Origin of the sequence: Pseudomonas sp. MWU12-2345 (genome assembly GCF_023242385.1) — a bacterium.
In the GTDB taxonomy this organism is placed as follows: domain Bacteria; phylum Pseudomonadota; class Gammaproteobacteria; order Pseudomonadales; family Pseudomonadaceae; genus Aquipseudomonas; species Aquipseudomonas gingeri_D.
In genome coordinates, this window is record NZ_JALLJA010000011.1 from 168688 (window position 1) to 218961 (window position 50274).

Here is a 50274-nt window from a genome sequence, read left to right on the forward strand (position 1 = left end):
GGGATCGGACCCAGATCAAGAAGAGGAGCGAATTGGTCAACTATGCCCATAACAGTGAGTTTGTCCTGGATTTATCAAGTCCTTACCTGACTCGCGAGATGTCGGTGCTTATCCGCTCCCAGGACGGTGCCGGAAGATGCCTGGTCGAGTCGGGGAGCACGGTGACGCTTGCCGCGTGCAATGCCCAGCAAAAAAGCCATCTATGGGGACTCGACTCGGAAAGTCGTTATGTAAACCGTGGGTCTGGAAAGTGCCTTGCGTTGCAGGAGCGCTCGGGTGCGCTGTCGACTGAAACCTGCCGTATCGACAATCGCCAACAATGGGAGTGGCGTGCCGACCGGATTCATTCGCTCTATAACCTGGACTGGCGGCTGTTTGTCCAGGGGACGCGACCCTCGGCAAAGCCGGACGGCTCGATGGCCTTCGACGATGTGCCGGTCAACGCCTTCAACCGCTTCAATATCCCGTGGGCCAGTTATCCCGGAGCGCCTTCGGCGGGCGACGTGATGCCCAACGAAAATGGTGTTTCGCCGCAGGTCAGCCCGGACTGGGTTTCGACCTACAGAAACCCTATCGATGCACGTCAGCGGTGGCGTATCGAGATACTGCGTGATGGGCTGTAATCGCGGGCTCGGATAATGTTTCACCCGCCGCTTGAGGAGCAAGCGGCGGGCGCCGGCTTCAAGGCTTGCGTGGGCTCAAGACCACCTGGGCCTTCACCTGCCGGTCGATCTGCTTGTCGATCGTCAGCGCAAAATCGGCATCGAGCTTCTTCACACGTTTTTCCAGCAAGGTCGCCAGCCACGGGTAATCCTGGGTGCGCGGCACCTGGAAGGTCACCGTGCACTGGTAATTCACCACGTCCGCCGCCAGCGCACCCATCTGTTTGCGCAGTTGCGCAATGTCCTGGATGTTCAGGGCAATGGTGCTGCTCTCGGCGCTCGGATCAATCAAGCGTGCTGCTGGTTTGGCTTCGGCAGCCTTGAGCGCGGCCTCGGCCTTTTCCAGCTCGGCCTTGCGTGCCTGGGCAATCGCACCGTTGACCCCGCCGGTCAGGGCCGGTGCCTTGGGCATCAGTGCCCGGGCACGGCTCAGGGCCGTGGCGGCGGCGTTGACGTCGCCTTTTTGCAGGACGATCTGGCTGCGTTGCAAATAGGCTTCGGCCAGCTGCCGCTGGTAGGTCACCCATTGGGGATCGTCCGGCGACTGCGTCTGCAAGGCACCCAATTGGTCCTCGGCAGTGGCCAGTTCATTGCTGCTGATGCTCTGCTCCAGCGCGGCGATGGCCGCGACCCGGGCGTCGGGCACCGAGGTGTCCACCGGCGGGGTGCTCTGGCAGGCGCCCAGCAGCAGGGAAAATGCGACAAGGAGCAGATAACGGGAGGCGAACGGCTTCATTCCTGCGACTCTCTAATTGCGCAAAAAACGAGCAAGTCTACACCCCTCTGCGTGGCAGGACAAAACTCAGCAGAAACAGGCCGGCGGCCGTGACCACGATGGACGGCCCCGCCGGGGTGTCCTTGAACCAGGAGAGCGCCAGACCACCGCACACCGCGAGCATGCCGAGCAGGCTGGCACCCAGGGCCATCTGCTCCGGCGAACGGGCGTGGCGCTGGGCGGCGGCGGCCGGGATGATCAGCAAAGAGGTGATCAGCAGCACGCCGACGATCTTCATCGCCACTGCAATCACCACCGCGATCAGCAGCATCAGCGCCATGCGCAACGACGCCACCGGCAAGCCTTCCACCGTGGCGAGTTCTTCATGCACGGTGATCGCCAGCAGCGGCCGCCAGAGGCTGATCAACAGCACCAGCACCGCCGCGCTGCCACCGAGGATCCAGTACAGGTCAGTGGTGCTGATGGCCAGCAGGTCGCCGAACAGGTAACCCATCAGGTCGATCCGCACTTCATGCATGAAGCTTAGTACCACCAGGCCGAGGGACAAGGTGCTCGGTGCAAGAATCCCCAGCAGGGTGTCGGAGGCCAGGGGCTGGCGTTGTTGCAAGGTCACCAGCAACACCGCCAGCAGCAGGCAGCCGACGGTCACCGCCAGGGTCGGGCTGACGTCCAGCAGAAAGCCCAGGGCCACGCCGAGCAGGGCTGCGTGGGACAAGGTGTCGCCGAAATAGGCCATGCGCCGCCAGACCACGAACGAACCCAACGGGCCCGCCACCAGCGCCAGGGCCAAGCCTGCAAGCAGGGCGTAGAGCAGGAAATCAGCCATGCTTGCAGCTTTCTCCATGAACGTGGGTGTGGGCCGCCGGGGCCGCGTCGCTGACCACGGCGCCATGCAGGTCGTGGGCGTGGTCATGGTGGTGGTGATAGATCGCCAGGCTCTGGGCGTTCTGCCCGAACAGCTCGACGAAGGCCGGGTCGCCGCTGACCTGCTCGGGATGGCCGGAGCAGCAGACATGGCGATTGAGGCAGACCACCTGGTCGGTGGTGCTCATCACCAGGTGCAAGTCGTGGGAGACCATCAGTACGCCGCAGCCGTGGCGGTCGCGCAGGCGGGTGATCAGGCTGTAGAGCTCGGCCTGGCCGGCGACATCGACGCCTTGCACGGGTTCGTCGAGCACCAGCAGTTGCGGTTCGCGCAACAGCGCGCGGGCCAGCAGCACCCGCTGCATTTCGCCGCCGGAGATGCTTTGCACCGGGCTGTCGATCACCTGTTCGGCACCGACTTCGCCCAGGGCCGCCATGGCCCGCGCGCGGTCGACGCCCGGCACCAGGCGCAGGAAGCGCAGCACCGACAGCGGCAGGGTCGGGTCGACATGGAGTTTCTGCGGCATATAGCCGACCCGTAGTTTCGGCTTGCGCCAGACCGTCCCGCGATCCGGCTTGAGCAGCCCGAGTACGGCACGCACCAGGGTGGTCTTGCCGGCGCCGTTGGGGCCGATCAGGGTGACGATCTGCCCGGGCTCGACGCTCAGGTGGATATTGTCGAGCACATTCTGCCCGGCAAAGGTCACGCCCACCTGCTCGAGGCGAATCAGCGCAGTGCTCATCAGGCCCCCTGGCAACCCGAGCAGAGCCCGATCACTTCGACGGTCTGGGCCTCGACGGCGAAACCGACGTCGCGGGCGCTGCCGATAATGGCGTCGCTGATGGCTTTTTGTTCCAGCTCGATGGCGGCGTGGCACTGGCGGCAGATCAGGAATTGGCCCTGGTGGGCGTGTTCCGGATGATTGCAGCCGACAAAGGCGTTGAGCGAGGCGATGCGATGGACCAGGCCGTTGTCCAGCAGGAAGTCCAGGGCGCGGTAGACGGTCGGCGGCGCGGCGCGGCGGCCGTCCTGCTCGCTCAGTACCGCGAGGATGTCATAGGCGCCCAGGGGCTTGTGGCTCTGCCAGACCAGCTCGAGCACCCGCCGCCGCAGGGCGGTCAGGCGCAGGCCCTGGCGTGCGCACAGGGCATCGGCGTCGGACAGCGCGCTGTGCACGCAGTGAGAGTGATCATGGGGACGACTGGCGAGAGGGGTTTTGGGCATGAGCGGCGACGGCGTTTGTGAGAGACGTTATTATGTTACCTGTTCCTGCCGCCTTGAGTGTTCATCGTGCCCCGTCTTTTTGCCTTTTTTGTCGCGATCAGTGCCAGTTTGTTGGTGATTTCCCCGGTTCAGGCGCAAGTCAGCGTACTGACCAGCATCAAGCCCCTGCAGTTGATTGCCGCCGCCGTGCAGGAGGGCGTCGACACCCCTGAAGTACTGCTGCCGCCGGGCGCTTCGCCGCACAACTACGCGTTGCGGCCTTCCGATGTACGCAAGGTGCAGTCGGTGGATTTGCTCTACTGGATCGGCCCGGACATGGAAAGCTTCCTGCCCCGGGTGCTCAAGGGCCGCAGCCTGCCAACCGTCGCGGTGCAGGACCTGGCGGGGATGAAATTGCGCCGGTTCGCCGAAGATAGCCACTCCCACGCTGAAGATGCCGACGAGCATGATCACGATCATCGCCCGGGCACGTTGGATGCGCACCTGTGGCTATCGACAGTGAATGCCCGGGTGATTGCCGCGCGCATGGCCGCGGACCTGAGTGCGGCCGATCCGGCCAATGCGCAGCGCTATCAAGGCAACGTGAAGGCCTTCGATGCGCGGCTCGATGCCCTGGATGCGCGGTTGAAGGCGCGTCTGGCGGATGTGGTGGGCAAGCCGTACTTTGTCTTCCATGAGGCCTTCGATTACTTCGAGGATGCCTATGGGCTCAAGCACACCGGCGTGTTCAGCGTGGCCGCCGAAGTGCAGCCGGGCGCCCAGCACGTGGCGGCGATGCGCACGCGTTTGCAGGAAGTGGGCAAGACCTGTGTATTCAGTGAGCCACCGTTGCGTCCGCGCCTGGCGGAAACCCTGGTGAGCGGCTTGCCGGTGAAGCTGGCCGAGCTGGATGCCCTGGGTGGCTATACGCCGGCGTCGGCCCATGGCTATGAGCAGGTGTTGGAGAAGCTGGGTAATGACCTGGCGGGGTGCCTGGAGCACTTGTAGGAGCGAGCTTGCTCGCGATGGCCGTCAACGATAACGCGGGGAACCTGATGCCCCGCGGCGCCTGGACTACCATCGCGAGCAAGCTCGCTCCTACATTGCGAACGGCAACGAGCAGCTGACCTGCTGGCGCTGGGCCAGGCGGCGCTGGAATTCCATGGGGTCATGGATCAGCACGTCCTGCCCGGCAAAGGACTCGGCGGCAATCAGCCGCGACAGCCAGAAACGTACACAGCCCACCCGCAACATGGTCGGCCACAACTCGGCTTCACTCGCGGTAAACGGCCGCAGACCGGCATACGCGCCCAACAGTGCCCGGGCCCGTTGCCCGTCGAGTACCCCGGCGTCATCCGAACACCAGTCGTTCAAGGCAATGGCCACGTCGTAGAGCATCGGCCCGGAACAGGCGTTGTAGAAGTCGATCAACCCGGTCAGGTGGGTGCCTTCGAACATCGCATTGTCGCGGAACAGGTCGGCGTGCAGGTTGGCCCTTGGCAGCGCGAGGATCTGCGCCTTGTACCGGCCAATCTCCTCCAGCGCCGCTTGCAGCAAGCCGCGCGCCTCCTCGTCCAGGTGCGACTTCAGCTTCTCGCCCTCTTCGAGCATCCAGTCCAGGCCGCGATCGGTCTTGCGCTCGATGATCCTGTCACGGGTCGCCAGGTGCAGATGACCGAGCAGCTCGCCGACCTGGGCGCAGTGCTGGGCGTTGGCCACCTTGATGTGCTTGCCGGCCAGTCGCGGTTGCAGCAACGCCGGCTTGCCGGCCAGTTCGCGCAGGGCCTGGCCGTCGGTGGTGCGCAAGGCATAGGGGACCGGCAGGTCGGCGTCATGCAGCACGTCGAGCAGTTCGATGAAGAACGGCATTTCCTGCACCGGTCCGCGTTCAACCAGGGTCAGGACGTATTCACCCTTCTCCAGGCTGATGAAGAAATTGGTGTTTTCACTGCCGGCGGCAATTCCCTGGAAATCGAGCAGACGACCGAGCCCATAAGGGGCGAGAAAGGTTTCCAGCTCGGGCCGAGCCAGGGGGGTGAACACAGACATGGTTAAAACTGCCAGTACGGGCGCCGCTCAAGGCGGCGCCGATTAAAGTTAAGGGCTTACTTCCACTCGAAGATCTTCCACGCTGGAATCAGCATATCGGGCTGGTCCGAGCGGATATAGTTTGCATCAGTACCATCGGCACGGACCAGAAAGTAGGGCTTGCCACCTTTGGGGGTGACCTTGATGGCGTACAGAAAGCCATTTACCCGGTATTCCTGGATCGTTTTGTCACCTTCCGTGTGAATCGTCACTTCTGGTTCGGCTGAAGGCGCATCCGACGCGGCCATGACGGCCAGCGGCGCGAGCGCAAGCAAGCCGCCCAATAACAGGCGATTGAGTTTACGCATGATAACCTTGTCCCTTTGTCGTCAACGGTCCGGCTATTCTAGCGCCGCACCCGCCGAAAAGGTTGATCGTACTCATGAACCAAGCTCCTCTCGTCCTGGTGGACGGTTCTTCCTACCTGTATCGCGCCTTCCACGCGATGCCGCCGCTCACCACGTCCAAGGGGTTGCCCACCGGGGCGGTCAAGGGCGTGCTGAACATGCTCAGAAGCCTGCGCAAACAGTATCCGCAAAGCCCCTTCGCGGTGGTTTTCGACGCCAAGGGCGGGACCTTTCGCGATGAAATGTATGCCCACTACAAGGCCAACCGCCCGAGTATGCCCGACGATATGCGCGTGCAGATCGAGCCGTTGCACGCCAGCGTGCGTGCCATGGGGTTCCCGTTGCTGTGCGTGGAAGGCGTGGAAGCCGACGATGTGATCGGCACCCTGGCCCGCAGTAGCGCGGCCGCTGACCGTCCGGTGGTGATCTCCACCGGTGACAAGGACATGGCGCAGTTGGTCGACGGGCACATTACGCTGGTCAACACCATGAACGAAACCTCCATGGATGTGGAGGGCGTAAAGGCGAAGTTTGGCGTCGCTCCCGAACAGATCATCGATCTGCTGGCGTTGATGGGTGACTCTTCCGACAACATTCCCGGAGTCAAGGGGGTCGGCGAGAAAACCGCCGTGGCCTTGCTGGTGGGGGTCAACGGTGGTTTGAAAGAACTCTACGAGCAGCTCGACCAGGTGCCGAACCTGCCGATTCGCGGGGCCAAGACCTTGCCGGCCAAGTTGCTTGAGCACAAGGAGATGGCGTTCCTGTCCTACCAGTTGGCGACCATCAAGGTCGACGTGCCGCTGGAGATCGGCCTGGACGACCTGCACTTGGGCGAGCCGGATCGGGAAAAGCTCGCCGAGCTGTATGCCGAGCTGGAATTCAAGAGCTGGATCGACGAGTTGCAGCGTGAAGCCAAGCGCATTGAGTTGGCCGCTGCGGCGGCGCCTGCGGCGGACAACGCCGGGCTCTTCGACGCCGGGCCGGCGGACGCTGTCCCGCCAGTGGCCGAGGCTCCCAGTGAGCCACAGTACGAAACCATCCTCGACCAGGCCCGCTTCGATGCCTGGCTGGAGAAACTCAAGGGCGCCAAGCTCTTTGCCTTCGACACCGAAACCACCGGGATCGACGCGCAGCAGGCGCAGTTGGTCGGTGTTTCCTTCGCCGTACAGGCCAATGAAGCGGCCTATGTGCCGCTGACCCATTCCTACATCGATGCGCCGCAGCAACTGGATCGCGACAGCGTGTTGCGGGCCTTGAAGCCGCTGCTGGAAGACCCGGAAAAGCTCAAGGTCGGCCAGCACGCCAAGTTCGATATGAATATCCTCGCCAATTGCGCCATCGGCGGCGACCCGGCGTGCGGTATCACGGTGCGCGGCATCGCCTTCGACACCATGCTCGAGTCCTACGTGCTCAATGCCACGGCGACCCGGCACGATATGGACAGCCTGGCGAAGAAGTACCTCGACTACGACACCGTCAGCTTCCAGGACATCGCCGGCAAGGGCGCCAAGCAACTGACCTTCGACCAGATCGCCCTGGAACAGGCCGGGCCCTATGCCGCCGAAGACGCCGATGTGACCTTGCGCCTGCACCAGGCCTTGCATAAGCAACTGGCGGCGACGCCGAGCCTGCTCAGTGTGCTCACCGATATCGAAATGCCGCTGGTGCCGGTGCTGGCGCGGATCGAGCGCCAGGGCGCGCTGGTGGATGCCGAGTTGCTCGGGGTGCAGAGCATCGAGCTGGGCAAGAAGATGGTGGAGCTGGAGCGCGAGGCATTCGTGATCGCCGGCGAAGAGTTCAATCTCGGCTCGCCCAAGCAGTTGGGGGCGATCCTCTACGAGAAACTCGGCCTGCCGGTGCTGAAGAAGACCGGCAAGGGGCAGGCGTCCACGGCTGAAGAAGTACTGGCCAAGCTGGCCGAGGATGACTATCCGTTGCCCAAGGTGCTGATGCAGTACCGCTCCATGAGCAAGCTGAAAAGCACCTACACCGATCGCCTGCCGGAACAGATCAATCCGCGTACCGGGCGTATCCACACCTCCTACCACCAGGCGGTGGCGGCCACAGGACGCTTGTCCTCCAGCGATCCGAACCTGCAGAACATCCCGGTGCGCACCGCCGAGGGCCGGCGCATTCGCCAGGCGTTCATCGCGCCCAAGGGCTACAAGCTGCTGGCAGCAGACTATTCGCAGATCGAACTGCGGATCATGGCTCACCTGTCCAAGGACGAAGGCCTGCTCAATGCCTTCCGCCACAACCTCGACGTGCACACGGCGACGGCGGCGGAAGTGTTCAAGGTCGAGTTGGGCGCGGTGACGTCCGACCAGCGCCGCAGCGCCAAGGCCATCAACTTCGGCCTGATCTATGGCATGGGCGCGCAGAAGCTGGGCAAGGACATCGGCGTCGACACCAAGACCGCCAAGGCTTACATCGACGTGTATTTCGCTCGCTACCCGGGGGTTCGCGAATACATGGAGCGCACCCGCGGCCAGGCCTCGGAGCAGGGTTATGTCGAAACCCTGTTCGGGCGTCGGCTGTACTTGCCGGAGATCCACTCCAACCGGCCCCAGGAGCGTGCCGGCGCCGAGCGCACGGCGATCAACGCGCCGATGCAGGGTACGGCGGCGGACATCATCAAGAAGGCCATGGTGGCGGTGGATAACTGGCTCTGCGAATCCGGCCTGGATGCCCGGGTCATCCTCCAGGTGCACGATGAACTGGTGCTGGAGGTGCGTGAGGATCTGGTGGAAGAGGTCAGCGAGAAGATTCGCGCCTACATGAGCGGCGCGGTGCAGCTGGATGTGCCGTTGCTGGTGGATGTGGGCGTGGGCAACAACTGGGATGAGGCGCACTGAGTCCGACATTTGCCGCGACATGGCGTCGCGGCAAAACACCATCGAAAGGCCATTAGTTCAGAAATAGGCGGCACTTATGCCAAATAGTTTTTGAAGATTTTCGGAACTAAATCGGCAAAACGACACTCAGAGTTACTGAATGGCTGGTGAAGCCCTTCGATGCTCCTATGTTGTGTTAAGTGTTGGCAGATATTCCGGACGCCGCCCTAGCGGTTCGGAACTTGGACCCCGAACTTCCCCTCCCCATACGAAGTCCGGGGTTTTTTTTGCCCCCAAACTGGCTGTGGCACGCTCATGCTGCGTTAAAAGCGCGGCGTGAAAGACTCATTTACAGCCAGTAAACTTCGCCTTTCACGCCGCGCTTTTGCCTTGCCTGAGCGCACCACAGCCAGTTTGGTGTCCGTCTGTCGGGCCTCAAAAGCGAGCCTTATTCCGCCGCCGCTTCTGCGCCCTTGTCCGCCAGTTCCATCCAGTCCGCCAATACAGTGTAGGCCTCTTCCAGGCCCTGGCGCTTGGGCGCCGAGAACAGCTGGATACTGATGGCGTCACCCCAGCCCTTGCGGATTTCCGCCTGGACCTTGAGCAAGGTGTTCTTCGCCGCGCCGTAGGTCAGCTTGTCGGCCTTGGTCAGCAGGATGTGCATCGGCATGCCGCTGGCCACCGCCCAATCGAGCATCAACAGGTCGAAGTCGGTCATCGGATGGCGGATGTCCATCATCAGGATCAGACCCTTCAAACTCTCCCGGCCACCCAGGTAGGCTTCCAGGTGACGCTGCCAGTGCAGCTTCAGCGGAATAGGAACTTTTGCATATCCGTAGCCCGGCAGGTCGACCAGACGCCGATCATCGTCTAGCTTGAAGAAGTTCAATAGCTGTGTGCGACCCGGGGTTTTCGAGGTGCGCGCCAGGCTCGCATGGGTCAGGGTGTTGAGGGCGCTGGATTTGCCGGCGTTGGAACGGCCGGCAAAGGCCACTTCAAAACCTTCGTCGTCCGGGCACTGGTCGACTTTGGCGGCGCTGAGCATGAAGGTGGACTGTTGGCACAGGCCGAGAATGGGGTTCTTGAGTTGCATGGGATTTCCGATATGGGCGGTGCCGGGGATGGACGCGGCAGCAGTGTCATTTCCGTTTCAGTAGCGCCAGTATATAATGCCGCAGATTTTGTGTGTGCTTTGTCCCTGCATAGGATAAGGCCCACGGGGGCGATAGACCTAGACCGCGCAGTAGAACGCGGTACGTTCCCAACCCTGAGAAGGTCATTGATGACCCAATGGCTGCTGGCCGCCGGGCTCTTGATGCCGCTTTACAGCGCGCAGGCTACACAGGATCCGGAAGCCGTGTACAACCGTGTTTGTGGTGCCTGCCATGCCGGACAGCTGCCGATGGCCCCTCAAAAGGGTGACCAGGCGGCCTGGAAGCCAAGATTGGCGCAAGGTATGGAGACGCTGGTGCAACACGTGACCCAGGGTTTCAAGGCGATGCCGCCGCGTGGTTTGTGCATGGACTGCAGTACCGAGGATTACCGAAGCATCATCCAGTGGATGAGCGAGTAAGCCCGGTCCATAACTCTTAACCCTTAGCCGTAGTTGGATTAGCTGATGAACAAACTGATCGTGAGTCTGCTGTTGACCCTGGGGATCACAGGCCTGGCCCAGGCCGCCGGCGATGCCAAGGCCGGTCAGGCCAAGGCCGCTGTCTGCGGAGCCTGCCATGGGCCCGACGGCAACAGCATGGCCCCCAACTTTCCGAAACTCGCCGGCCAGGGCGAGCGCTACCTGACCAAGCAGATGCAGGATATCAAGTCGGGCAAGCGCACGGTGCTGGAAATGACCGGCCTGCTGACCAACCTGAGCGATCAGGACCTGTCCGATATCGCCGCCTACTTTTCCAGCCAGCAAGGCAGCGTCGGCGCCGCCGATCCCAAGGTCGTGGCCCGCGGCGAAGAGCTGTTCCGCGGCGGCAAGCTGGACCAGGGCATGCCCTCCTGCATCGGTTGCCACTCGCCCAATGGCGCGGGCAACGCCGCCGCCGGTTTCCCGCACCTGGGCGGCCAGCATGCGCAATACATCGCCAAGCAGTTGACCGACTTCCGCGAAGGCAACCGCAGCAACGACGGCGATACCATGATCATGCGCAGCATCGCCGCGAAGATGAGCAACAAGGATATCGAAGCCGTTTCCAACTACGTACAGGGCCTGCACTGAGGCTCTGACGGTCAGGTTCGCGGGGGATTGTCATCTTTGGCAACGTTAATGATCGATTAATCCGCTGCTGCAACGATAAAAGGGTGGCCTTGGCCGCCCTTTTTTGTGGCCGCTGCCGTTACACTAATTATCGAACTAGAGCCCGCCCCGGTCTGTCTGAGTTACAGGTCGCGTCTGGGGCCACTTTCCATGTCCAGGAGCAAAGCATGCGTAATCTGATTCTCAGCGCCGCACTCGTCACCGCCAGCCTGTTCGGCATGACGGCCCAGGCCGCCGATGTGCCACTTGAGGCCGGCAAGACCTACGTGGAACTGAGCAACCCTGTACCGGTTGCCGAGCCGGGCAAAATCGAAGTGGTCGAGTTGTTCTGGTACGGCTGCCCGCATTGCTACGCTTTTGAGCCGACCATCAACCCTTGGGTCGAGAAGCTGCCCAGCGATGTGAATTTCGTGCGTATTCCGGCGTTGTTCGGAGGCCCCTGGGATGCCCACGGCCAGCTCTTCGTGACCCTGGACACCATGGGTGTCGAGCATAAGGTCCACGCCGCGGTGTTCAATGCCATCCAGAAGGAACACAAGCAACTGGTCAAGCCTGACGACATGGCTGACTTTGTCGCCACCCAAGGCGTAGACAAGACCAAGTTCCTGGAAACCTTCAACTCTTTCGCCGTGAAGGGCAAGATGGCCCAGTATCGTGATCTGGCCAAGAAGTATGAAGTCAGTGGCGTACCGACCATGATCGTCAACGGCAAGTACCGCTTCGACCTCGGCACTGCTGGTGGTCCAGAAGCCGCACTGAATGTCGCCGACCAGCTGATCGCCAAGGAGCGGGCCGCCATGACGGCGGCCAAGTAAGGCCGCCGCCGTGATCGGGCGCTGGGGGACGGAGCGTCTCGTTGGCCTGCATGAGCCCAAGGTCAACGAGCGTCACCTGGAGAGCACCGGCCTGCCGGCGGACAACCGCCTGCGCCTGCTCAGTTTCAATATCCAGGTGGGCATCAGCACCCAGCGTTATCGACATTACCTGACCCGTGGTTGGCAACACCTGCTGCCCCATACCGGGCGGGCGGACAACCTGCAGAAGATCGGCGGCCTGCTCGCCGATTTCGACCTGGTGGCCCTCCAGGAGGCCGACGGTGGCAGCCTGCGTTCAGGCTATATCAATCAGGTCGAGCACCTGGCCCAGCTCGGGGCCTTTCCCTACTGGTACCAGCAACTCAATCGCAACCTCGGGCGCCTGGGCCAGCACAGCAATGGCGTGCTGAGCCGTTTGCGGCCCTCGGCGATCGAGGATCATCCCTTGCCGGGGCCGGCCGGGCGCGGAGCCATTCTCGTGCGCTTTGGCGAGGGCTCGGAAGCCTTGGTGGTGGTGATGATGCACCTGGCCCTGGGGGCGCGGGCGCGTACCCGGCAACTGGCCTATATCCGCGAGCTGATCGGCGGTTTTCGGCACCTGGTGCTCATGGGCGACATGAACACCCAGGCCAGCGACCTGCTGCTACACTCGCCTTTACGCGACCTCGGTTTGCTCGCACCGCAGGTGGAAGCCACGTTTCCCAGTTGGCGTCCACAACGTTGCCTGGACCACATTCTGCTTAGCCCCAGCCTGACGCTGGAGCGAGTCGAGGTGCTGGCCCAACCTATTTCCGATCATTTGCCGGTGGCCGTCGAAATTCGCCTGCCAGGCTCCATCGGTTCTGATACGTTGCCGGCCTTGAGTAGCTAAATCTCGCGGACGCCGGCATGAGCAGCGAAGAAGTCGAACGCTGGAAAGAGAAATACCTTAAAAGCATCGAACAACAGGAAAAGCTCGAGCGTCGTTGGGACGCCCGTCTGGACCTGCTTCGCCGTGGGCTGGTGCGCAGCACCCTGGCGGCGGAAGGGACCGATCGCGCGGTCGACCAGTGCATGAAGGAAATGCGCGATATCATCCGCAGTGACGATATGGACGCGGGCCTCGCGGCGCTGCTGCCTCGCTTGGAAAAAGCCGTGCTCGACTCCGAACAGCGTCGCGAGACCCGCGCCGAACAGGTGAGCACCGCGTTGACCTCGCTGGTGACCCAGCTGCAATCCTTGCCGCTGACCCGTGAAGTCCGGCGGCCGCTGAAGAACTTCGCCAAGCAGCTTGAGGGCCGTGCCGGCCAGGCGCGGGAAATCCCGTTGCTGCTCAGCGAGCTCAGTGGTTTGCAAGGCAAGGCACTGACGCAGCTTGAGCAGCCGGCCGAGCCAGGGCGTCCCGGCCTGTTGCAACGGTTGTTCGGTGGCAAGGAGAGTCCGCCAGAAACCGCCCCGGGTCAGTCGCCGGCCGAGCCCGCCGGGGCCGAACAGGTTCCGACCCGCGCGGTCGAACCCGTGGCGCGTGACCCCGAGCTTCAAGTGCCGGAGGCTGTTCATGCACCCGCACCCACACCACCTGTACCCGTAGCGGCCCCTGCCGTCGAGCCGGCAGCGGCGCCCGCCCCGGCCCCTGTTGCCCCAGTTGAGGCCGCAGCGCCAGCCGAGCTCGAAGTGCCTGTGTCGGCATCGCCGTCCGCTACTGAGCCCGAGCTGGTGCCCGCGGCCAAGCCCGTCGATGCGGTGGCCTATGTGCCGCAGGTGGTGCAACCGGAGCCGTCTGCCGCTGTCGCCGAGGCGGTGCCCGAAGTGCCATCCGTGGCTATGGCGAGCTCGGCCGGGCAACCGCCGATTCTGGCTGTCGAGCCCAACATGGTGCCCACGCCTGCCGTCAAGGCGGCCGCCCCGGCTGAAGCGCCAGCCCCTGCGCCGCATCCCGCGCCTACGGTGTTTATCGACAGCCTGCCGTTGCCCCCGGTGATGGCTGAGGCGCTGGCGGCCGTCGACCCGGAGTACCCCGAGCCGGATGTGCTGTTCGCCTTGCCCGAATCCCCGGAACCGTCCTACAGCTCGGTGGCCGAACATATCGAGTCGACGTTGTTGGGCCTGCTCGATGACCTGACCCTGCCCGAACGTCACCAGGCCCATGCCGAAGCCATGCGCCACCGCCTCGAACATGGGTTGAACTGGTACGAATTGCTGCCGATCCTCGATGATCTGGCGGTGTTGATGCTGGCGATCAACGACAGCGGTCAACACGATTTCCAGATCTACCTCAAGCAACTCAACGAACGCCTGGAGTCGTTCCAGAGCAACTTGCAGGCGGCCAGTGCCGGGCATGCCGAAGGGCGTACGGCGGCGAACGAGCTGCACAGCCAGTTGCGCGAGCATGTCGATAGCCTGCAAAGCAGCGTGCAGGATGCCGCGGACCTGGAAAGCCTCAAGCATGTCCTGGAAAACCGCCTCGAAGGTTTGTTGGGCACCATGGACCAGCACCAGCAACAGCGGGCCATCCGCGAGCAGGAGGTTGCCGTGCGCCTGCAAAGCCTGGCCGAACGCGTGGCGCATATGGAGCAGGAGGCCCAGGGTTATCGTGACCACCTTGAGGAGCAACGCCAGAAAGCCCTGGTCGACCCGCTGACCGGCCTGCCCAATCGTGCGGCCTGGAGCGAGCGCCTGGAGCAGGAAATGGCGCAGTGGCAGCAGCATGGCAACACCCTGCTGATCGCCATGCTCGATCTCGATCACTTCAAGCGGATCAACGACAACTATGGCCACCTGGCCGGTGACAAGGTGCTGAAGATCATTGCCGGCGAGTTGCGCAAGCGCCTGCGTCCCGGTGACTTCATTGCCCGTTTCGGCGGCGAGGAGTTTGTCCTGCTGGTGCCCGATACCTCGGTCACCGCGGGGCTCAAATTGACCGAGAGCCTGCGCGCGGCCATCGAGGCCTGTCCGTTCCACTTCAAGGGCGAGCGCGTGACCATCACCGTGTCGGTCGGGCTGTCGGCGTTCAAGACCGGCGAGCGCAGCGACCATGCGCTGAAAAGGGCCGATGAGGCGCTTTACCGGGCCAAGAATGCCGGGCGTAACCGCATCGAACAAGGCTGAGTTGTAGGGGCCGGCTTGCTGGCGATGGCGCACGGCCAATACAAGGCTTGCGGGCCTCATCGCCAGCAAGCCGGCTCCCACAAGTGACCGCGTTGCCCGAAGTTGTGGGGGCAGGGTCAGGAGGGTATTCCAGGTTGCATCAGGTAACAGTGTATTGGGCGCTGCTGTGCCTGCCAGTACGTTATGCTGTCAAATTACTGTCTTCATTTGTTGCCGCTGCCATGAAACTGTTCCCTCTCCTTCTTTCGATCCTGCTGCTGGCGGGCTGCGCCAGCGCTCCGCGAATGGACACCAGCCACCCTTCGGTCAACTACGACAATCGCGTGCAGTTCGTGATCCTGCACTACACCTCGGCAAACATGGAAAACTCACTGCGGTTGCTGACCCATGGCCAGGTCAGCAGCCATTACCTGATCGGCGACGACCCCCGCGCCACGGTCTTCAAGCTGGTGGATGAGAGCCAGCGCGCCTGGCACGCCGGGGAAAGCGAGTGGCTGGGACGCACCTGGCTGAACTCCAGCTCCATTGGCATTGAAATCGTCAATCCGGGTTTCCGCGATACACCCACCGGCCGCGTCTGGTACCCCTACAGCGAAGCGCAGATCCAGGCATTGATCGTGCTGCTCAAGGACATCGTCAAACGCAATCACATCGAACCACGCAATGTGATCGGCCATAGCGATATCGCGCCGCTGCGCAAACAGGACCCGGGCCCGTTGCTGCCCTGGAAGCGCCTGGCCGCGGAAGGCCTCGGCGTATGGCCTGACGAGCAGGCGGTCGCCCGGCAGCAGACCGTCTACACCGCGCAACTGCCGAGCATCACCTGGTTCCAGCAGCAGCTCATGCGCCTGGGCTATGCCGCGCCGCAGACTGGCGAGCTGGATGTTGCCACGCGTCATGTCCTGGCGGCGTTCCAGATGCACTTCCGCCCGGCTCGTTTCGACGGCCTGCCGGATGCGCAAAGTGCGGCGATCCTCCAGGTGCTCAACCAGTCAAAATAACGTCAGCGCCGGACGGTCAGCGCCGATTCGCCAATCTGTTGCTATAACTCATTGGTAAGTCTTCGGATATTCGCTGATGCCGGTTCGCCAGACGTTGCGCTCCTGGTTCCATCGTCCCTGGTTGCTGGCATTGCTGGCGGCTCTGTTCAGTGTCGCCCTGTTATTGGCCGGCAGCCTGGGGGTGGTGATGCACCAGGCCAGGCAGCACGAAAGCGAACAGATGAATGCCCAGGGGCAACGTTTCCTGGAGCGGCTGGAGCAGCTTTTCGGGCAACTGCGCGAGGGGCTCGATCAATTGGAGGCCCAGCCCCTGCGGGACTGTAGCCCGGCCATGATCGGCACCCTGCAGCAACTGAGCTTCAACTATCGCTTTATCTACGAAGCCTTCTATGTCGACGCCACCCGGTCCTGTTCCAACTGGCCGAACCAGGATGCCCAGGTGACCTTGGGGATGCCGGATATCCGCGGGCCGACCTACAGCTATTGGCTCAATACCTCGGCCCAGCCCAATGACAACCTGGCCGCCCTGATGTTGGGGCGCGGTCACTTCCGGGTATCCACTTCCCGTGGCCATTTGAGCGATGTGGTGGAACTGCCGCCGAGGGCCAGCCTGCTGGTGGTGGTCGACCGTGGCCGGCGGGCGATTCCGGTGCTCGGGCCGGAGCAGGACTGGCCACCCCCCGGCTGGCCGGTGAAGGGCCAGGACCCGTTGCTGATCACGCCAAATGAATTGATCTACCGCATGCCCACCCGCACCCCGGAATACCAGCTGGTGATGGTCGCGCCGCGCGCGGCCATGCCGCTGGTCATCGACCCGCTGTGGTGGTGGCTGCTCTCGGTGAGCCTGGTGATTGCCTTCTGCATCGGCGGCCTGACCTTGCAATTGGCCCGCCAGCGCCAATCGCTCAACGGCGAACTGCAGGGCGCGCTGCGGCGCGGCGAGTTCCAGGTCTTGTATCAACCGATCTTCGACCTCGGCAGCCGTCGGTGCGTGGGCGCCGAAGCCCTGATCCGCTGGCGCCGGCCCGACGGCACGCTGACCAGCCCCGACCTGTTCATTCCCCTGGCGGAAAATACCGGGCAGATCCGCCAGATCACCGATTTTGTCCTGCAACGGCTGCTGGACCAGCTGGGTCACCTGCTGCGGGCCAATCCGCAGCTGTACATCTCGGTGAACCTGGCGGCTTGCGATGTGATGGTGCCGCGTATCGGCGAGGTGATTGCCGACCTGTTGCGCAGGCATCGGGTCAGTGCCCGGCAGATTGCCTTCGAAGTCACCGAGCGCGGTCTGATCGACGTGGTGGTGGCACGGGACAATTTGCAGGCCCTGCGGGATGTCGGCCACCAGGTGTTGATCGACGACTTCGGCACCGGCTATTGCAGTCTGGCCTATCTGCAAACGCTGCCGGTGGATTGCCTGAAGATCGACAAGGCCTTTATCGACGCCCTGGGCCATGACGCCGCCAGCAGTGGCGTGGCGCCGCATATCATCCGCATGGCCCATGCGCTGCACTTGCGGGTGATCGCCGAGGGCATCGAGTACGAGCACCAGGCCCTGCTGCTCAGCAGCGAAGGGGTCAATTACGGTCAGGGTTGGTTGTTTGCCCAGGCGCTGACGGCGGTGCAGTTCGTCGAATTGATCACTCGCGGCCGACGCCTGGCTTCGCGACGAATAGACGACGAGGCCTAGGTCGCGGGGCCGCTAGAGCGGCAGCGCCATATAGAACTGCGTGCCCTGCCCCGGTCGTGAATACACGCCCATCCGCCCGCTGTGCAGTTGCACGATCTCCTTGCACAGGGCCAGGCCCAGGCCGGCGCCGCCTTTCTTGCGGCCGACCTGGACGAAAGGTTCGAAGATGCGTCCCTGTTGCCCGTAGGCAATACCCTCGCCGTTGTCCTCGACGCTGATGATGACCCGCTCGCCATGGCGCCGGGCCTGCAAGCGAATCTGCCCGCCCCGGGCGGTATGGCGCAGGGCGTTGTCCAGCAGATTGTCGAGGACGCGCTCCAGTTGCGGTTGATCGGCCGGCAGGCGCGGCAAGGGCGGCTGCAGCTCGACCTGCAGGTCGATGCCCTGGGTCAGGGCCTGTTCGGCAAAGCGCAGGCGACAGGCCTCGAGCAGTGTCTCGATATCGCAGGGCAGCAGGGTCAGCTTCTGCAGGCCGTTCTGGTAACGGGAGAAATTCAGCAGGTCGTTGATCAATTGCATCAGCCGCTGCATTTCTTCGTTGACCGTGTTCAGCAGGTCCGCTTCCCGCGATTCGCTGTCGAAATGCACGCGCTCCTGCAACAGGCCGAAGGCCATGTGCATGCCGGTGACCGGCGTGCGCAGTTCGTGGGAGGCGCGCAGGACGAACTCGCTGCGCACCCGCTCGAAGGCCCGCTGTTCGGTGACGTCGTGGAGCACCATCACCGCGCCGAGAATATGGCCTTGGGTATGACTGACCGGGGTCAGGCTGTAGGTCAGCAGGCGGGACTCCCCTTCGACCTCGACCTCGAGGTCTTCCGGTGCCCGTTCCAGGCTGGCACCGCGCAGGATCAATTGCAGTTGTTCGTCCAGTTCGGGCCGCTGCAGCGCCTCGCCAAGGCCTTGGCCGAGGCGATCGCCGTCCCAGCCCAACTGGCGCTGCGCCACCGGGTTGAGGTGCTCCAGGCGGCCTTCGCGGTCGATCATCAGCAGCCCGTCGTCGATGCTGTCGAGCACGGCCTGCAAGCGTTGCTGGCCGGCGAGCAATTCGTCGATATTGGTTGCCTGATGCTGGCGCAGGGCCTCGGCCATAAGGCCGAAACGTCGGGTCAGCAGGTTCATCTCGACCGCGGGGGAAATCGGCAGGGTGACGTCGAAGTTGCCCTGGCCGATATGGTCCGCCGCCTCGGCCAGGGCCTCGATCGGTGCACCGAAACGGCGGGCGATGCCGTGGGCGGTGATGAAGCCGATGATCAGCACCGCCAGGCCGACAAACCCCAGCAGCCCGGCCACCAGCAGTGCCCGCTCGCGGGCGTCGTTTTCCGTGGCGCTGATGTTGTCCAGCGCCTGCTTGTGCTCGGCGATCAGGCCGTTGCGCAGGATATTGAAAGTGTTGGTGAGCTCCTCGATGCTGCCACTGCCGTCCCGTGAACGGGCGAAGGCCTGGTAGAACCGTTCGTAGTCGATACGGGCCTGGGCGAAGCCGCTGCGCACGTCGTTGCTCTGCTCATGCTCGATACCTTCGTGGAGCAGTTGCAGATAGTGCTCGCGCGAGGCCTCGAGCGCGGCCTGGTCCGGCTTGTCACCGAGCATCAGAAGCAACTGGTCGCCCAGGCTCTGGCGCAGCTTGAGGCCCAGGTCGAGGGTGATGAAGTTGTCGCTGACCAGCGACTCCTGGGTCTTGGCCATCTGCATCACGCTGACCAGGCCGAGCATCAGGCCCAGCAAGGCGACGGTGATCAGTGCCGAAATACTCAGGAAGAGCCGGGTGCGCAGCTTCATCGTGAGCTTCATGATGGGCTACTCACAGGTTGTACTGTTTGCGTTTGCGGTACAGCGTCGAGGCGTCGATGCCCAGTGTCTTGGCGGCCTGGTCAAGGGTATCGCTGGTGGCCAGTACCGCGCCGATATGGGCTTTCTCCAGTTCGTCCAGGCTCAGCGCGGCGCCGATGCGCGGTGCGCTGTTGGCCGGTTGCTCGGCCATGCCCAGGTGGCTGATCTCCACGCGCTCCTGGGGACAGATGATGCTGGCGCGTTCGACCACGTTGCGCAGCTCACGGATATTGCCCGGCCAGCGGTAGTTGAGCAGGGCTTCGCGGGCCTCATCGCCGAAGCCGCGGGCTGGTCGCGCGTATTCCTTGACGAAGCGGGCGAGGAAACGATCGGCGAGCATCAGGATGTCTTCGCTGCGCTCGCGCAGGGGCGGCAGGTGCAGGGTGATGACGTTCAGGCGATAGAGCAGGTCCTCGCGAAAACGCCCGTCGCGGACCATGTCTTCGAGGTTGAGGTTGGTCGCGGCGAGAATCCGCACATCGGCCCGTCGTGTCACCGGATCGCCGACCCGTTCGTATTCCTTGTCCTGGATAAAGCGCAGCAGCTTGGGCTGCAGGGTCAGGGGGAAATCGCCGATCTCATCGAGAAACAGCGTCCCGCCGTCGGCCTGGTTGACCCGGCCCAGGGTGCTTTCGCTGGCGCCGGTGAAGGCCCCACGGCTGTGGCCGAACAGCTCGCTTTCCATCAGCTCGGCGGTCAGCGACGGGCAGTTGATGGTCACGCAGGATTTCTTCGCGCGTTTGCTCCAGCCATGGATGGCCCGGGCCAGTTCGCCCTTGCCGGTCCCGGACTCGCCGAGGATCAGGATGTTCGCGTCGGTGCCGGCCACCTGCCGCGCGGTTTCCAGCACCGCCATCATCGATGGGCTGTGGGAGTCGAGGCCGTCCTTGGGCTTGCGCACTTCGCCTTCCAGGGCCTCGAGGCGCGCCGACAGTTGCCGCACTTCCAGCTGTTTGGCCGTGGCCAGGCGCAGTTGGTCCGGGCTGCACGGCTTGACCAGGTAATCGGCGGCACCGGCCTGGATGGCGTCGACCGCGGTGTCCACGGCAGAGTGGGCGGTGACGATCACCACGCGCATCCAGGGCGCCTGGATGCGCATCTGGGCCAGGACATCGAGGCCGTTGTCTTCGCCAAGGCGCAGGTCGAGGAAGCACAGGTCGAAAACCTGGCGCTGCAGCAAGGCCTCGGCCTGGGCCGCGCTGTTCGCCGTGGCGACGCTGTAGCCCTCGTCTTCCAGGCAATAGCGAAAGGTGCGAAGGATGGCGGACTCGTCATCCACCAGCAGAATACGGCCTTGATGTTCCGTGGCGGACTCCATCTCCCATGCTCCTTTAGTAAAAGTTTTCAGTCTCTACCGGAAATATCCGGCACGTTAGAGAGCTGTTTCTGATTGACCTTATGACAAGCAGGGTAACGGTCTGCGCCCCTGATTGCTAACCCGCTGATTTGGGGAATTTTTTAGGCTCTTTGCTTCCGACAGTTGGGCTCTCAGCTAATTCCTACTGATTTTCTTACTATTTATTCTTTTGGTAGGGCTATTTCCTACGGATTCATCGTGCAATACGCACGACCGTATGGCGGGCATCGTGCAGGATGCTGGTCGATCAATCTTGTGTATTTTATAACTTATTGATTTTATTGATGTTTTTCCAATAAAAAAGCTGGCATGCAGACTGCAATGTTCCTCTCAAGAACATTCGCGGTGGTCGGTCTGGTTCATCTCTCCCGACCCCGCCACACCCATCATTGAGTCGGAGGAGTTTCAGGATGAATCGCCCACGTGCCGCCCATCTCCATCTCTCGCCACTGCACCTGCAGCAAGGATTGTTTGCCGTGTTGGCGTTGCTGGTCACGCTGATTGCCGGCCAGCAGTTCCAACGCTGGAACCAGGCCAGTGTCCAGGTCCAGCGCCTGCCCGGGCATGCCCTGCAACAAACCCATTTCAGCGCGGCCGCTACCAGTATCAGCGACCCCGCCGCCTACCGCCTGACGTCGGTCGATCAAGCCCAGGTGCCTGACGAGCCGTTGCAGCAGCGCTGGGTGTTCTAGGCAAGAACCGGGCTGTCGGATGATAGCCCGGGGCAGTACCCGGGGCAGTAAAGGCTGCATCCAAACACTTGTAAGTCGAGGAGAATCACCATGTTGAGCTGGGCAGTCACATTCCTGATCATTGCCATTGTCGCCGCGGTATTGGGCTTTGGTGGCATCGCCGGTACAGCCACGGGTATCGCCAAGATCCTCTTTGTCGTATTCCTGGTGATGTTCGTGGTTTCCTTCCTGTTCGGACGCCGTGGTCGAGGCTGACCATGAGCTACAGCCGCCCTGCTGACGGGCGGCCGCTCCTGTCGTTGCATGACCGCGGTTGCCGCTTTGACCCTATGTCTTTCTGACATTAAGTGGCCTTTTCAGCGGGTGCATTTTTCCGATGTGACCGTACGTCTAGAAACACCCCTCTGATTACCCCCCGTTTACGATTGAATTTGTAGGAGTTTTCTACTTATTTGGCCTCGCTTCATTCCCGTGCCGTGGAGGAAAAAATGCTTTGAAATGGCCGGTCTACGGCACTTTTTTCGGCTGAAATGTCCTGTTGATGGGGGACAAAACGGTCGTATTGTTGAATAAAGGTCATGCCGATTCGGCATGGGGTAGGCGTTTACGGCATTAGACGTCCCCCCCTTGCATGGGAATAGTTGCGCCTTTTTTCGCCTGCCAAAAAGCCATCAGGCCGGTGGGCGATGACCTTCCATGGGGGACGGTTGCCATCACCTGACCTGCATCAGTGCAACGGTGAGGGGCTTCTGTCCGACTCCACTTGAAGCAAGGGTAACGACATGAAGAAGGCAAAGCTCAGCCTCGCCTGGCAGATCCTTATCGGTCTGGTACTGGGGATTGCAGTTGGTGCGCTGCTCAACCATTTCAGCGCCGAGAAGGCCTGGTGGATCGGCAACGTCCTGCAACCGGCAGGCGATATCTTTATCCGCCTGATCAAGATGATCGTTATCCCGATTGTCATTTCCTCGCTGGTGGTCGGCATTGCCGGTGTCGGCGACGCCAAGAAGCTGGGGCGCATCGGCCTCAAGACCATCGTCTACTTCGAGATCGTCACCACCATCGCCATTGTGGTCGGCCTGCTGCTGGCCAACGTGTTCCACCCGGGCTCGGGCATCGACATGAGCACCCTGGGCACCGTGGACATCTCCAAGTACAAGGCCACTGCCGCCGAAGTGCAGCATGAGCATGCGTTTATCGAAACCATCCTCAACCTGATTCCTTCGAACATCTTTGCCGCCATGGCCCGCGGCGAAATGCTGCCGATCATCTTCTTCTCGGTGCTCTTCGGCCTCGGCCTGTCGAGCCTGCAGGCGGAGTTGCGCGACCCGCTGGTGAAGATGTTCCAGGGCGTCTCGGAAAGCATGTTCAAGGTCACCCACATGATCATGAACTACGCGCCGATCGGTGTGTTTGCCCTGATCGCGGTGACCGTCGCCAGCTTCGGCTTCGCGTCCCTGCTGCCGCTGGCCAAGCTGGTGCTGCTGGTCTACGCCGCCATCCTGTTCTTCGCCTTTGCCGTGCTCGGCCTGGTGGCCCGTTTGTTCGGCTTCTCGGTGATCAAGCTGATGCGCATCTTCAAGGACGAACTGGTACTGGCCTACTCCACCGCCAGTTCCGAAACCGTGTTGCCACGGGTGATTCAGAAGATGGAAGCCTACGGCGCGCCGAAAGCCATTTGCAGTTTTGTGGTGCCGACCGGTTACTCCTTCAACCTTGACGGCTCGACCCTGTACCAGAGCATCGCGGCGATCTTCATTGCCCAGCTTTATGGCATCGACCTGTCCATCAGCCAGCAATTGCTGCTGGTGCTGACCCTGATGGTCACCTCCAAGGGCATTGCCGGGGTACCGGGCGTGTCCTTCGTGGTGTTGCTGGCGACCCTGGGCAGCGTCGGTATTCCGCTGGAAGGCCTGGCCTTTATCGCCGGTGTCGACCGGGTCATGGACATGGCGCGGACCGCGCTGAACGTGATCGGCAATGCCCTGGCGGTGCTGGTGATTTCCCGTTGGGAAGGCATGTACGACGATGCCAAGGGCGAGCGCTACTGGAACTCCCTGCCGCACTGGCGCAGCAAGGCGCCGCTGCCGGCGGGCGAGGCTTCCAAGGGCTGATCGAATGGCGCTTGCCGGCGAAGCGTCTAGTGCTCTCGCTGGCCCCTTCGCGAGCAAGCTCTGCTCCTACAGGTCCGCGTACTGCCAAAGCTGATCGATAGACCCCGGACTTTCCGGGGTTTGTTGTTTCTGGCCCGACCGCTATCATTCGCCGCATCTTCAAGGAGTTTTCCCGATGCTCAATGGCCTGTGGCTTGGCTTTTTCGTAGTGGCGACCGTCTCGGCGCTGGCGCAATGGCTGGTGGGTGGCAACCCCGCGATCTTCGCCGCGATGGTGGAAAGCATCTTCGCCATGGCCAAGCTCTCGGTGGAGGTCATGGTCCTGCTGTTCGGCACCCTGACCCTCTGGCTCGGCTTTCTGCGCATCGCCGAAAAGGCCGGGATCGTCGACTGGCTGGCCAAGGCCCTGGGGCCGCTGTTCAGCCGCCTGATGCCGGACGTGCCGCGCGGCCATCCGGCCATCGGCCTGATCACCCTCAACTTTGCGGCCAACGCCCTGGGCCTGGACAACGCCGCCACGCCCATCGGCCTCAAGGCCATGCGTTCCCTGCAGGAGCTCAATCCGAGCCAGACCGTGGCGAGCAACGCGCAGATCCTGTTCCTGGTGCTCAATGCCTCGTCCCTGACCCTGCTGCCGGTGACCATCTTCATGTACCGCGCCCAGCAAGGCGCGGCGGACCCGACCCTGGTGTTCCTGCCGATCCTGCTGGCCACCTGCGCCTCAAGCCTGGTCGGCCTGCTCTCGGTGGCGGTGATGCAGCGCCTGCGGTTGTGGGACCCGGTAGTGCTGGCCTACCTGATTCCCGGCGCTTTACTGCTCGGCGGCTTCATGGCAGTGCTGGCCGGGCTGTCGGCCACGGCGTTGGCCAGCCTGTCGTCGATCCTCGGCAACCTGACGCTGTTCGGCCTGATCATGCTGTTCCTGGTCATTGGCGCGTTACGCAAGGTGAAGGTCTACGAGGCTTTTGTCGAAGGGGCAAAAGAGGGCTTTGATGTCGCCAGGAATCTGTTGCCGTACCTGGTGGCGATGCTCTGCGCGATTGGCGTGCTGCGGGCTTCCGGGGCGCTGGACTTCGGCCTCGACGGCATTCGTCACCTGGTGCAGTGGGCCGGTTGGGATACGCGCTTTGTCGATGCGTTGCCGACAGCGATGGTCAAGCCGTTCTCCGGCAGTGCGGCGCGGGCGATGTTGATCGAGACCATGAAGACCCAGGGCGTGGACAGCTTCCCGGCGCTGGTGGCGGCGACGATCCAGGGCAGCACCGAAACCACCTTCTATGTGCTGGCAGTGTATTTCGGTGCGGTGAATATCCAGCGGGCGCGGCATGCGGTGGGTTGCGCCTTGCTGGCCGAGCTGGCCGGGGTGCTGGCGGCGATCGGGGTGTGCTACTGGTTCTTCGGCTGATCAGCGTTTGGCCGAAGCTTCGCCCTGCCGTACCGCCCAGTCGATCATCTGCGCCATCAGCTTGTCGCCGGCCTGGCCGAAGCCCGCCACCACGCCGGGCACCTGCTTGTCGTTGATCGGCTGGCGCACTTCAAAGCGCCGGCTGGCGAGGATCCGCTGGTCAATCCCACGGACCAGCCGCGCATCGAAGCGGATCACCACCTCGGCTCCCTGACCCCGATACTCGGTCTGGAAGGCCTGCAACTCGCCGCCCAGCTCGAAATCCGCCTGCAGGTTGCTGTCGTCGGTGCTCAGCAGACGCACCCGGCCGTCGCGCTGGAAGGCGTCGAGGATCCGGTTGCGCAGCAACACCGGTGCCGGATCGCTCCAGCGTGAGGCCTTGTAGTGGCTGATCAGGTCACCCTGGGGCACCACGGCGATATTCGGGCTGTTCAAGGCGTCACTGGCAATCGGCTTGGCAATGCGCAACGACCAGTTGACCGGCTGGCTGTTGGGCGCCGGAACACTGTTCTGTGCCGTCGGCAGGCGATAGACATCCGCCGGGTCCGCCTGGGGCAGGATCGAACAGGCGCCGCTCAAGGCCAGACCGACAACCAGGGTAAGCTGGCTCAATACACGCGGGGCATGCCTCATGGGGTGAATTCCTTGTTCTTGTCACGGCCCAGCAAGTAGCCGCTGGGGTTGGCATCCAGGCGCTTGGAGATCGCGCGCAGGGAACTGAGGGTGTCACGCAGTTCACGGATCGCCGGGGCCAGTTCATTCAAGCCCTGTAATCCACTGTTGACCGAGTCCTGGTTTTTGCTCAGCAGCGTGTTGATGGTCGCGGTGCTCTGCTCCAGGGATTGCATGGCCCGTTCGGCGCTGCCAAGGGCCTGCTTGCCCTGGTTGTCGAGCAGGCCGTTGGCGTTGCGCATCAGCGCGGTGGTCTGTTCCAGGGTCGCGCTGACCTGCTTGCTGACCAGGGTCATCTGTTTCAGGGTCTGGCGGATATCGTCGCGCTGGCCGGCAATCGCCCCGGTGGCTTGCTGGAGGTTGTCCAGGGTCTGGCTGACCTGGGCGACGTTTTTCTGCGAGAACATTTCGTTGGCATTGTGCAGCAGCAGGTTGATCCCGCTCATCAGGTCGTTACTGTCGTTGAGCAGGCGTGAGATCGGCGACGGCGAGGCGATGATCTGCGGCAGGTTGCCATCCTTGCCCTTGAGCTCGGGACTCTGCGGCGTGCCGTCGCTGAGCTGGATCAGCGAGGTGCCGGTGATGCCGGTCAGGGCCAGCTTGGCGCGGGTATCCTCCTTGATCGGCGTGTCGCCGGCCAGGCGGATGCGTGCCAGCACCCGGCGCGGGTCTTTCGGGTCGAGGCTCAGTTGCAGCACGTCGCCGACCTTGATCCCGCTGTATTGCACCGGGCTGCCCTTGGACAGGCCGCTGACCGCCTCGTTGAACACCACTTCATAGTCCTTGAACGCGGTGTCGACACTGGACTTGGCCAGCCACAGGCCGAACAGCAACGCGGCCACGACCACCAGCACACTGAACAGGCCGATCATCACATGATGGGCACGGGTTTCCATCTCATCCCTCCTTGTGCGGGGTTACCGCGTCAAATGCGGCGCGGCCACGCGGGCCATGGAAGTATTCGTGAATCCACGGGTCGTCGGTTTCGGCGACCCGGTCGATGGCATCGGCCACCAGTACGTGTTTCTGCGCCAGCACCGCGACCCGGTCGGTGATGGTGTAGAGCGTGTCGAGGTCGTGGGTGACCAGGAACACACTCAGGCCCAGGGCATCGCGCAGGGTCAGGATCAGTTGGTCGAAGGCCGCCGCGCCGATGGGGTCGAGGCCGGCGGTGGGTTCGTCGAGAAACAGGATGTCCGGGTCCAGCGCCAGGGCGCGGGCCAAGGCGGCGCGCTTGATCATGCCGCCGGACAGCGAGGCCGGGTATTTGTTGGCGGCCGACAGCGGCAGGCCGGCCAAGGCCAGCTTGACCGCCGCCAGGTGTTCGGCATCGCGCCGACTGAGGCCGGCGTGTTCGATCAGCGGCAGGGCGACGTTCTCGGTGACCGTCAGGGAGGAAAACAACGCACCTTTCTGGAACAGCACACCGAAGCGCCGTTCGACCTGGGAACGCGCCTGTTCCGAGAGGCTGCGCAGGTCCTGGCCGAACACCCGTACGCTGCCCTCGCTGGGTTTGCGCAGGCCGACGATACTGCGCAGCAGCACCGACTTGCCACTGCCGGAGCCGCCGACCACGGCGAGGATTTCGCCGCGGTAGAGGTCCAGGTCAAGGTTTTCGTGGACGCTCTGGCTGCCGAAGCGATTGCACAGCCCGCGCACTTCGATCACCGCCTCGCTCGGCGCCCGTGGCGGTCGACTCACCAGCCCATCTCCATGAAGAACAACGCGGCAACGGCATCCAGCACGATCACGATAAAGATCGACTGGACCACGCTGGAGGTGGTGTGGGCGCCGACCGACTCGGCACTGCCGCTGACCTTGAAACCTTCCAGGCAACCGACGGCGGCGATCAGGAAGGCGAAGATCGGCGCCTTGACCATGCCGACGAGGAAATGCTGGACGCCGATATCGGCCTGCAACAGGGACAGGAACATCGCCGGCGAGATCCCCAGGGACAAGGCGCAGACCACGCCGCCGCCGACAATCCCGCAGAGCATCGCCAGGAAGGTCAGCATCGGCAGGGCGATCAGCAGGGCCAGGACCCGGGGCAGCACCAGCAATTCGATGGGATCGAGGCCGAGGGTGCGAATGGCGTCGATCTCCTCGTTGGCCTTCATCGAGCCGATCTGCGCGGTAAAGGCGCTGGCGGTGCGCCCGGCCATAAGGATGGCGGTGAGCAGTACGCCGAACTCACGGAGGAAGGAGAAGGCCACCAGGTCGACGGTGAAGATACTGGCGCCGAAGCTTTTCAGCACCGTGGCGCCGAGAAAGGCCACCACGGCGCCCACCAGGAAGGTCAGCAGGGCGACGATCGGGGCGGCGTCGAGGCCGGTCTGTTCGATATGGGCGACGGTCGCGGTCATGCGCCAGCGCCGTGGGTTGAAAATCCCCCGCGCCAGGGTCTCCAGGATCAGGCCGACAAACCCGAGCAGTTGCAGGGTGTCTTGCCAGACGGCATCGACGGCTTTGCCAATGCGTTCGAGCAACTGGATGCCGGCCGCTTCTTCCGGTTCGCGCACCGGTTCGCAGAAATCCGCCAGGGAGCAATACACGGTGTGCAGCAGGGCCCGGTCGGCGGCACTGATGCGGCAGTCCGGGTGTTCGGCCGAACGTCCGAGGCGATCGGCCCCCAGCAGCTCCACCAGCAACGACGCGCCGGCGGTGTCGAGGGCGCCGAGGTCATTGAGGTCGATATCGGTGCTGGCGTCGTATTGGCCGACCAATTGGGCGGCCCGCTGCTTCAGGTTGGCGTAATGGGCCAGCGTCCAGTCACCACTGATCCTCAGGCGCGCGGGACTGCTCGAGGTATCCAGGTGGGCGGTGCCGGCCGTTGCGCTAATGATTGAAAGCTCCGTGCTTAACAGACATTGATACTGGCCTCTGTAATAGCACGATCTGGCCCCTGATCTCTAGTCGCTCACCTTGAAGCGCAGCACGCCGAGCATCTGGCCGCCCTCGGTCAGTACTCGCACCTGCCAGTCACCGGTGGGGTCGGCCGGGAAGTTCTGCTTGTGCGACCAGGCGCGATAACCTTCCTTGCGCCCGCCATGGATATCCAGGGCGATGCGGTCGACTTCGCGGCCGTTGAACTGCCAGACGTGGTAGATCCGCTCGTCCAGCCCGCGCGGCGCACTGATCGAGGTGTAGGCATACAGCCCATCCTTGCGCACCTGCTGGGTGCTGACTTGCTCCAGGCCCTCACCCGGGGTGCGGTCCTGTAGCTCGGTGGTCACCGCGACTTCGGTCATCCACAAGGTCGCCGGCGGCACCCACGAGCGCAGGAACCAGCCCGCGCCGCCAATCGCCAGGGTCACGCCGATCAGCATCAACCAGCCGCGCAAGCTGCGCAGCGGCAGGCTCACCGCCAGGCTCGGGATCGACAACAGCATGGCGATGCCCAGGGCCAGCTGGTAGCTCTGGGGCGTGGTCAGGTGCAGGATGATCGGCAGCGCGGTGAGCAGCGCGGCGAACAGCGTCAGGGTATGCAATCCCAGCAGCAGCCAGCGTTTCGGCGAGAGCCAGTTGTAGTACAGCGGATCGATGATCGAGACCAGCGCCGCCGCGCCGAGCAGCCCGGTGAACAGCAACTGGCTGCTGTTCCAGGTGGTGGTAATGAAAAAGAACGGCAGGACAAAGGACAGGCTTTGCTGGTGGATCATCTGCGTGGCATAGCGCAGCAGCGGCTCGGGGATATCGTGTTTGAACAGGCGACTGAAGAACTGCGTCAGGACGTTCTCCAGCATCAACCAGAGCCAGCTCACCAGCAGAATGACCGCAATCCAGCTGGCGGAGTTCTGCTGGCGATCAACCAGGATGAAACTGGCGATACCGGAGCAGAAGCCGAAAGCCGCAATCACCCCTGGATAACGCTTCATCAGTGCGAGGAGGCGTTGGATATGCAGGGTCCAGTTCGGCATTCGGCAGTTCACAGTCAGGCAGTTGAAAGATCACGACACAATACCGTTTCAGGCGCGATTAGTCGTGTTTGTGGTGGCCCCATGCCCCTACAGGACTCGCGTCGTACGCAAAGCCCGGGCACGACACAAATCCTGTAGGAGCAAGCTTGCTCGCGATGAACGATAACGCGGTCTAGCGTCGATAAGCCCGCCAACCCAGCAGCCCGATCAGCAGCAAGCCCGCGAGGGCGGCGCCCAGGCCGATCAGCTGTTCATCGCTGAGCAGCGGTTTTTCGATCCGCAGGTAGCCCGGCTGCTTGAACAACTGGCGCAGCGCCTGGTTGGCATCCGCCAGCGTCACCGCCCGCAGGGCCTGGGCCGGGTCGGCAAAATGGCCGTCCTCGTAGTCGCCCAGCGCCCCCCAGTAATAGTCGGCCAGGGCACTGTTGCCCTGCACCGCCCAGGCCTGGCGGGCAATGGCGGCTTGTTGCAGGCGGGCGAAGGTGTCCGGGTCGAGGCCGTCCTTGAGCAGACGGGCCCTGAGCGCTTCGAGCACCTGTCGGGCGTCGTCCAGATTATCGCGTTCGACATCGGCGTTGACGCTGAAGAAGCCGACGCCGCCCAGCACTTCGCGTTCGCTCCACGGCCCATAGGACAGGCCGTGGTCCAGGCGCAAATGCCGATACAGCGCCCAGTCCAGATAGTCCTTGAGCAGATCGAAGGTTTCGTCGGGCAGCCCTTCCAGGGCCGGCTCCGGAAACAGCCAGTGGATTTTCGCCCCGTTGCCGACCCAGCCGCGTGGCAGGTCGCGTTGCGCGGCGGCGGCCTGGTCATGGATTTCCGGCAGCGGCTGGTGGTCATTGGGCTCGATCGGCGCCAGGGCGCCGAAGGCCCGGTCCAGGTAGGCCGGGAGCAGGCGATCAAGCTCGCCGACCATGATCAGGGTCATATTGTTCGGCGCGTACCAGTTCTTGCGCACGGCCTCCAACTGCTCCCGGGTCAGGTGCTGGACATCGGCGCGCTCGGCGCATTTGAGTCCCAGCTCCACCGCCAACTGGTTGCTGGCGTTGTGACCGAAGTCCTGGCGGTCCAGCCAGCGCTGCAAGTGCGAGTAATGGCCGCCCTCCTCGCGCTCCACCACCTGTTTGGCGGCGGCAATGGCGTTGTCGCTGAGCTCGGTACGGGTGAGGATCTCCAGCAGCAGGTCGAGAATCTTGCGCTGGTTGGCGGCCGGGGCCTCGATCACGAAGGTGGTGTCGGCATTGCTGGTGTAGGCGTTCCATTCGCCGCCCAGGGCCTGCATGCGTTCTTCCAGGCCGCCTTCACCGCTGGCGTCGACGCCACTGAACAACAGGTGTTCGAGCAGGTGTGGCAGTTCCTTGTCGGCACAGGAGAAATCGTCGAACCCGACCCCCACCACCAGGCGGATTGCCACGTGGCCGCGTTCGTTGCCGGGTTTGAGCAGCAGTTGCAGGCCGTTGGGCAATTGATAACCCTCGACCTGGAAGCGATCGAGGGCGGCGGCGTGCAGGGTATTGAGCAGCAGGCAGGCGAACAGCAGGCAACGCATAACCATTTTCCGAAGGCGGGGTCCTACGCAAAGACAACGGTGCAACCATGGACGTTCAAGACGATTGGCTGATGTCGTCGAGTTCTTCCGAGGCCAGGGCGCCGGTCTCGGCGGTTTCCAGCACCGCATAGGCGCTGCCGCAGAATAACGAATTCAGGCGTTTCATGTCGGCAATCAGCTCCAGATGCAGCGAACTGGTTTCCAGGCTCTGCACCACGCCGCGCTGCAGGCGACTGACGTGGGCGTGGGCCAGGCGCCGTTCCTGGGCGCGGAAACGACGCTTTTCCCGCAGCAGTTGCCGGGCGGTCTGGGGATCGGCACCGAGGAACACCGTGAGGCCCAGGCGCAGGTTGTCGATCAATTGCCGGTGCAGCCCGGCGAGCTCCTCCAGGCCGTCCTCGGAAAACGAGCGGCGCTGCGAGGTCTTCTGCCGCTGCACCTTGCGCAGCATCTGCTCGATCAGGTCGGCGGCCAGCTTCAGGTTGACCGCCAGTTCAATGATTTCCGCCCAGCGCCGGCTGTCCTGTTCGCCGAGGTCTTCCCGAGGCATCTGCGCCAGGTAGAGTTTGACCGCGCTGCAAAGCACCTCGACATCGTCGCACAGACGACGTATTTCGATGGCCACGGCGGTCTGCTTGCCGTTGAGCACATTGAGCATGGCGTCGAGCATGCTGTCGATCAGGTCGCCGATGCGCAGGGTTTCCCGTACGGCGTTGGACAGCGCCAGGCTCGGTGTGTCGAGGGCGGCGGGGTCGAGATGGCGGGGCTTGGCCTTGCCGTTGACCTCGGGCCGTTCCGGCAGCAGCCAGGCACAGACCCGGGCCATCGGGCCGACACTGGGCAGCAGCAAGACGCAGCGCGCGGTGTTGTAGAGCAGGTGGAAGCCGATCACGATTTCCTGGGGGCTGTACTCGAGGCCATCGAGCCAGTGTGCCAGCGGCGTCAGCGCCGGGATGATCAGCAGCAGGCCGATCAGCTTGTACAGCAGGCTGCCGAGGGCCACCTGGCGGCCGGCGGCGTTCTGCATGCTGGTGCCGAGGAAGGCCAGCACGCCGCTGCCGATGTTCGCGCCGATCACCAGGCCGATGGCCACCGGCAGGCTGATCACGTCGGCGCCGGCCAGGGTCGCGGTCAGCAGCACGGCGGCGAGACTGGAATAGGAGACCATGGCAAACAGCGCGCCGACCAGGGCATCGAGAAGGATATCGCCGGTCAGGGAGGCGAACATCACCTTCACCCCCTGGGCGTGGGTGATGGGCGCGGCGGCTTCGACGATCAGTTGCAGGGCGAGGATGATCAGTCCCAGGCCGATGCCCACGCGGCCGAGCTGGCCGGCGCGGGTCTGCTTGCGCGAGAGGAAAAAGATCACCCCGATGAAGATCAATAGCGGCGACAGCCAGGACAGGTCGAAGGTCAGGACCCGGGCCATCAGCGCGGTACCGACGTCGGCGCCGAGCATCACCGCCAGGGCCGGGGTCAGGGTCATCAGGCCCTGGCCGACGAAGGAGGTGACCAGCATGGCGGTGGCATTGCTGCTCTGGACCATGGCGGTGACCAGGATCCCGGCGATAAAGGCCAGGGGGCGCCTGGACATATTGCGGCCGATGACGTGGCGCAGGTGTGAACCGTAGACCCGCAGGATACCGGTACGGACGATGTGCGTGCCCCAGATCAGCAGGGTCACGGCGGAAAGCAGATTGAGCAGGGTCAGCATGGACGGCCCCCTGGCATGACGGGTGCCCCATGGGGGCAAGTTCGGATTGTGACGGTTCGCCTTTTTTCTACGACTTGTCCTTAAGCTGTAGTTGGCTATTTGGCCGAGCGCCAGCATCGCATGATCGGCGCCGGACCTGAAACAAAAATGTCATATTTCCATGAGGCGTCGTGGGAACCGGTTGCCGGCCCCCACCGTTCAGGGTTATTGACCCGCCACATCCTTGTGTCGTTCCCCGGCTTCGTGTTCCTGCTTCTTTTTCTGCATAGCGGTACGCATCTTGATGTTGATCGCTTCCACCGCCAGGGAGAAGGCCATGGCGAAGTAGACATAGCCCTTGGGCACATGCACGTCGAAGGCTTCGGCGATCAGCACGGTGCCGACCACGATCAGGAACGACAGCGCGAGCATCTTCAGCGACGGGTGCTTGTCGATAAAGTCGCCGATGGTCTTCGAGGCCAGCATCATCACCAGTACCGCCACCACGATCGCCGCGATCATCACTGGCACATGGGAGACCATGCCCACGGCGGTAATCACCGAGTCGAGGGAGAACACGATGTCGATAATGGCGATCTGGATGATGGTGTAGAGGAAGTTGCCGCCCTTGCCTTTCGGCCCTTCGCCGGCTTCTTCCTCGCCTTCCATGCCGTGGTAGATCTCCTGGGAGCTTTTCCACAGCAGGAACAGGCCACCGAAGAACAGGATCAGGTCACGCCCGGAAATACCCTGGCCGAAGACCACGAACAGGTCGTCGGTCAGGCGCATGACCCAGGTGATCGACAGCAACAGCAGGATCCGCGTGACCATCGCCAGGGCCAGGCCGAAGATCCGTGTGCGCTGCTGCATGTGCCGGGGCATGCGGCTGACCAGGATCGAGATCATGATGATGTTGTCGATGCCCAGGACAATCTCCAGGGCGGTCAGGGTGAAAAAGGCCACCCAGATTTCCGGGTTGGTCAGCCAATCCATATCTATTCCTTTGAACGAGTATTTGAGCCGTATCGGCGCCAGGCTTCAGGTTCTGAAGTCCGTGCGCCGACACGACAGTGAATCATTGCCTTATAGACTGCCGTACAACGGAAAGGTCCCCAGCAACAAGGCGGCCAGCAATATGCACAGGCACACCAGCACCGCCCACTTGAGGGTGAAGCGCTGGTGATCGCCGAACTCGATACCGGCCAGGGCCACCAGCAGGTAGGTCGAGGGTACCAGCGGGCTCAACAGGTGGACGGGCTGGCCGACGATCGAGGCACGGGCCATTTCCACCGCGCTGATGCCGTAGTGGCTGGCGGCTTCGGCCAGTACCGGCAGCACGCCATAGTAGAAGGCGTCATTGGACATGAAAAAGGTGAACGGCATGCTCACCAGCGCGGTAATCGGCGCCAGGTAAGGGCCGAGCGCCGGCGGGATCACCGCCAGCAGGCTCTTGGACATGGCGTCGACCATGCCGGTGCCGGACAGGATACCGGTGAAGATCCCGGCGGCGAAGATCAGCCCGACCACTGCCAGCACACTGCCGGCGTGGGCGGCGATGCGCTCCTTCTGCTGTTGCAGGCACGGGTAGTTGACGATCATGGCAATACTGAACGCCACCATGAACAGCACCGGCAACGGCAGCAGTCCGGCGATCAGCGCGCCCATCAGGGCGATGGTCAGGGCGCCGTTGAACAGGATCAGTTTCGGCCGGCGGGCATCCGGGTATTGCGAGACGCTGATTTCGCTGTGGTCGACTTCATCGCCGACAACATGCAGTTCGCCCAGGCGTGCTCGCTCGCGCAGGCCATAGAAGTAGGCGATGGCCAGGATCGCCAGCACTCCCGCGAGCATGGCCGGGATCATCGGCACGAAGATATCCGAGGGGTCGACGTGCAGCGCGCTGGCGGCACGAGCGGTCGGTCCGCCCCAGGGGGTCATGTTCATCACCCCGCCGGCGAGGATGATCAGCCCGGCCATGATCCGCGGGCTCATGCCGATGCGGCTGTACAGCGGCAGCATGGCGGCGACGCAGATCATATAGGTGGTGGCTCCGTCCCCGTCGAGGGACACCACCAGGGCCAGCACGGCGGTGCCCACCGAGACTTTCAGCGGATCGCCCTTGACCAGCTTGAGGATCTTGCGCACGGCTGGGTCGAACAGGCCGGAGTCGATCATCAGGGCGAAATACAGGATGGCGAACATCAGCATCACGCCGGTGGGCGCGAGCTTGGTGATGCCGTCGATCATCATCTTGCCGATGCCTGCGGCAAAACCGCCGAACAGGGCGAAGACGATGGGGACGATGATCAGGGCGATCAGCGCGGACAGGCGCTTGGTCATGATCAGGTACATGAAGGTAATGACCATGGCAAAGCCAAGGAAAGTCAGCATGGGGAGGCTCCGGGCGTAACGCGGCTGGGGAAAGGCGAAGGGACTGGGGTCAGTGCTGGGCGAGCGGCGCGAAAGGGACGAACGGAGTTGCAGCGAACAGGCGGGTCGTAGCGGACATCGGTATCACCATCTTATTGTTGTGAAGGGGCCGTCGAGCGTCTTCAAGACGCGCCACGGCCGACCGGTCTGGTGCCGGCGGTGAGGTGATGCTAAAGGGGCAAGCTTTCAGCCAGCTTTCGTTGCTGAAAATTGGACGACAGGCAGGTCGTATCGGCGTAATACGACCTGTTCCTGATTTCTCGGGTAATCAGTGCGTTTGTTCAACCACTGGGGATTGATCAGCAAGCACCCCGAGCACTGCTGCATCGATCAGCGCCTTGGCCATTTCGTCCAGCTGAAGAGCAGTCCATCGCAAGGAGCGACGATGGGGATGGTCCCCATAGGCCAACTCTTCGTTTAGTGCGCAAGAGCAGTCGAGGGCGATGGACGCGTTTTCCAGCAGATGGATCAGGGGGACGTCGGCATTGACACTAAAAAGTGTTGCGTTGGTTTCGTTGTAGCGACCGAAAGGGACTTTGTGGCTGGTAGGCTTTTTCATCATTCAGATTCTCGTTTTAGGTCGCCACCAGACGCCGTCAAACGAACGGGTGGCAACTGTGCGTAGGTTGACGGACCGGAAACGAGAAACCCGGCGCACCCGAAGGTGCCCCACGCACAGCCGCCATAAAGCCATGCAACAGGCACGGAGGTGCCCACGCGGCGGTACACGGGGTGTGTCGTATCTCGTTAGAAACCGGACCGTCAAATCCGATCACGAATGTGTCGTGACAGCTGCGAGGATATGGAGATAGGGGGGGAGGGTCAAGTCAGCTCTGGCCCGGTTTGCTGGTAGGCACCGGCCACGACTTGCATGGCCGGTGCCGCCAGTTGTTGCAGGCTTGCATTGCGGGCTTGCCCTACGACATAAGCGGTCTGCTGGCGATCACACCAATCGAGCATGAGATGCCGGCAAAAGCCACTGTCACCCGGAAAAGACAATAATCATAAGGCTTTCAGTCGACGGTCATAAAAAGTCCGGGCAGCTCTCTATAGCGCAAAACAAATCGCATTGGGAGCTTCAATAATGAATGAAACGTCTCGGATATCACAAAGTCTGCTCGTAAATGATTTGATCGTCATGGTCACCTGTTTCTTGGATACATCGTGATCGAACTCGATGACAGCCGTTGCATCCGAAAAGCCATCGTTGATTGTCAGGGTTGTTAATCCGCTAGGATAACTCTTGTCAGGTGTTAGGTAATATTCGGAGGCCAGAGCGGGGGAACCATTACCGTGCCTGTCAACCATTATTACCTGACCTGAAGGAAGCGCTCTGTATACATCGCAACCCGAAAAATAGATATTGACGTTGGATAGAAAAGAAAACTTATCCGTATCGGAAATAATGACTTGTGGTACCTTTTTTTTAGGAGCGGGATGTAGAGTGTCAGCAGAAGAATATTGAATAACCTGATCATTGATCTGAACCTGGCACCAAGTATCTGTTTGGTTTTTTTTGTGGCCAGCGTTAGTCTCAGCCTTACGCACCTCAAGACCAACACTGCTTTGGATATCTTCGAAGATCCAATAGCTGGCAATGACGGCAGCGTCAGGTGAGGCGGTTGAGTAAATGACTTGATTTCCGAATTTGAATGCATTGAAATTATATTCGGCAGATGAGCTCTTGAATTTCAATTCGTGAGAAGCGGTGGTGTGCCCATATCTCTGCCCATAGTCGTTGGTGCGGACATTTGTATAAAATCTAAATCCAGAAGAGCTAATATCGTGCGCTTCCAAATATTCAAAAGGCTCGTTCGATCCGGCCATTGAATACAAGACAGGGGAGAGCGTAAGGTGCTGAAAGTCTATGTTGTCAATAGAAAAAAACATTTGAGTCGATGCAGTAACTTGAGTTTCTTTTTTCATCTCTCGTTTCCTCAATGCATGCGAGTTAGGTGCTGAGTTTCTCAACGCGCGCTGTACGTTGACAAAACTCAAACCTCTGCAAGAAGGACAGCCATATCGCCTGCATTGGCGATTTCAGCAGCCCTGTTTCGTTCCACTGGAGGTCAGTACCGTTGTAGGTGCAGGCAGTTCCAACTCTCAGAATGTGGAAGTTATTACTGCTGCCTGATCTGGCTCTCTCGTTCTCTTGCCGAGACATCCCGCATCCACAGAGATTGAAAGGAAGTGCTGGACAGCACCGGGCCTTCAATGTTCGTGGTTTACTTCATGCGCCTTCAGTGAAGAGGGCGTGCTTAGAACGACATTACTGAGCCTAAGCGGTCTCCTGATTCTGTCAAGCGCCCCTCTGCCTCAATGTCATCAACTTAAGAAATTTTCCTATAAATATCAAATGATTAGAACTGAAATCGGTACGGATGCAAATCCTCAAGGCAGCTCCAACCCACCCGCCGCCTTGTGCAGCGCCCGCAGGTGTTCGCCGACCATCTTCAGGTTGGCTTCGCTGGCCTCGATCTGCGCTTCCCGGGCCGGGTCCAGCAACTTGCGGATCTCCTTGTCGAGGTCGCCGGTCAGCCGTTGCAATTGCTGCTGGCGCTGGCTGCTCTCGGCTTCCAGGCGTTTCCACTCGGACGGTTGTGGCAAGCCATAGCCGCTGCTGCCGAGCAATTCCGCCGGACGACTGAGGTAGCCGCTGTTGGCAAGAATCTCCTGCAGGGTGCGGTTGGCCTGGTCCATGTCGTTGTCCTTGAGCTTGATGTCGCGGGCACCGAGGTACTTCTGTTTCACCTCGTCCTGGGCCAGCAGCAACTGTCGGCGAAAGCTCGCCTGCTCCAACAACAGCATCGCCGCGCTGGCCCGCAGGTTGGCCTGGGCAAACCATGGGCGGCGCGCTTCGGCGGGCTGCGACAACCAGTCCTCGACGGTTTCCTGCTTGATCGGCAACTGTTTTCTCAAGACATCGAACATGGCCTGGTAGCGATCCCGGTAGGAGTCGAAGCGGTAACCCAGGCGCAAGGCCTCACGGGGATCGTCGAGCACGCTGGTGTCGGCCAGGCCACGGCCCTTGAGTACCTCCAGCAAACCATTGGGGACAATGCTGTCCAGGCCCTTGAGCTGGGCGTTGTCGCTGCCGCTGCGCAACAGCTTCAAGGTCTCCACCGCGCAGTTGTTGCTGATGAAGTAGTAGTTGCCGTCGTAGCTCCAGTGCATTTCGGCGGCATGCTCGACCACTTCCTCGATTTCCTTGCGCGACAGCTTCAGCGGCACCGAGGCCAGGCTGCGCAGTTCGGTCTTGGTGTATTCGTCGATCACCTGGGACAGCGGCAAGACGAACAGCCGCGACGGATAGGCCCCGTTCAGCCCACCCCAGGTCGAAAGCTGGACGTCGTTGACGAAAGCGCGATAGGACAGCACCAGGTGCTGGTCCAGATCCAGCCGGCAATCCGGCCCCCGTGGCCGGCCCGGGGCACAGATCACCAGGCGCAGCATGCTGTGGCCCCAGCGGCTGACCCAGTTCTGGTTGGCTTCGGCCAGCAGGTAGTCGACTTCGTAGACCCGCTCGGGGTCGATCTTGCCCAGGGGCGTCTTGCCGAAGTCATTGCCGGCGTTGAGGAACGGGAACGCCCGGTCGCAGCTGTCCTTGGCCGGTGGCGCCCAACCGAAGCGTTCCTGGTAGTAGCGATACAGTGCCGGACGGCGACAGGCGTAGGCCGGGTCGAGGAGGAAGTACTCCATATTGACCGCGACGAACTCCTTGGGATTGGTGGTCTCGTAGATATCCGGGCTGCGCACGACCTGGCCGTTGCGCTGTTCCCGCTGGCCACGGGTGCCGACCACTTGTGGCCAGCCGGCGAGGTCGAGCAGGCGCGGGTCGTCGCTGAGGGTAAAGCGTCGGCCGGTCTGGCCCCGGCATTGATCGGGCAGGCCGACCAGGCCGGTATTGCTGTCACGCTGGGTGCAGCGCTGGATCAGCGTCCGTTCGGCGTCGGGCCACAAGCGGGCGCGGTCATAAATATGGGTCAGTTCGTGAAGAACGGTGGCGAGCATTTCCTCGCGCACGGTGCCGTGGGACCGATTGGTTTTTTTCGTCGCGGCCGAACCGTCCACCAGGCCGGGCAACAGCCTGCGATTGAGGTCCACTTCGGAGACCAATGAGGCCTCGCCGTAGGCGTTGTCCGGCATCTGGGTCGACCAGACAAAATCAATGCTGCGGTCCAGTTGTTCGATAAAACGCGGCGGCAGATGGGCCATGGCCTCATCGATCAACACTTGGCTGGCCTGTTGCTCGGCCGGGCTCAGACCTTCGGTCTTGAGGTGCAATTGCAGGCTGGCCTGGGCCGCGTTGCCGAACAGCAACAGGGCGCAGGCCAGCAGCCCGCCGGTGAGTAATCTCACAGGGCGAGAATGGCTTCGGCGAGGTCTTGATCGCTGGCGTCACGGGCGCCTGGCACTTCAGTACGCAAGGCGGCAAAGGCGGCTTCCAGGTGGGCCCCACGGATATCGCCCTGGCTGGCGACGAAACTGGCGGCGTCGTCGTGGGCTTCCCGGACCACTTTCGAGTCGCGGATCGAGGTGGTGGTGTCCGAGGTGAAGTCGAGGGTACGGCCCGTGGCCCGTACAAGCATATTGCTGGTAGCCACCAGGGTGTGCGCCGAAGCCACGTCGGTCATCAACAGCAGGCCGAGGGCGGCGGCGATCAGGGGGGTACGCATGTAAAGGTCTCCGGGAATGCAAAGTGACTATTGGACGAGAATTGCCTGGGCCAGTTCAAGGTCGCTGGCATGAAGTTTTGGCTGGGTTCGGCGCAGGTACGCGAGGGCCGACTCCAGTTGCGCGCCGCGCAGTTGGCCATCGCTGGCTACAAAAGCGGCTGCGTCATCCTGGGCGGCCAGTATCAGTTTACGGTCGAAGGGCGCGGTGGTCACTTGGCTGGTGACATAACCGCTGCCGACCAGGGTCTGGGTGGTCAGGTCGAAGGCCTGGGCCTGGCTGATCCAGGCGAGCGCTATGAGCAATAAGGTGAGTGAGCGCATGGGTCTCTATGTCTTATTGAGCGAGCGCCCAGGCTAGCGGAATCCACGGCCCATGCGCCAGGGTTTCAGATGGCCAGGATCGCCTGGGCCAACTGTGCATCGCTGGCCTGCAATTGCGGGGCCTGGCGACGGATGGTGTCGAAGGCGCTTTCCAGCTTCACGCTGCGGATCTGGCCATTGCTGGCGACGAAGCTGGCGGCGTCATCCTGGGCCGCACGCACGATCTTGTTGTCGCGCAACGACGAGGTGGCATCGGACGAGGCGTCGGAAGTGGCCTTGAGGGCGCCGACCAGCGAGTCGGTGGTGACAATAAAGCTGCTGGCATGGGCGGCGCTGGCCAGGGTCAACAGGGCGGCGGCACTCAGCAGGCGAAGGCGGGACATGGTGAATCTCCAGGGGTATGAAGAGGAACAGTGGCAGCGGATAAAGGCCGCCACTCGAACACAATGGACGATAAACCTCAGACGCACATTCCGCGCTGCTGGCTACCTAAGACCGCGATATTAGACAGAGTTCCCTGCCTGCTGAAAGCGAGTTTCGTCGGCTGATCCGCGGTTTAGAGGCGTTCGTTCAGGTTGAGCAAAAGTGTACTGGTATATTTTTATATCTATATAACTGTACCTGTCTGGCGTTTTCTCGCGCCTTTTCCTGAAATCCACTTGCCGGAAACGACAAAGCCCGTCGCGGTTTCCCGCGACGGGCTCTGTTTTTTCAATTCGGGTGCTGGCGGTGGACCCGGTGGGTCAGGGCCAGCGAGCGCTGCTTAGCGCCAGAACGGCTTGCTCAACTCTTCGTAACGCTGTGCTTCGCTGATCCCGGCATCGGCCAGCAGACGCGAATCCAGGCGAGCCAGTTGATGGCGGCTGGCAATGCGGCGCTGCCACAACATCAGGTTGGCGAGAACGCGCAGAGGCATCGAAGCTTGAGCGTCAGTAGCGGTGTTTTCGTAGAACATGTCGGAACTGAGTGTACGTTCCATGATTAGCATCCTTCCGCTTGTGGCGGGATTAGGTAGTGGTTTAACTGATGCCAATGATCCTCCTCTTTGCCTAGTCTCTGTAGATACAGTTCATCTGTATTGTGAGGGCTCAGTTAACTGTTTAAGGGTGCTGTACTGCTCGAAACTGAGGCAACTGTACCTGTCCGCCTCTAAATGGTGCATTTTCATCTGACTGAGGGAGATCCAAGGTGATTCAAGGTAGGAAATGACCGGTACAGCAGTACAGTTTTTCTCACAAAGCCGAGAAATGCAGAGGGGCTGACGAAACTGTGTTTGCGTCAGCGCCCAACTGTATCAATCAGCTCGGCAGCATCTTCCCGGTTTCGTCCAGGTTGATGTGCCAACTCAGTGCTTCACGGAGGATGTGTGGGGTGTGACCGCCCAGGGCACAGGCACGATTGAAGTAACTGTTCAGGGCTTCGCGGTAGTCCGGATGCACACAGTTGTCGATCACCACCCTCGCCCGTTCCCGTGGCGCCAGGCCGCGCAGGTCGGCCAGGCCGATTTCGGTGACGAGGATATCCACGTCATGCTCGGTGTGGTCGACGTGGCTGACCATGGGCACCACGCTGGAAATGGCCCCGCCCTTGGCAATGGACTTGGTGACGAAGATCGCCAGGTGCGCGTTGCGGGCGAAGTCGCCGGAGCCGCCGATGCCGTTCATCATCCGCGTACCGCAGACGTGGGTGGAGTTGACGTTGCCGTACAGGTCGAACTCCAGGGCGGTGTTGATGGCGATGATGCCCAGGCGCCGCACCACTTCCGGGTGGTTGGAGATTTCCTGCGGGCGCAGTACCAGCTTGTCTTTATAGTGTTCCAGGTTGCCGAACACATCGCTGTTGCGCCGGCTCGACAAGGTGATCGAGCTGCCGGAGGCGAAGGACAGCTTGCCGGCGTCGATCAGGTCGAAGGTCGAGTCCTGCAGCACTTCGGAGTACATGGTCAGGTCTTCGAACGGCGAGTCGATCAGCCCGCACATCACCGCGTTGGCGATGTTACCGATCCCGGCCTGCAGCGGGCCGAGCTTGTTGGTCATGCGCCCGTCGGCCACTTCTTCCTTCAGGAAGGCGATCAGGTGACTGGCAATGGCCTGGGTGTCGTCGTCTGGCGGGGTGACGGTGGACGGCGAGTCGGGCTGGTTGGTGATCACGATGGCAACGATCTTGGCCGGGTCGATCGGGATCGCGGTGCTACCGATGCGGTCGTCGACCTTTACCAGCGGGATCGGCGTGCGGGTCGGTCGGTAGCTGGGGATATAGATGTCGTGCAGGCCTTCCAGGTTCGGATTGTGCGCCAGGTTGATCTCGACGATCACCTGCTTGGCAAAGATCGCGAAGCTGGCCGAGTTGCCCACCGAAGTGGTCGGCACGATATGCCCCTCTTCGGTGATGGCCACGGCTTCGATCACCGCCAGGTCCGGCAGCTTGAGCTGCTTGTTGCGCAGTTGCTCGACGGTTTCCGACAGGTGCTGGTCGATAAACATCACTTCGCCGGCGTTGATCGCCTTGCGCAGGGTGCTGTCCACCTGGAATGGCATACGGCGCGACAGCACGCCGGCTTCGGTGAGCTGTTTATCGAGGTCGTTGCCCAGGCTGGCACCGGTCATCAGGGTGATTTTCAGCGGCGACGTCTTGGCGCGCTCGGCCAGTGCATGGGGCACGGCCTTGGCTTCACCGGCGCGGGTGAAGCCGCTCATGCCGACGGTCATGCCGTCCTGAATCAGGGCGGCAGCGTCGGCTGCGCCCATGACCTTGTCCAACAACGAAGGCAAGCGAATACGATCACGGTACATGGCGTGTTATCTCAGGCAACGGAAGCAAGATGCGCAGTCTAGAGGTTTCAAAAAGTTTCGCCGCGCGACCAAGGTCGAATGCCGATTGAGGATTCAGCGCCTTTGGTCGGTTTTTTGCGGGCAAAGAAAAACCCCAGCCTACGGGAGGCCGGGGTTTTTGATATTGCGTTAGCGCAAGCTTTTACTCGACAGCCTTGACCATGTCCTCGATGACCTTCTTCGCATCGCCGAAGACCATCATGGTCTTGTCGAGGTAGAACAGTTCGTTGTCCAGGCCGGCATAACCGCTGGCCATGGAGCGCTTGTTGACGATGATGGTCTTGGCCTTGAAGGCCTCGAGAATCGGCATGCCGGCAATCGGCGATTTCGGATCGTTCTTCGCCGCCGGGTTGACCACGTCGTTGGCGCCGAGCACCAGCACCACGTCGGCCTGGCCGAACTCGGAGTTGATGTCTTCCATCTCGAACACCTGGTCGTAAGGCACTTCGGCCTCGGCCAGCAGCACGTTCATATGCCCGGGCATGCGCCCGGCCACCGGGTGGATCGCGTACTTCACGGTCACGCCACGGTGGGTCAGCTTCTCGGTCAGTTCCTTGAGCGCATGCTGTGCCCGGGCCACCGCCAGGCCGTAGCCGGGCACGATGATCACGGTGTCGGCGTTGGTCAGCAGGAAGGTGGCGTCATCCGCCGAGCCGGATTTCACCGGCCGGGCTTCCTTCGAACCGGCCGGGCCCGCTGCGTCGGCCGTGTTGCCGAAGCCGCCGAGCAGCACGTTGAAGAACGAGCGGTTCATGGCCTTGCACATGATGTACGAGAGGATCGCACCGCTTGAGCCCACCAGGGAGCCGGCGATGATCAGCATCGAGTTGTTCAGCGAGAAGCCGATCCCCGCCGCGGCCCAGCCGGAGTAGCTGTTGAGCATCGACACCACCACCGGCATGTCGGCGCCGCCGATGGGGATGATGATCAGCACGCCGAGGACGAAGGCCAGGGCCAGCATCAGGGCGAAGGCATTGAGGTTGCCGGTGAGCATAAAGGTCAGGCCGAGGCCGAGGGTGGCCAGGCCCAGCAGCAGGTTCAGTTTATGCTGCCCGCCAAACTGTACCGGTGCGCCCTGGAACAGGCGGAACTTGTACTTACCCGACAGCTTGCCGAAGGCGATCACGGAACCGGAGAAGGTAATCGCACCGATCGCGGCACCGAGGAACAGCTCCAGGCGATTGCCCGGCGGGATCGAATCCCCCAGCTGTTTGACGATACCCAGGGATTGCGGCTCGACCACCGCGGCGATGGCGATAAACACCGCGGCCAGGCCGATCATGCTGTGCATGAAGGCGACCAGTTCCGGCATCTTGGTCATCTCGACCCGCTTGGCCATGATCGAACCGGCGGTGCCGCCGATCAGCAGGCCGACGATGACGTAGCCGATGCCGGCCGTGGCAAGCTCGGCACCCAGCTTATAGATGAGGCCGATGGTGGTGAGGATCGCCAGGGCCATGCCGAGCATGCCGAACAGATTGCCGCGCCTTGACGTGGTCGGGTGCGACAAGCCCTTGAGGGCCTGGATAAAGCAGATCGACGCGATCAGGTAGAGCGTCGTGACGAGATTCATGCTCATTACTTGGGCGCCTCTTCTTTTACCGCTTTCGGGGCTTTTTTCTTGAACATCTCAAGCATGCGGCGGGTCACCAGGAAGCCACCGAACACATTGACCGCCGCCAGCGCGACGGCCAGGGTGCCCATGGTCTTGCCCAGCGGGGTCACGGTCAGGGCGGCGGCCAGCATGGCGCCGACGATGACGATCGCCGAGATCGCGTTGGTCACCGCCATCAAGGGCGTGTGCAGCGCAGGTGTAACGTTCCAGACCACGTGGTAACCGACATAAATCGCCAGCACGAAGATGATCAGGTTGTAGATACCGGGGGAGATAAGCTCTTCCATCGTCTGAATCCCTGCTTAGGCGTTTTTGCGGATGACTTGGCCGTCGCGGCACATCAGGCACGCGGCGACGATGTCGTCTTCGAGGTTCACTTCGAATTGGCCTTCCTTGTTGAAGACCAGCTTGAGGAAGTCCAGCAGGTTGCGCGCATAGAGTGCCGAAGCATCCGCCGCGACTGCGCCGGCCAGGTTGGTCGGGCCACAAATGGTCACGCCATTTTCGACCACCACCTGGTCCGCCACGGTCAGCGGGCAGTTGCCGCCTTGCGCTGCCGCGAGGTCGATGACCACCGAGCCGGGCTTCATCTGCGCGACGGTCTCGGCGCTCAGCAGCACCGGCGCCTTGCGACCCGGGATCAGCGCGGTGGTGATGACGATATCGGCCTGCTTGGCGCGCTCGTGCACCGCCAGGGCCTGGCGCTGCATCCAGCTGGCGGGCATCGGCCGGGCATAACCGCCGACGCCGACCGCGCATTCGCGTTCTTCATCGGTCTCATAGGGCACGTCGACGAACTTGGCGCCGAGGGATTCGATCTGTTCCTTCACCGCGGGGCGCACATCCGAGGCTTCGATCACCGCACCCAGGCGCTTGGCGGTGGCGATGGCCTGCAAGCCGGCGACACCGGCCCCGAGGATCAGCACGCGCGCGGCCTTCACGGTACCCGCCGCGGTCATCAGCATCGGCATGAAACGCGGGTAGTGATGGGCCGCCAGCAACACTGCCTTGTAGCCGGCAATGTTGGCCTGGGACGACAGCACATCCAGGCTCTGGGCGCGGGAGGTGCGTGGCGCGGCCTCCAGGGCAAAGGCGGTGATGCCGTGTTCGGCGAGCTTGGCGAGGGTTTCGTTGTTGAACGGATTGAGCATGCCCACCAGGACGGTGCCGCGCTTGATCAGCGTCAGTTCGCTGTCGCTGGGCGCCACCACCTTGAGGATCAGCTCGGCGCCAAAGGCGTCGTTGGCGTTGCCAATGGCCGCCCCCGCCGCTTCATAGGCACTGTCGACAACGCTGGCGTTAAGCCCGGCGCCGCTTTGCACAGTGACCTTATGACCCTGGCCGATCAGCTTCTTGATGGTTTCCGGGGTTGCAGCAACCCGGGTTTCACCCGTCTGGGTTTCGAGAGGAACACCAATGTGCACGTCAAATCTCCTGCGTGATCTTTTTTATAAGAGGCCAGCGCACTGCGGATGGTGCGTCTGGAGCGGCCGATCAGCACGATCCCGCCGGATTTGTCGGCGGGGCGCGGCATTTTGCAGGTGAAAACCACACCCTTCAAGATATTCTGAAAGGTGACGCGAGATTAACTACAAGTCACGCTGTGACCAAATGTCGCAGGTGAACGCCATGAGCCCATAATACAGGGGGCTCACAAGGATTCTGGATGGAATTGAAGAAAATTCGAATCGGTGGCGTGAATGAGTCGGTATTGGACGGAAATAGGCCTTACAAGCCTTGCTGGCAGGCACTTTCGTACCAAATTTGCGGGTATCGGTACAGTCTGCCTAAAGGCGACATATTGTTATATCTGTAGGTGTTAAGAGTAATTGACTACAGGGTCAGGTAGTTGCTGTGGGCCTTGAAGACAGGAGGCTATAGCCGTGCGCCTGGTTTATCAGCCAGTCACGAAAAGCACGCAAGGACGCCGATTCGACCTTTCGCTCGGGAATCATCAGGTAATACGCCTTGATGCTGGACAACGCATTGGGGTTGGCAATTACCAGGCGCCGCTCTTCCAGTTCCCGCTGGATCAGGAAGGGTGGAATCAGCGCGACGCCCATCTCGTGCATGGCGGCCTGGGCCAACATGGAGAATAGCTCGTAGCGCGGCCCTGTCATGTCGCGGGGCACATTCAGCTCCTGGGCGTTGAACCACTGGCGCCAGGCATAGGGCCGGGTGGTCTGTTGCAGCAGCGGCAGTTCGGCGATCCGCGTGGCGCTGAGGCTTTGCTGGCTGCCCAGCAGGCTGGGGCTGCACACCGGCATGGGGTTCTCGCCCATCAGCCGATGGGACTCGGTACCCGACCAGTCGGCATCGCCGAAGTAGATCGCGGCGTCGAAGTCGGTATCGGCGAAAAGAAACGGCCGGGTGCGGTTGGTCAGGTTGACGGTGACTTCCGGGTGCTGTTGCTGGAAGTCCTTGAGCCTGGGCAGCAGCCACTGGGTGCCGAAGGTCGGGACCACGGCCAGTTCGATGACGTTGGCGCCCTGCTGCCCCATGACTGACAGCGTGTCGCGTTCCACCGCGTCCAGCTGCGTGGCGACCCGCCGACTGTAGGAAAGCCCTGCTTCGGTCAGCTTTACGCCGCGTCGGGAGCGTCGGAACAGTTCGACGCCAAGAAACTCCTCCAGGCTGGCGATCTGTCGGCAAATGGCACCTTGAGTGAGGGAGAGCTCCTGGGCGGCCTTGGTAAAACTCTCGTGACGGGCCGCGGCTTCGAAGCTGATCAGCGCGGTGGTACTGGGGATTTTGCGGCGCATATACGGCAACCTCACTAAAGGTGGTGCTAAATAGCGGTTGAAAGCTTTTCGGAGTGAGAAATTAGCACAACAGTATGCGAAATCCTCGTTTGCCGGATGGCTGGGTGGCGCCTAGGATCAGTCCAGACCTTTTTCACTGACTTCACGAGGACTCACCCATGGGCGCCAAGGCAAGCTTCAACTGGATCGATCCCCTGCTGCTGGATCAACAGCTCACCATCGATGAGCGCATGATCCGCGACACGGCCGAGCAATTCGCCCAGGACAAGTTGGCGCCACGGGTGCTCGAAGCCTTCCGTCATGAAAAGACCGACCCGGCGATCTTCCGTGAAATGGGCGAAGTCGGCCTGTTGGGTGCGACCATTCCCGTGGAGTACGGTGGCAGCGGGCTGAACTATGTCAGCTACGGCCTGATCGCTAGGGAAGTCGAGCGTGTCGATTCGGGCTATCGCTCGATGATGAGTGTGCAGTCTTCCCTGGTAATGGTGCCGATCAATGAGTTCGGCACCGAGGCACAAAAGCAGAAGTACCTGCCGAAGCTGGCCTCTGGCGAATGGATTGGCTGTTTTGGTCTGACCGAGCCGAACCATGGTTCCGACCCAGGCGCGATGATCTGTCGTGCACGCAAGGTCGACGGCGGCTACAGCCTGACCGGCAGCAAGATGTGGATCACCAACAGCCCGATCGCCGATGTGTTCGTGGTCTGGGCCAAAGACGATGCCGGGGATATCCGTGGTTTCGTGCTCGAGAAAGGCTGGAAGGGGCTGAGTGCTCCGGCGATTCACGGCAAGGTCGGCCTGCGGGCATCGATCACCGGTGAGATCGTCATGGATAACGTGTTTGTCCCTGAAGAGAACATCTTCCCTGAAGTGCGTGGCTTGAAAGGCCCGTTCACTTGCCTCAACTCCGCGCGTTATGGCATTTCCTGGGGGGCACTGGGCGCCGCCGAGTTCTGCTGGCACACCGCTCGCCAGTACACCCTGGATCGTCAACAGTTCGGCCGGCCATTGGCGGCGACCCAACTGATCCAGAAGAAGCTGGCCGATATGCAGACCGAGATCACCCTCGCCCTCCAGGGCTGCCTGCGTCTGGGGCGGATGAAGGATGAAGGTACCGCGGCGGTGGAAATCACTTCGATCATGAAGCGCAATTCCTGCGGCAAGTCCCTGGATATCGCCCGTATGGCTCGTGACATGCTCGGTGGCAACGGCATCTCCGACGAGTTCGGGATCGCCCGTCATCTGGTGAACCTGGAAGTGGTGAATACCTATGAAGGGACCCATGACGTCCATGCGCTGATCCTCGGGCGCGCGCAGACCGGCCTCCAGGCGTTCTATTAATAGAAGGAGCTTGGCTCATGGGCGCGCTATCGCATCTGCGAGTGCTGGATTTGTCGCGAGTATTGGCCGGGCCCTGGTCCGGCCAGATCCTGGCGGACCTTGGGGCGGAGGTGATCAAGGTCGAGCGGCCGGGTAATGGTGACGATACCCGCGCCTGGGGTCCGCCCTTCCTTAAGGACGCCTACGGCGAGAACACCACGGAGGCGGCTTATTATCTGTCGGCCAACCGTAACAAGCAGTCGGTGACCATCGATTTCACCCAGCCCGAGGGGCAGCACCTGGTGCGGGAGCTGGCGGCCAAGTCCGATATCCTGATCGAGAACTTCAAGGTGGGCGGCTTGGCGGCTTATGGGTTGGATTATGGGTCGCTCAAGGCGCTCAACCCGAAGCTGATCTATTGCTCGATCACCGGCTTCGGTCAGACCGGACCCTATGCCAAGCGTGCCGGCTATGACTTCATGATCCAGGGGCTGGGTGGGTTGATGAGCCTGACCGGTCGGCCCGAGGGTGATGAAGGTGCCGGGCCGGTGAAGGTGGGTGTGGCGCTGACCGATATTCTGACCGGGTTGTATTCGACGGTGGCGATTCTGGCGGCCCTGGCCCATCGCGATCAGGGCGGCGGCGGCCAGCATATCGATATGGCGTTGCTGGATGTGCAGGTGGCGTGCCTGGCGAACCAGGCCATGAACTACCTGACCACCGGAGTGGCGCCCAAGCGTCTGGGTAATGCCCATCCGAATATCGTGCCGTATCAGGACTTCCCGACGGCTGATGGTGATTTCATCCTGACGGTGGGCAATGACGGACAGTTCCGCAAGTTTGCCGAGGTGGCGGGTCAGCCGCAGTGGGCGGACGATCCACGGTTTAAGACCAATACGCAGCGGGTGGCCAACCGGGCGGTGCTGATTCCGTTGATTCGCCAGGCGACGGTGTTCAAGACCACGGCCGAGTGGGTGACACAGTTGGAGCAGGCGGGTGTGCCATGCGGGCCGATCAACGATCTGTCGCAGGTGTTCGCCGATCCCCAGGTGCAGGCCCGTGGCCTGGCGGTAGAGTTGCCGCATCCGCTGGCGGGAGTGGTGCCGCAGGTGGCGAGCCCGATCCGGTTGTCCGCGACTCCGGTGGAGTATCGCAACGCCCCTCCTCTATTGGGTGAGCACACGCTGGAGGTGTTGCAGCGGGTGTTGGGCCTGACACCGGAGGCGGTCGGAGCATTGCGTGAAGCGGGCGTCCTCTAGGCGCCCTGCTCCCTTCTATCTATATAGAAGCGCCATTTCTGGCGATGGCGTCCGTATAGGTGGTGCAAGGCTCAAGGGTCTCTTCGCGGGCAAGCCCTGCTCCTACAGTCCTCTGTCGTTCCCCAATTTTGTATACGACGCAAACCTGTAGGAGCAGGGCTTGTCGGATCGCCGCACCGCCGCGAAGAGGCCAGTTCGAACACTACAAAACCTGGGGTTTCTATACCGTTTTCCACGCTTA

At 62.1% G+C, this 50274-nt stretch carries 46 protein-coding genes and 1 pseudogene (1 of these 47 only partly in view); 16 read left to right on the top strand and 31 right to left on the bottom strand.

The genetic code is table 11. The features are described 5' to 3' along the window. Window positions 1-623 carry the 3' portion of a ricin-type beta-trefoil lectin domain protein gene (locus tag M5C71_RS33760; protein ID WP_248768678.1) on the top strand. It extends 1399 nt beyond the left edge of the window, so the window shows 623 of its 2022 coding nt (coding positions 1400-2022); its start codon lies off the left edge, out of view; it ends in the stop codon at window positions 621-623. Between the two features lie 58 nt (window positions 624-681). On the opposite strand, the gene M5C71_RS21520 is transcribed toward M5C71_RS33760, so the two are convergent. From M5C71_RS21520 to zur, 4 genes are read right to left on the bottom strand one after another with little or no spacing between them, the layout of a single operon-like run. Beyond that, window positions 682-1398, bottom strand: a complete 717-nt coding sequence (locus M5C71_RS21520; RefSeq protein WP_248768679.1) for a PA5502 family lipoprotein — start codon at window positions 1396-1398, stop codon at window positions 682-684. A gap of 37 nt (window positions 1399-1435) precedes the next feature. Continuing rightward, on the bottom strand, window positions 1436-2224 hold the full coding sequence (gene znuB / locus M5C71_RS21525) for a zinc ABC transporter permease subunit ZnuB (RefSeq protein WP_100940005.1): 789 nt from the start codon (window positions 2222-2224) through the stop codon (window positions 1436-1438). Continuing rightward, entirely contained in the window at window positions 2217-3005 is a 789-nt protein-coding gene (gene znuC, locus M5C71_RS21530; RefSeq protein WP_103496268.1) for a zinc ABC transporter ATP-binding protein ZnuC, read from the bottom strand. The genes znuB and znuC overlap by 8 nt, the downstream gene beginning before the upstream one ends. Continuing rightward, the gene (gene zur, locus M5C71_RS21535; protein WP_103496269.1) at window positions 3005-3487 is read right to left on the bottom strand and encodes a zinc uptake transcriptional repressor Zur; all 483 of its coding nucleotides are present in this window, start codon (window positions 3485-3487) and stop codon (window positions 3005-3007) included. The genes znuC and zur overlap by 1 nt, the downstream gene beginning before the upstream one ends. Before the next feature lie 66 nt (window positions 3488-3553). Here zur and M5C71_RS21540 point away from each other — a divergent pair, with 66 nt between their 5' ends. Next, window positions 3554-4474: a zinc ABC transporter substrate-binding protein gene (locus tag M5C71_RS21540; RefSeq protein ID WP_103496270.1), complete on the top strand. Its 921-nt coding sequence runs from the start codon at window positions 3554-3556 to the stop codon at window positions 4472-4474. Between the two features lie 90 nt (window positions 4475-4564). On the opposite strand, the gene M5C71_RS21545 is transcribed toward M5C71_RS21540, so the two are convergent. Together M5C71_RS21545 and M5C71_RS21550 are read right to left on the bottom strand one after the other, a co-directional pair. Continuing rightward, a complete protein-coding gene (locus M5C71_RS21545) occupies window positions 4565-5515 on the bottom strand; it encodes a homoserine kinase (protein ID WP_152736529.1) in 951 nt (316 codons plus the stop codon). Window positions 5516-5571: 56 nt separating this feature from the next. Beyond that, entirely contained in the window at window positions 5572-5862 is a 291-nt protein-coding gene (locus M5C71_RS21550) for a DUF2782 domain-containing protein (protein ID WP_103496272.1), read from the bottom strand. A 74-nt stretch (window positions 5863-5936) separates the two neighbouring features. Here M5C71_RS21550 and polA point away from each other — a divergent pair, with 74 nt between their 5' ends. Further along, window positions 5937-8756: a DNA polymerase I gene (polA, locus tag M5C71_RS21555; RefSeq protein ID WP_248768680.1), complete on the top strand. Its 2820-nt coding sequence runs from the start codon at window positions 5937-5939 to the stop codon at window positions 8754-8756. A 427-nt stretch (window positions 8757-9183) separates the two neighbouring features. On the opposite strand, the gene yihA is transcribed toward polA, so the two are convergent. Further along, complete coding sequence (gene yihA, locus M5C71_RS21560; RefSeq protein WP_103496274.1) at window positions 9184-9828, bottom strand: ribosome biogenesis GTP-binding protein YihA/YsxC; 645 nt, start codon at window positions 9826-9828, stop codon at window positions 9184-9186. Between the two features lie 189 nt (window positions 9829-10017). Here yihA and M5C71_RS21565 point away from each other — a divergent pair, with 189 nt between their 5' ends. From M5C71_RS21565 to M5C71_RS21595, 7 genes are all read left to right on the top strand, one after another. Further along, window positions 10018-10308: a c-type cytochrome gene (locus tag M5C71_RS21565; RefSeq protein WP_103496275.1), complete on the top strand. Its 291-nt coding sequence runs from the start codon at window positions 10018-10020 to the stop codon at window positions 10306-10308. Between the two features lie 45 nt (window positions 10309-10353). Then, window positions 10354-10959: a c-type cytochrome gene (locus M5C71_RS21570; RefSeq protein ID WP_103496276.1), complete on the top strand. Its 606-nt coding sequence runs from the start codon at window positions 10354-10356 to the stop codon at window positions 10957-10959. A gap of 206 nt (window positions 10960-11165) precedes the next feature. After that, a complete protein-coding gene (locus M5C71_RS21575; RefSeq protein ID WP_103496277.1) occupies window positions 11166-11813 on the top strand; it encodes a thiol:disulfide interchange protein DsbA/DsbL in 648 nt (215 codons plus the stop codon). A 10-nt stretch (window positions 11814-11823) separates the two neighbouring features. Continuing rightward, window positions 11824-12684 carry an endonuclease/exonuclease/phosphatase family protein gene (locus M5C71_RS21580; protein ID WP_177103892.1) on the top strand — a complete coding sequence of 287 codons (861 nt, stop codon included), beginning with the start codon at window positions 11824-11826 and terminating at the stop codon, window positions 12682-12684. A gap of 17 nt (window positions 12685-12701) precedes the next feature. Beyond that, a complete protein-coding gene (locus M5C71_RS21585) occupies window positions 12702-14900 on the top strand; it encodes a GGDEF domain-containing protein (protein ID WP_248768681.1) in 2199 nt (732 codons plus the stop codon). A gap of 221 nt (window positions 14901-15121) precedes the next feature. After that, window positions 15122-15901 (top strand): N-acetylmuramoyl-L-alanine amidase, encoded by a 780-nt coding sequence (locus M5C71_RS21590; protein ID WP_248768682.1) that lies wholly within the window; start codon window positions 15122-15124, stop codon window positions 15899-15901. Window positions 15902-15977: 76 nt separating this feature from the next. Continuing rightward, window positions 15978-17591: an EAL domain-containing protein gene (locus M5C71_RS21595; RefSeq protein WP_103496279.1), complete on the top strand. Its 1614-nt coding sequence runs from the start codon at window positions 15978-15980 to the stop codon at window positions 17589-17591. A 12-nt stretch (window positions 17592-17603) separates the two neighbouring features. Here M5C71_RS21595 and M5C71_RS21600 read toward each other — a convergent pair whose 3' ends face one another. Both M5C71_RS21600 and algB read right to left on the bottom strand, forming a co-directional pair. Further along, window positions 17604-19382 (bottom strand): ATP-binding protein, encoded by a 1779-nt coding sequence (locus M5C71_RS21600; RefSeq protein ID WP_248747997.1) that lies wholly within the window; start codon window positions 19380-19382, stop codon window positions 17604-17606. 10 nt (window positions 19383-19392) lie between these two features. After that, window positions 19393-20739, bottom strand: a complete 1347-nt coding sequence (algB, locus tag M5C71_RS21605; RefSeq protein WP_248768683.1) for a sigma-54-dependent response regulator transcription factor AlgB — start codon at window positions 20737-20739, stop codon at window positions 19393-19395. 449 nt (window positions 20740-21188) lie between these two features. Between algB and M5C71_RS21610 the strand changes: the two genes are divergently transcribed. The 4 genes from M5C71_RS21610 to M5C71_RS21625 all read left to right on the top strand — a co-directional run bounded on the left by M5C71_RS21610 (window position 21189) and on the right by M5C71_RS21625 (window position 24989). Beyond that, window positions 21189-21470, top strand: a complete 282-nt coding sequence (locus M5C71_RS21610; RefSeq protein ID WP_177103876.1) for a hypothetical protein — start codon at window positions 21189-21191, stop codon at window positions 21468-21470. Between the two features lie 90 nt (window positions 21471-21560). After that, the gene (locus M5C71_RS21615) at window positions 21561-21725 is read left to right on the top strand and encodes a DUF1328 domain-containing protein (protein ID WP_100940022.1); all 165 of its coding nucleotides are present in this window, start codon (window positions 21561-21563) and stop codon (window positions 21723-21725) included. Window positions 21726-22252: 527 nt separating this feature from the next. After that, entirely contained in the window at window positions 22253-23584 is a 1332-nt protein-coding gene (gltP, locus tag M5C71_RS21620) for a glutamate/aspartate:proton symporter GltP (protein WP_103496283.1), read from the top strand. A gap of 175 nt (window positions 23585-23759) precedes the next feature. Beyond that, a complete protein-coding gene (locus M5C71_RS21625) occupies window positions 23760-24989 on the top strand; it encodes a spore maturation protein (protein ID WP_248768684.1) in 1230 nt (409 codons plus the stop codon). On the opposite strand, the gene M5C71_RS21630 is transcribed toward M5C71_RS21625, so the two are convergent. The 22 genes and pseudogenes from M5C71_RS21630 to M5C71_RS21735 all read right to left on the bottom strand — a co-directional run bounded on the left by M5C71_RS21630 (window position 24990) and on the right by M5C71_RS21735 (window position 47455). Then, window positions 24990-25622, bottom strand: a complete 633-nt coding sequence (locus M5C71_RS21630) for an ABC-type transport auxiliary lipoprotein family protein (protein WP_248768685.1) — start codon at window positions 25620-25622, stop codon at window positions 24990-24992. Continuing rightward, a complete protein-coding gene (locus M5C71_RS21635) occupies window positions 25619-26557 on the bottom strand; it encodes an MlaD family protein (protein ID WP_152736519.1) in 939 nt (312 codons plus the stop codon). The genes M5C71_RS21630 and M5C71_RS21635 overlap by 4 nt, the downstream gene beginning before the upstream one ends. A gap of 1 nt (window position 26558) precedes the next feature. Next, window positions 26559-27362, bottom strand: coding sequence for an ABC transporter ATP-binding protein (locus M5C71_RS21640; RefSeq protein WP_103496287.1), 804 nt, complete (start codon window positions 27360-27362; stop codon window positions 26559-26561). Then, entirely contained in the window at window positions 27359-28504 is a 1146-nt protein-coding gene (locus tag M5C71_RS21645) for an ABC transporter permease (RefSeq protein ID WP_248768697.1), read from the bottom strand. The genes M5C71_RS21640 and M5C71_RS21645 overlap by 4 nt, the downstream gene beginning before the upstream one ends. A 66-nt stretch (window positions 28505-28570) precedes the next feature. After that, a complete protein-coding gene (locus tag M5C71_RS21650; protein WP_103496289.1) occupies window positions 28571-29578 on the bottom strand; it encodes a DUF5924 family protein in 1008 nt (335 codons plus the stop codon). A gap of 172 nt (window positions 29579-29750) precedes the next feature. After that, entirely contained in the window at window positions 29751-31127 is a 1377-nt protein-coding gene (locus M5C71_RS21655; protein ID WP_248748000.1) for a pitrilysin family protein, read from the bottom strand. A 55-nt stretch (window positions 31128-31182) separates the two neighbouring features. Then, a complete protein-coding gene (locus tag M5C71_RS21660; RefSeq protein WP_248768686.1) occupies window positions 31183-32841 on the bottom strand; it encodes a Na/Pi cotransporter family protein in 1659 nt (552 codons plus the stop codon). A 204-nt stretch (window positions 32842-33045) separates the two neighbouring features. Then, complete coding sequence (locus tag M5C71_RS21665) at window positions 33046-33813, bottom strand: TerC family protein (protein WP_103496292.1); 768 nt, start codon at window positions 33811-33813, stop codon at window positions 33046-33048. Between the two features lie 90 nt (window positions 33814-33903). Beyond that, the gene (locus M5C71_RS21670; RefSeq protein WP_248768687.1) at window positions 33904-35211 is read right to left on the bottom strand and encodes a CitMHS family transporter; all 1308 of its coding nucleotides are present in this window, start codon (window positions 35209-35211) and stop codon (window positions 33904-33906) included. 307 nt (window positions 35212-35518) lie between these two features. After that, window positions 35519-35812, bottom strand: coding sequence for a DUF3077 domain-containing protein (locus tag M5C71_RS21675; protein ID WP_248768688.1), 294 nt, complete (start codon window positions 35810-35812; stop codon window positions 35519-35521). 266 nt (window positions 35813-36078) lie between these two features. After that, window positions 36079-36249 (bottom strand): annotated as a pseudogene (locus M5C71_RS21680) (transposase); the annotation flags it as partial. A 48-nt stretch (window positions 36250-36297) separates the two neighbouring features. Further along, on the bottom strand, window positions 36298-37176 hold the full coding sequence (locus M5C71_RS21685; protein ID WP_248768689.1) for a hypothetical protein: 879 nt from the start codon (window positions 37174-37176) through the stop codon (window positions 36298-36300). Between the two features lie 465 nt (window positions 37177-37641). Beyond that, window positions 37642-39609: a DUF4105 domain-containing protein gene (locus M5C71_RS21690; RefSeq protein WP_248768690.1), complete on the bottom strand. Its 1968-nt coding sequence runs from the start codon at window positions 39607-39609 to the stop codon at window positions 37642-37644. After that, complete coding sequence (locus tag M5C71_RS21695) at window positions 39606-39926, bottom strand: DUF2388 domain-containing protein (RefSeq protein ID WP_248768691.1); 321 nt, start codon at window positions 39924-39926, stop codon at window positions 39606-39608. The genes M5C71_RS21690 and M5C71_RS21695 overlap by 4 nt, the downstream gene beginning before the upstream one ends. A gap of 27 nt (window positions 39927-39953) precedes the next feature. After that, window positions 39954-40247, bottom strand: coding sequence for a DUF2388 domain-containing protein (locus M5C71_RS21700; RefSeq protein WP_103496298.1), 294 nt, complete (start codon window positions 40245-40247; stop codon window positions 39954-39956). Between the two features lie 65 nt (window positions 40248-40312). Continuing rightward, window positions 40313-40630, bottom strand: a complete 318-nt coding sequence (locus tag M5C71_RS21705) for a DUF2388 domain-containing protein (RefSeq protein ID WP_103496299.1) — start codon at window positions 40628-40630, stop codon at window positions 40313-40315. A gap of 380 nt (window positions 40631-41010) precedes the next feature. Then, the gene (locus M5C71_RS21710) at window positions 41011-41226 is read right to left on the bottom strand and encodes a DUF1127 domain-containing protein (RefSeq protein ID WP_100940038.1); all 216 of its coding nucleotides are present in this window, start codon (window positions 41224-41226) and stop codon (window positions 41011-41013) included. Between the two features lie 319 nt (window positions 41227-41545). After that, a complete protein-coding gene (locus M5C71_RS21715) occupies window positions 41546-43039 on the bottom strand; it encodes an acetyl-CoA hydrolase/transferase family protein (RefSeq protein WP_103496300.1) in 1494 nt (497 codons plus the stop codon). Window positions 43040-43220: 181 nt separating this feature from the next. Beyond that, window positions 43221-44657 carry an NAD(P)(+) transhydrogenase (Re/Si-specific) subunit beta gene (locus M5C71_RS21720; protein ID WP_100940040.1) on the bottom strand — a complete coding sequence of 479 codons (1437 nt, stop codon included), beginning with the start codon at window positions 44655-44657 and terminating at the stop codon, window positions 43221-43223. Next, entirely contained in the window at window positions 44657-44980 is a 324-nt protein-coding gene (locus M5C71_RS21725) for an NAD(P) transhydrogenase subunit alpha (RefSeq protein WP_003187010.1), read from the bottom strand. Before M5C71_RS21725 ends, M5C71_RS21720 begins: the two co-directional genes overlap by 1 nt. 15 nt (window positions 44981-44995) lie before the next feature. After that, the gene (locus M5C71_RS21730) at window positions 44996-46117 is read right to left on the bottom strand and encodes a Re/Si-specific NAD(P)(+) transhydrogenase subunit alpha (protein ID WP_103496302.1); all 1122 of its coding nucleotides are present in this window, start codon (window positions 46115-46117) and stop codon (window positions 44996-44998) included. A gap of 417 nt (window positions 46118-46534) precedes the next feature. Beyond that, window positions 46535-47455 (bottom strand): LysR family transcriptional regulator, encoded by a 921-nt coding sequence (locus M5C71_RS21735; RefSeq protein WP_103496303.1) that lies wholly within the window; start codon window positions 47453-47455, stop codon window positions 46535-46537. A gap of 158 nt (window positions 47456-47613) precedes the next feature. Here M5C71_RS21735 and M5C71_RS21740 point away from each other — a divergent pair, with 158 nt between their 5' ends. Next, on the top strand, window positions 47614-48795 hold the full coding sequence (locus M5C71_RS21740) for an acyl-CoA dehydrogenase (RefSeq protein ID WP_100940044.1): 1182 nt from the start codon (window positions 47614-47616) through the stop codon (window positions 48793-48795). Between the two features lie 17 nt (window positions 48796-48812). Next, window positions 48813-50033, top strand: coding sequence for a CaiB/BaiF CoA-transferase family protein (locus M5C71_RS21745; RefSeq protein WP_248768692.1), 1221 nt, complete (start codon window positions 48813-48815; stop codon window positions 50031-50033). The last annotated feature ends 241 nt before the right edge of the window (window positions 50034-50274 follow it).

Bases quoted from the DNA above. Each gene is read 5' to 3' on its own strand.
- M5C71_RS21545 (WP_152736529.1), bottom strand. From the start codon at position 5,515: ATGTCTGTGTTCACCCCCCTGGCTCGGCCCGAGCTGGAAACCTTTCTC.
- M5C71_RS21650 (WP_103496289.1), bottom strand. From the start codon at position 29,578: ATGCCGAACTGGACCCTGCATATCCAACGCCTCCTCGCACTGATGAAG.
- M5C71_RS21635 (WP_152736519.1), bottom strand. From the start codon at position 26,557: ATGGAAACCCGTGCCCATCATGTGATGATCGGCCTGTTCAGTGTGCTG.
- M5C71_RS21745 (WP_248768692.1), top strand. From the start codon at position 48,813: ATGGGCGCGCTATCGCATCTGCGAGTGCTGGATTTGTCGCGAGTATTG.
- znuB (WP_100940005.1), bottom strand. From the start codon at position 2,224: ATGGCTGATTTCCTGCTCTACGCCCTGCTTGCAGGCTTGGCCCTGGCG.
- M5C71_RS21520 (WP_248768679.1), bottom strand. From the start codon at position 1,398: ATGAAGCCGTTCGCCTCCCGTTATCTGCTCCTTGTCGCATTTTCCCTG.
- M5C71_RS21575 (WP_103496277.1), top strand. From the start codon at position 11,166: ATGCGTAATCTGATTCTCAGCGCCGCACTCGTCACCGCCAGCCTGTTC.
- M5C71_RS21705 (WP_103496299.1), bottom strand. From the start codon at position 40,630: ATGTCCCGCCTTCGCCTGCTGAGTGCCGCCGCCCTGTTGACCCTGGCC.
- yihA (WP_103496274.1), bottom strand. From the start codon at position 9,828: ATGCAACTCAAGAACCCCATTCTCGGCCTGTGCCAACAGTCCACCTTC.
- M5C71_RS21725 (WP_003187010.1), bottom strand. From the start codon at position 44,980: ATGGAAGAGCTTATCTCCCCCGGTATCTACAACCTGATCATCTTCGTG.
- M5C71_RS21670 (WP_248768687.1), bottom strand. From the start codon at position 35,211: ATGCTGACTTTCCTTGGCTTTGCCATGGTCATTACCTTCATGTACCTG.
- algB (WP_248768683.1), bottom strand. From the start codon at position 20,739: ATGGAGTCCGCCACGGAACATCAAGGCCGTATTCTGCTGGTGGATGAC.
- M5C71_RS21715 (WP_103496300.1), bottom strand. From the start codon at position 43,039: ATGTACCGTGATCGTATTCGCTTGCCTTCGTTGTTGGACAAGGTCATG.
- M5C71_RS21675 (WP_248768688.1), bottom strand. From the start codon at position 35,812: ATGATGAAAAAGCCTACCAGCCACAAAGTCCCTTTCGGTCGCTACAAC.
- M5C71_RS21595 (WP_103496279.1), top strand. From the start codon at position 15,978: ATGCCGGTTCGCCAGACGTTGCGCTCCTGGTTCCATCGTCCCTGGTTG.
- M5C71_RS21630 (WP_248768685.1), bottom strand. From the start codon at position 25,622: ATGAGGCATGCCCCGCGTGTATTGAGCCAGCTTACCCTGGTTGTCGGT.
- polA (WP_248768680.1), top strand. From the start codon at position 5,937: ATGAACCAAGCTCCTCTCGTCCTGGTGGACGGTTCTTCCTACCTGTAT.
- M5C71_RS21600 (WP_248747997.1), bottom strand. From the start codon at position 19,382: ATGAAGCTCACGATGAAGCTGCGCACCCGGCTCTTCCTGAGTATTTCG.
- M5C71_RS21660 (WP_248768686.1), bottom strand. From the start codon at position 32,841: ATGCTGACCCTGCTCAATCTGCTTTCCGCCGTGACCCTGCTGATCTGG.
- M5C71_RS21590 (WP_248768682.1), top strand. From the start codon at position 15,122: ATGAAACTGTTCCCTCTCCTTCTTTCGATCCTGCTGCTGGCGGGCTGC.
- znuC (WP_103496268.1), bottom strand. From the start codon at position 3,005: ATGAGCACTGCGCTGATTCGCCTCGAGCAGGTGGGCGTGACCTTTGCC.
- gltP (WP_103496283.1), top strand. From the start codon at position 22,253: ATGAAGAAGGCAAAGCTCAGCCTCGCCTGGCAGATCCTTATCGGTCTG.
- M5C71_RS21710 (WP_100940038.1), bottom strand. From the start codon at position 41,226: ATGGAACGTACACTCAGTTCCGACATGTTCTACGAAAACACCGCTACT.
- M5C71_RS21740 (WP_100940044.1), top strand. From the start codon at position 47,614: ATGGGCGCCAAGGCAAGCTTCAACTGGATCGATCCCCTGCTGCTGGAT.
- M5C71_RS21570 (WP_103496276.1), top strand. From the start codon at position 10,354: ATGAACAAACTGATCGTGAGTCTGCTGTTGACCCTGGGGATCACAGGC.
- M5C71_RS21735 (WP_103496303.1), bottom strand. From the start codon at position 47,455: ATGCGCCGCAAAATCCCCAGTACCACCGCGCTGATCAGCTTCGAAGCC.
- M5C71_RS21625 (WP_248768684.1), top strand. From the start codon at position 23,760: ATGCTCAATGGCCTGTGGCTTGGCTTTTTCGTAGTGGCGACCGTCTCG.
- M5C71_RS21615 (WP_100940022.1), top strand. From the start codon at position 21,561: ATGTTGAGCTGGGCAGTCACATTCCTGATCATTGCCATTGTCGCCGCG.
- M5C71_RS21655 (WP_248748000.1), bottom strand. From the start codon at position 31,127: ATGCGTTGCCTGCTGTTCGCCTGCCTGCTGCTCAATACCCTGCACGCC.
- M5C71_RS21610 (WP_177103876.1), top strand. From the start codon at position 21,189: ATGAATCGCCCACGTGCCGCCCATCTCCATCTCTCGCCACTGCACCTG.
- M5C71_RS21550 (WP_103496272.1), bottom strand. From the start codon at position 5,862: ATGCGTAAACTCAATCGCCTGTTATTGGGCGGCTTGCTTGCGCTCGCG.
- M5C71_RS21695 (WP_248768691.1), bottom strand. From the start codon at position 39,926: ATGCGTACCCCCCTGATCGCCGCCGCCCTCGGCCTGCTGTTGATGACC.
- M5C71_RS21720 (WP_100940040.1), bottom strand. From the start codon at position 44,657: ATGAGCATGAATCTCGTCACGACGCTCTACCTGATCGCGTCGATCTGC.
- zur (WP_103496269.1), bottom strand. From the start codon at position 3,487: ATGCCCAAAACCCCTCTCGCCAGTCGTCCCCATGATCACTCTCACTGC.
- M5C71_RS21685 (WP_248768689.1), bottom strand. From the start codon at position 37,176: ATGAAAAAAGAAACTCAAGTTACTGCATCGACTCAAATGTTTTTTTCT.
- M5C71_RS21585 (WP_248768681.1), top strand. From the start codon at position 12,702: ATGAGCAGCGAAGAAGTCGAACGCTGGAAAGAGAAATACCTTAAAAGC.
- M5C71_RS21700 (WP_103496298.1), bottom strand. From the start codon at position 40,247: ATGCGCTCACTCACCTTATTGCTCATAGCGCTCGCCTGGATCAGCCAG.
- M5C71_RS21565 (WP_103496275.1), top strand. From the start codon at position 10,018: ATGACCCAATGGCTGCTGGCCGCCGGGCTCTTGATGCCGCTTTACAGC.
- M5C71_RS21665 (WP_103496292.1), bottom strand. From the start codon at position 33,813: ATGGATTGGCTGACCAACCCGGAAATCTGGGTGGCCTTTTTCACCCTG.